The sequence below is a fragment of the Flavobacterium frigidum genome (assembly GCF_048286795.2).
The window spans coordinates 1-41728 of the sequence record NZ_JBLVPT020000021.1 but is presented as its reverse complement, the minus strand read 5'-3'; the positions used below and the strand labels follow the sequence as shown (position 1 = coordinate 41728).

General features: G+C 34.5%; 34 protein-coding genes. 11 read left to right on the top strand and 23 right to left on the bottom strand.

Annotated elements, in window-relative coordinates:
* Nucleotides 1-489: 489 nt before the first annotated feature.
* From trpA to ACNQGB_RS15030, 12 genes are all read right to left on the bottom strand, one after another.
* On the bottom strand, nt 490-1251 hold the full coding sequence (gene trpA / locus ACNQGB_RS15085) for a tryptophan synthase subunit alpha (RefSeq protein WP_417947039.1): 762 nt from the start codon (nt 1249-1251) through the stop codon (nt 490-492).
* Nucleotides 1252-1363: 112 nt separating this feature from the next.
* On the bottom strand, nt 1364-1681 hold the full coding sequence (locus tag ACNQGB_RS15080) for a gamma-glutamylcyclotransferase family protein (protein ID WP_417947037.1): 318 nt from the start codon (nt 1679-1681) through the stop codon (nt 1364-1366).
* 128 nt (nt 1682-1809) lie between these two features.
* Nucleotides 1810-2991, bottom strand: a complete 1182-nt coding sequence (gene trpB, locus ACNQGB_RS15075) for a tryptophan synthase subunit beta (protein WP_417947035.1) — start codon at nt 2989-2991, stop codon at nt 1810-1812.
* 21 nt (nt 2992-3012) lie between these two features.
* Nucleotides 3013-3636: a phosphoribosylanthranilate isomerase gene (locus tag ACNQGB_RS15070; protein WP_472777135.1), complete on the bottom strand. Its 624-nt coding sequence runs from the start codon at nt 3634-3636 to the stop codon at nt 3013-3015.
* A gap of 130 nt (nt 3637-3766) precedes the next feature.
* A complete protein-coding gene (trpC, locus tag ACNQGB_RS15065; protein ID WP_417947033.1) occupies nt 3767-4552 on the bottom strand; it encodes an indole-3-glycerol phosphate synthase TrpC in 786 nt (261 codons plus the stop codon).
* An 86-nt stretch (nt 4553-4638) separates the two neighbouring features.
* The gene (gene trpD / locus ACNQGB_RS15060) at nt 4639-5631 is read right to left on the bottom strand and encodes an anthranilate phosphoribosyltransferase (protein WP_417947031.1); all 993 of its coding nucleotides are present in this window, start codon (nt 5629-5631) and stop codon (nt 4639-4641) included.
* 73 nt (nt 5632-5704) lie between these two features.
* Nucleotides 5705-6271, bottom strand: coding sequence for an anthranilate synthase component II (locus ACNQGB_RS15055; protein WP_417947029.1), 567 nt, complete (start codon nt 6269-6271; stop codon nt 5705-5707).
* A gap of 156 nt (nt 6272-6427) precedes the next feature.
* Nucleotides 6428-7828 (bottom strand): anthranilate synthase component I family protein, encoded by a 1401-nt coding sequence (locus ACNQGB_RS15050; protein ID WP_417947027.1) that lies wholly within the window; start codon nt 7826-7828, stop codon nt 6428-6430.
* A gap of 306 nt (nt 7829-8134) precedes the next feature.
* Nucleotides 8135-9403 carry a hypothetical protein gene (locus ACNQGB_RS15045; RefSeq protein WP_417947025.1) on the bottom strand — a complete coding sequence of 423 codons (1269 nt, stop codon included), beginning with the start codon at nt 9401-9403 and terminating at the stop codon, nt 8135-8137.
* A 324-nt stretch (nt 9404-9727) separates the two neighbouring features.
* A complete protein-coding gene (locus ACNQGB_RS15040) occupies nt 9728-10297 on the bottom strand; it encodes a YceI family protein (protein WP_417947024.1) in 570 nt (189 codons plus the stop codon).
* A gap of 29 nt (nt 10298-10326) precedes the next feature.
* A complete protein-coding gene (locus ACNQGB_RS15035) occupies nt 10327-10959 on the bottom strand; it encodes an NAD(P)H-dependent oxidoreductase (protein WP_417947022.1) in 633 nt (210 codons plus the stop codon).
* A gap of 13 nt (nt 10960-10972) precedes the next feature.
* On the bottom strand, nt 10973-11428 hold the full coding sequence (locus tag ACNQGB_RS15030; RefSeq protein ID WP_417947020.1) for a MarR family winged helix-turn-helix transcriptional regulator: 456 nt from the start codon (nt 11426-11428) through the stop codon (nt 10973-10975).
* A gap of 417 nt (nt 11429-11845) precedes the next feature.
* Between ACNQGB_RS15030 and ACNQGB_RS15025 the strand changes: the two genes are divergently transcribed.
* Nucleotides 11846-17095, top strand: coding sequence for a PAS domain S-box protein (locus ACNQGB_RS15025; RefSeq protein WP_472777134.1), 5250 nt, complete (start codon nt 11846-11848; stop codon nt 17093-17095).
* Between the two features lie 55 nt (nt 17096-17150).
* Here ACNQGB_RS15025 and ACNQGB_RS15020 read toward each other — a convergent pair whose 3' ends face one another.
* From ACNQGB_RS15020 to ACNQGB_RS15010, 3 genes are all read right to left on the bottom strand, one after another.
* A complete protein-coding gene (locus ACNQGB_RS15020; RefSeq protein WP_417946070.1) occupies nt 17151-17765 on the bottom strand; it encodes a methyltransferase domain-containing protein in 615 nt (204 codons plus the stop codon).
* Nucleotides 17766-17807: 42 nt separating this feature from the next.
* Entirely contained in the window at nt 17808-19223 is a 1416-nt protein-coding gene (locus ACNQGB_RS15015) for an MBL fold metallo-hydrolase (protein ID WP_417946069.1), read from the bottom strand.
* A gap of 77 nt (nt 19224-19300) precedes the next feature.
* A complete protein-coding gene (locus ACNQGB_RS15010) occupies nt 19301-20086 on the bottom strand; it encodes a sulfite exporter TauE/SafE family protein (RefSeq protein ID WP_417946073.1) in 786 nt (261 codons plus the stop codon).
* Between the two features lie 299 nt (nt 20087-20385).
* Here ACNQGB_RS15010 and ACNQGB_RS15005 point away from each other — a divergent pair, with 299 nt between their 5' ends.
* A complete protein-coding gene (locus tag ACNQGB_RS15005; RefSeq protein ID WP_417946068.1) occupies nt 20386-20697 on the top strand; it encodes a rhodanese-like domain-containing protein in 312 nt (103 codons plus the stop codon).
* A 63-nt stretch (nt 20698-20760) separates the two neighbouring features.
* Nucleotides 20761-22341, top strand: a complete 1581-nt coding sequence (locus ACNQGB_RS15000) for an NADP-dependent glyceraldehyde-3-phosphate dehydrogenase (RefSeq protein WP_417946066.1) — start codon at nt 20761-20763, stop codon at nt 22339-22341.
* 453 nt (nt 22342-22794) lie between these two features.
* Here ACNQGB_RS15000 and katG read toward each other — a convergent pair whose 3' ends face one another.
* Entirely contained in the window at nt 22795-25047 is a 2253-nt protein-coding gene (gene katG, locus ACNQGB_RS14995) for a catalase/peroxidase HPI (protein WP_417946064.1), read from the bottom strand.
* 364 nt (nt 25048-25411) lie between these two features.
* On the opposite strand from katG, the gene ACNQGB_RS14990 reads away from it, so the two are divergent.
* Nucleotides 25412-25852: a tellurite resistance TerB family protein gene (locus tag ACNQGB_RS14990; RefSeq protein ID WP_417946062.1), complete on the top strand. Its 441-nt coding sequence runs from the start codon at nt 25412-25414 to the stop codon at nt 25850-25852.
* A gap of 192 nt (nt 25853-26044) precedes the next feature.
* Here ACNQGB_RS14990 and prfB read toward each other — a convergent pair.
* Nucleotides 26045-27140, bottom strand: a protein-coding gene (prfB, locus tag ACNQGB_RS14985) for a peptide chain release factor 2 (protein WP_309760670.1) whose coding sequence is annotated in 2 segments (ribosomal slippage) — nt 26045-27076 and nt 27078-27140 — 1095 coding nt in all. Because the reading frame shifts where the segments join, the coding sequence is not laid out codon by codon here.
* Nucleotides 27141-27328: 188 nt separating this feature from the next.
* Between prfB and ACNQGB_RS14980 the strand changes: the two genes are divergently transcribed.
* A complete protein-coding gene (locus tag ACNQGB_RS14980; RefSeq protein WP_417946060.1) occupies nt 27329-28351 on the top strand; it encodes a threonine aldolase family protein in 1023 nt (340 codons plus the stop codon).
* A 71-nt stretch (nt 28352-28422) separates the two neighbouring features.
* Here ACNQGB_RS14980 and ACNQGB_RS14975 read toward each other — a convergent pair whose 3' ends face one another.
* A complete protein-coding gene (locus ACNQGB_RS14975; RefSeq protein ID WP_417946059.1) occupies nt 28423-28743 on the bottom strand; it encodes a YbaB/EbfC family nucleoid-associated protein in 321 nt (106 codons plus the stop codon).
* Between the two features lie 70 nt (nt 28744-28813).
* Here ACNQGB_RS14975 and ACNQGB_RS14970 point away from each other — a divergent pair, with 70 nt between their 5' ends.
* Nucleotides 28814-30949 carry a S9 family peptidase gene (locus tag ACNQGB_RS14970; RefSeq protein WP_417946058.1) on the top strand — a complete coding sequence of 712 codons (2136 nt, stop codon included), beginning with the start codon at nt 28814-28816 and terminating at the stop codon, nt 30947-30949.
* Nucleotides 30950-31020: 71 nt separating this feature from the next.
* Nucleotides 31021-32061, top strand: a complete 1041-nt coding sequence (locus ACNQGB_RS14965) for a PLP-dependent cysteine synthase family protein (RefSeq protein ID WP_417946056.1) — start codon at nt 31021-31023, stop codon at nt 32059-32061.
* 281 nt (nt 32062-32342) lie between these two features.
* Here the strand turns inward: ACNQGB_RS14965 and ACNQGB_RS14960 are convergent, their stop codons facing one another.
* A complete protein-coding gene (locus tag ACNQGB_RS14960; protein ID WP_309760661.1) occupies nt 32343-33056 on the bottom strand; it encodes a YebC/PmpR family DNA-binding transcriptional regulator in 714 nt (237 codons plus the stop codon).
* A 58-nt stretch (nt 33057-33114) separates the two neighbouring features.
* On the bottom strand, nt 33115-34197 hold the full coding sequence (gene gcvT / locus ACNQGB_RS14955; protein WP_417946054.1) for a glycine cleavage system aminomethyltransferase GcvT: 1083 nt from the start codon (nt 34195-34197) through the stop codon (nt 33115-33117).
* A 303-nt stretch (nt 34198-34500) separates the two neighbouring features.
* On the opposite strand from gcvT, the gene ACNQGB_RS14950 reads away from it, so the two are divergent.
* From ACNQGB_RS14950 to ACNQGB_RS14940, 3 genes are all read left to right on the top strand, one after another.
* On the top strand, nt 34501-35349 hold the full coding sequence (locus ACNQGB_RS14950; protein WP_417946052.1) for an NAD(P)H-hydrate dehydratase: 849 nt from the start codon (nt 34501-34503) through the stop codon (nt 35347-35349).
* Between the two features lie 83 nt (nt 35350-35432).
* A complete protein-coding gene (locus ACNQGB_RS14945; RefSeq protein WP_417946050.1) occupies nt 35433-36227 on the top strand; it encodes a HipA family kinase in 795 nt (264 codons plus the stop codon).
* Complete coding sequence (locus ACNQGB_RS14940) at nt 36205-36588, top strand: DUF3037 domain-containing protein (RefSeq protein ID WP_417946048.1); 384 nt, start codon at nt 36205-36207, stop codon at nt 36586-36588. Before ACNQGB_RS14945 ends, ACNQGB_RS14940 begins: the two co-directional genes overlap by 23 nt.
* Before the next feature lie 75 nt (nt 36589-36663).
* Here ACNQGB_RS14940 and ACNQGB_RS14935 read toward each other — a convergent pair whose 3' ends face one another.
* Entirely contained in the window at nt 36664-37854 is a 1191-nt protein-coding gene (locus tag ACNQGB_RS14935) for a BaiN/RdsA family NAD(P)/FAD-dependent oxidoreductase (protein WP_417946046.1), read from the bottom strand.
* 211 nt (nt 37855-38065) lie between these two features.
* Nucleotides 38066-38575 carry a GNAT family N-acetyltransferase gene (locus ACNQGB_RS14930; RefSeq protein ID WP_417946044.1) on the bottom strand — a complete coding sequence of 170 codons (510 nt, stop codon included), beginning with the start codon at nt 38573-38575 and terminating at the stop codon, nt 38066-38068.
* Between the two features lie 246 nt (nt 38576-38821).
* Between ACNQGB_RS14930 and ACNQGB_RS14925 the strand changes: the two genes are divergently transcribed.
* The gene (locus tag ACNQGB_RS14925) at nt 38822-39730 is read left to right on the top strand and encodes a hypothetical protein (protein ID WP_417946042.1); all 909 of its coding nucleotides are present in this window, start codon (nt 38822-38824) and stop codon (nt 39728-39730) included.
* 82 nt (nt 39731-39812) lie between these two features.
* On the opposite strand, the gene ACNQGB_RS14920 is transcribed toward ACNQGB_RS14925, so the two are convergent.
* Nucleotides 39813-41222, bottom strand: a complete 1410-nt coding sequence (locus tag ACNQGB_RS14920) for a hypothetical protein (protein WP_417946041.1) — start codon at nt 41220-41222, stop codon at nt 39813-39815.
* Nucleotides 41223-41728 lie beyond the last annotated feature (506 nt).

The window sequence follows — 41728 nt, the reverse complement described above, 5'->3', positions numbered from 1 at the left end:
ACGAACATAATAATCATTTCAAATCGTCACGCTCAAAAATGACTCTTAAAATACAGATTTACAATAATTTCAAAGAACTTGTTTTATTTTTTAGTGGACACTAGTGAAAATACATAGTAGTACTTGAGGTGATTCATCTCTTTTAATTTAAATTCAATCACGCTAAATACTAGTTATGGTTTTGATGACTATCTTAAAAAATATTTTTCAATTTCTCTGTAGGTGCGGTATCACTTGATGCATTTAGACCATTGTTCCTATTTTGATGAGCTGATGAGATTCGTTTCTATTTTTGATATTGACCTTTGGTTGTAGTTGTTGTGTGATTTTGAGACCCATCGGGTTAGCGAACTAAGTACCTATTAACTCTAGTTTTATAGACCTTAGATATTTTAATCAACAGTAATTGAGACTATATTTCAGGTTGTTACAAAAAAACGGTGTTTAAATCTCGATTAAACACCGTTTTCCTGCTAGTATAAAAAAAGTTTATCGAATCGCTTCAACGAAAGCGTCAATTTTTCCGGTTCCATTTTTTGTTAAATCCTGAATAAAAGCACTACCAATAATAGCACCTTTGGCAAATTGTGTGGCTTGCTCAAAAGTTTCTTTATTGTTGATTCCAAATCCTATTACTTGTGGATTTTTTAGATTCATGTCGGCAATACGTTTGAAGTAATCTTCTTGTGCGCTTCCAAAACCGGTTTGTGATCCTGTAACACTTGCTGAACTCACCATATAAATAAAACCATCTGAAACACTATCAATAAAATGAATTCGTTCAACAGACGTTTGTGGTGTGATTAAGAAAATGTTTTTTAAGCTATATTTTTCAAAAATTGTTTTGTATTCATCTGCATAGACACCAACGGGAAGATCAGGAATTATTAATCCATCAATACCAATGGCAGCGCACTGTTTGCAGAAATTTTCAATACCAAATTGCAACATTGGGTTGAAATATCCCATGATGATTAGCGGAATAGAAACTGTTTTCCGAATGTCTTTTAATTGATCAAAAAGAACTTGTGTTGTCATTCCGTTATGCAACGCTTGCGTAGAACTCTCTTGAATAGTTGGTCCGTCAGCCAAAGGATCACTAAAAGGCAACCCAATTTCAATCATATCTACACCATTTTTTTCAAGGTCTTGAATGATTTGCACCGTATCATTTAAACTAGGATATCCCGCTGAGAAATAGATGGAAAGTATCTTTTTAGTTTCTTGTAATTTTTGATTTATTCTGTTCATTGTATTATTTTTATATATTTTCTTGCAAGGTTTTAAATCCTTGTATTTTTAAGGTAATAACTGAAATTTAACTACTTTTCGAGTTGTTTTAAGCGAACTATTTTCTTGACACTTAACTTTCTATATATATCCAAGCTGTTTTTCCAGATTGCAATATTATTTGAATTCTTTTGTAGGCATTCGATTCAAATTGATCTGCTTTTATAAGATCTTCGCTAGAAACAGTAAACACAATACCAGAAATAGCATCCAAGGGATTTTCACTAGGCATGGCTACAAAATAATCTTCCATTCCAAATTCTTCTTCTATTTGTAGATCTTTTAATTTGTAACCTACTAGCTGGTCTTCGGTTCCGCTTAATAGTTTATTAAAAACCTGCATCTGAATTTCTTTTGACTGCAATGTGCCGTAGGAGAATAGTTGTTCCATAAGATGTATTTGTATCGTTATTGGTGTGCGTTAGGGATAGAAGCGGCATCCTTTTTCATGGCTTTTTTGCCATGAAAAAGATACAGCGGACAGCCCGACCCTTTGGGAACGCCCTAATGATGCTTTTGTTATAATTTGAAATAATCAATATACGTATTTAAATCTTTGTCGCCGCGACCAGAAAGGTTGATGACCACAATATCTTCTGGTTTGAATTTCATTTCATCGAGAACGGCAAAAGCATGCGCGCTTTCTATTGCGGGAATTAGGCCTTCCATTTTTGATAATTTAATTCCCCAATCCATGGCTTGTTCATCAGTTATGGATATGAATTTTGCTCTTCCTGTGGCAAATAAATTAGCGTGCATAGGACCAACGCCAGGATAATCTAAACCAGCAGAAATCGAGTATGGCTCGGTAATTTGGCCGTCACTAGTTTGCATTAACAAAGTTTTGCTTCCGTGAATGACACCTACTTTGCCTAGCGCTGATGTTGCTGCGCTTTCGCCAGAATCTACTCCTAATCCAGCAGCTTCAACTGCAATAATTTTTACGTCCTCATGGTCTAGAAAATGATAATAGGTACCTGCAGCATTGCTTCCTCCGCCTACGCAAGCCACTACATAATCAGGATTTTCACGGCCTTCTTTTTCTAATAATTGCTCTTTAATTTCCTTGGAAATCACACTTTGAAAACGCGCTACCATATCTGGATATGGATGTGGTCCTACAACAGATCCAATGATATAATAGGTGTCTATCGGGTTGTTGATCCAATCGCGAATAGCTTCATTAGTTGCATCTTTCAGGGTTTTTGAGCCTGATTTAGCAGGACGAACTTCGGCTCCCAACATTTTCATACGAGCTACATTTGGCGCCTGACGCTTAATGTCGACTTCGCCCATGTAAACAATGCATTCTAACCCCATCAAGGCACATACCGTTGCGGTTGCAACACCATGCTGTCCAGCGCCAGTCTCTGCAATGATACGGGTTTTGCCTAAACGTTTAGCTAATAAAATTTGGCCTATCGTATTGTTGACTTTGTGTGCTCCTGTATGACACAAATCTTCTCTCTTGAGGTAGATTTTAGTATTGTATTGCTCAGACAAGCGTTTGGCAAAATACAGCGGTGTAGGTCGGCCCACATATTCTTTTAGCAAGTCATCAAATTCCGCTTGAAAAGAGGGCTCTGCTGTGATTTTTAAATAATTCTGACGTAATTCTTCTACATTTGGATATAACATTTCAGGTATGAAAGCACCTCCAAAATCTCCGTAATAACCTTTCTCGTTGACGTTGTAACTCATTTTGTTTAAAGTTTAAAAAGTTTAAAGTTTCAAGTTATGTTGAAACTTTTTTAATGTTGTTTTGTCTTTTAATCCTGGTTTTATTTCAAATTTACTGTTTACATCTATGGCGTAAAGCGGCAAATTGGTTTTTGATATTTCATGCACTGCATCCATTTCCTCCATTCCAATTCCGCCACTCAGGAAAAATGGTTTACTTGAAGGATATTTTTTTAAGACACTCCAGTCGAATGTACTTCCGTTTCCACCAGGCAGTTTTCCTTTAGTATCAAAAAGGAAATAGTCACAAACCGCTTCAAAGGGTTTTAACAACTCAAAATCAAAATCAGCACCAACCGAAAATACTTTTATAATCTCGATTTCATTTCCTATTGCATGCTTTAAATCCGAACAAAATGCCACTGATTCGTGACCGTGTAACTGGATGGCCTGTAAATTATATTTCTGGGCTTTCGCCAAAATTACGCTGCTGCTTTCGTTAACAAAAACACCTACTTTTTTAATCGATACCGGTAAATCAGGAATTACGCCGTCAAAATACCGAGCTGATTTTTCCCAAAATATAAAACCCATATAATCGGGTAGGAGCGAGGCTACTTCGAGAATATTATCGGGATATTTCATACCACATATTTTAATCCCCACCCCTCCCGAAGTCTCGGGATTCCCCGAAAGGGAGGGAGCCGAAACCAGATTAGTTTTTGTGGAAATGTTTTGTGAAGTTGATTGCATAATAACTAAATATATGTACTAATTGCTAATTCCTATTTTGAGATTAGAGGGCCAATTGTTTAATAAATTCCGTAGCTGCTTGACCGGCATTATTGGTTTTCATAAAATTTTCACCAATTAAAAATCCTTTATAACCGTAAGGTCTGAGTTCGTTAATCGCTTCAATTGAGGAAATTCCGCTTTCTGATACTTTCAAGAAGTCATTTGGAATGTGATCTGCTAATTGCTTACTGAAATCTAAACTCACCTCAAATGTTTTTAAATTTCTATTATTGACTCCAATCAGGTCTAAAGTAGGTATTATCGATTTTTCTAGTTCTTCAAGGTTGTGTACCTCTAGTAAGACTTCAAGGCCTAAATTTTTAGCAAATTCAGATAATGATTTGATTTCTTCTCTAGTTAAAACTGCTGCAATTAGCAAAATTAAATCAGCTCCATAGGCTTTGGCTTCTAAAATTTGGTATTCATCAACAATAAATTCTTTTCTCAATAGCGGAATGTTTACTGTAGCTCTAGCCAAAAGTAAGTCGTCTAGAGAACCACCAAAGTACTTCCCGTCTGTCAATACCGAAATTCCGCAAGCACCAGCATTTTCGTAGCCTTTAGTCACCTCTTCCACAGTAAAACTGTAATTGATTTCGGCTTTAGATGGTGAACGACGTTTGTGTTCGGCAATAATCCCTGAGGTGCTGTTTATTAAATTAGTACGTAAGGAAATTGTCTTTTTTTCAAAAAAAACAGATGATTCCAGTTGTGCAACCGGTATGATTGATTTCTTGAGAATGACTTCTCGTTTTTTGTCAATTATGATTTTATCTAAAATGTTCATTCTTAATTTTTTGTTTAAAGTTTACTTTGTTTAAGGTTTAAAGTTGTGGGAAATCAACAACTTTAAACCTTAAACTTTAAACTTTTTTATTTACTCAATTCTTTCAATTTGTTCAAAGATAAAAGTCCTTTTCCGGATAATAAACTTTCTTTCGCTATTTGAAATCCTTCTAAAGGAGTGCATTTTGTTACTGTCGCAATGGCCATTCCAGCGTTGGCACAAACTACATTGTTCTGAGCTTCAGTTCCTTTTCCCGAAATAATATTGATAAACATATCAGCCGAATCTTCGATTGTTGTTCCGCCTTCGATTTCGCTTTGCTTTAAAAGTGAAACACCAAAGTCTTCTGGAAGCAGCATACCTTCCATGGTGCTGGTAATTGTCTTTGTAGGACTGGTCAAGGAAATCTCATCGTACCCGTCAAGCGAATGTAAAATAGTGAAATTCACATCGGTATTTTGATATAAATAGGCATACATTCTAGCTAATTCAAGGTTGAAAACACCAACCAATTGATTTTTTGGAAAGGCAGGATTCACCATGGGACCCAACATATTAAAAAATGTTTTCACTGCTAATTCTTTCCGAATTGGGCCTACATTTTTCATAGCTGGGTGAAAAAGGGGTGCATGTAGAACACAAATTCCCGCCTTGTCGATACATTTTTCTAAGAAATCAGGATCATTACTAAATTTTATCCCCATTTTTTCCATAACATTACTAGATCCTGAAATAGAGGAAACACCGTAATTTCCGTGTTTGGCTACTTTTATTCCTGCTCCTGCAGCTACAAATGAAGCCAAAGTAGAAATATTAAAGGTGTCTTTTCCATCACCACCTGTACCGCATAAATCAATTGCATTATATGCGGATAAATCAATGCGAATGCACAATTCAAGTAAGGCTTCTCGAAATCCTGCCAGCTCATCGATACTAATGCTACGCATCATGTATACGGTTAGAAACGAAGCAATTTGACTCGTGTTGTACCCTCCGTTCGATATGGTAACCAGTACGTTTTTTGCTTCTTCTTGCGAAAGTATTTCGTGATTGATGAGTCTGTTTAATATATTTTTCATTTTTATATGTGTCTTAAAGTTGAAAGTCTTAAAGTCTTAAAGTCTTTCGACATTATAACATTGGACTTTATGACTAATTTTTCACCCAATTTTCTAATATTTTTTTTCCATTTGGTGTTAATACACTTTCAGGATGGAATTGTACGCCGCGCACATCGTATGTTTTATGACGTAAGGACATTACTTGTCCGTTTTCATCAAATGAAGTCGCTTCTAATACATCAGGCAAGTTGGTGTCAACAACCCAAGAGTGATAACGTCCGACTTCAAATTCACTTCCTAGTCCTTCAAATAAATGCTCATCGATTACCGCTGTTTTCACCAATGAGGAAACCCCGTGATACACTTTGTCGAGATTAGAAAGTGTTCCGCCATAGACTTCGCCGATGGCTTGTTGTCCTAAGCAAACACCAAAAATACTTTTAGTAGGACCATATTTTTTTATGACTTCTTTTAGCAAGCCCGCTTCTTCTGGAATTCCAGGACCTGGAGAAAGTAGTATTTTATCAAAATGGGCTATTTCATCAATTTCGAATTCGTCGTTCCTGTAAACGGTAACTTCACAATTCAAATCCTCTAGGTAATGCACCAAATTATACGTGAAACTATCGTAATTATCTATGACTAGTATTTTTTTCATTTTCCTCCCCCAACCCCTCCAAAGGAGGGGAGTACCTATTGGGGTAAATAGGTTTTTTAATTGTTATTTTTATTTACAACTTCATAAGTTGCTAATTTTTATAGATTTGGCTCCCTTCCCTTCGGGGAGTCCCGAAGCTTCGGGAGGGGACAAGATTTATATCGTCTCTGCTAAATCCAACGCTGCATTCAACGCCCTTAGTTTGTTATACACTTCTTGCATTTCATTTTCTTCATCAGAACCAGCGACTATTCCGGCTCCAGCTTGACAATGTAATTGGTGGTTTTTGCTCAGGAAAGTTCGGATCATTATAGCATGGTTAAAGTTACCTTCAAAATCCATGAAACCAATTGCTCCACCATAAAAATTACGATTGGTTTTTTCGTATTCCTCAATCAATTGCATGGCTCTATGTTTTGGTGCGCCACTCAAAGTTCCTGCTGGAAAGGTATCAGCAACAACTTGCATGGTTGTAGCTTTTTCATGTAAATAGCCCGTTACTTTTGAAACCAAGTGAATCACATGCGAAAAGAATTGTACTTCTCTGTATTTTTCTACTTGTACATCATGTCCGTTGCGGCTTAAATCATTTCGAGCTAAGTCAACCAGCATAACATGTTCACTATTTTCTTTCTGGTCTTCGGATAATTGTTTCGCAAGAACAGCGTCTTTTTCATCATCACCCGTTCGCTTGAAAGTTCCTGCTATGGGGTGAATTTCAGCCTTACGATCTTTGACAATAATTTGCGCTTCTGGCGAAGAGCCAAATATTTTGAAATCACCATAATCAAAAAAGAATAAATACGGCGATGGATTTATACTGCGCAACGCTCGGTACACATTAAATTCATCTCCTTTAAAACCTTGGGTAAACCTTCGTGATAAAACCAATTGAAATACATCACCACGAAAACAATGTTTTTTGGCTAAAGCCACATTATGTTTAAATTCTTCATCAGTTAAATTAGAAAATCCTTCTCCTTCTTTCGAAAATTTGTAAGAAGCTATATTCCTAGATTGTAATAATTGCTCGATTTCTGAAATGTTATTTTTACCATCTAAGCTGTGGCAAAAAATATACGCTTCGTTTTTGAAATGATTGATGGCAATGATATTTTGGTATACAGCATAATACACATCAGGAATGGTGTTGCTGTTTTCTTTTTTAGCGATAGTTACTTTCTCAAAATAGCGAACGGCATCATAGGAGATGTAACCAAACAACCCATTGTTGATGAATTTGAATTTGTTTTTCTCCGATTTAAATTGTTCTGAAAATTCTTGAATCAAAGCTGGAATATCAGTTGTCCCATCAATGATAATTTTTTCATTGGTTCCATCAGGAAATGTTTTATAAACTATTTCATTTTCAATTTTGATAGAAGCTATAGGATTGCAACAGATATATGAGAAACTGTTGTCATTGCCATGATAATCACTGCTTTCGAGCAACAGACTATTTGGGAATTTATCCCGAATCTTGAAATACACACTCACTGGAGTGATCGTATCAGCTAGGATTTGTTTGTAATGGGTATGTAATGTAAATGATTTCAATTGCTATTTTTTTAATGTTGGTTTTACGAATAAGTACATGCAAAAAAAAAGGCTTGTCGTGATGACAAGCCTTTTATATTTATAGTTTAAAATGATACTATAGGAGCTTAGTTCACGACGACTGACGTAAATTGTTCCACCACCAAGTATTGTTTAAAATTGTGTTCATTGTTTATTTTGTTATTGCAAATATATAAATGAAAATTCAATTATTATACATTTTAAAATAAAATTAAATAAATTTTACACTTTAATTTGTTATAAATGCAAAAGTTGTGATTTTGCGAGCATTAAATTCAATATTAATTACTTACTGGCTAAACTAGTGTAAGATCTTAAACGAAAATCGGGTGCTTTTTTTAACGATGGTTGATTGAAAAAGTCTAATGCTGGAATAGTAATGTATTCTAAACCATAAGATGCATTGTTGTACCAATTTGCAATTTCAACGTTGTTTTCGGGTACTTCACTAATAATTTTTGCGGTGCAATTATTAGCAATTACGCCTCTAAAACTAACTCGATTAAGATTTTCACTGATGTATCCTATTTTTAAATCTAAAATAGCAACTGCAGAAAAGCCATGTATCACACTATTGTTAAGTGTTAAAAAACATTTGTCTTTAATGTAAATAGCCTCTTTTACAAGTCCTTGATTGTTTTCTTGCGTATTGAGAAGGGTAATGTTATTGGCGGTGATCGAAGTTGCTTTTTTAGTAACATCGCAGTTTTCTATTTTATCATAATTGTCTATTTCAAAGCATCTAGAACCTGCAACATCAGATGAAAATGGATCTCTAATGGCAATACTATTAGAAATTTTAGCTTGTGCTCCTTGGGTAAAATCAAAATCATCATCAGTTGATCTGTAGGATATAATGTTGCTTAAAGTTGTTTTACCACCATAACATTCAAAAGAATCGTCGTTAGAAAAACTAATTTGAATATTTTCAAGTGTGGTTTTATTCCCCACACCAGCAAGCGACAAACCATTAAGTTCTTTTTGTTCTTTAAGTTTTCTGCCAGAATATTCAATACGGACAAATTTTAAAATTCCTGAATTATCCTCTTCATTTGCACCACCATAATAGCTAACTTCTGGATTTAAATTAAAGTCTAAAAAAGCGATACCGCCAATTTTATTAATAGGAGCATCGCCAAGAATTACAATTCCACCCCAATCTCCAGGTTTTCTTGATAAAGCGACGCTATTTGAAGTAAAAATAATAGGTGCTGTTTCATTGCCTTCGGCCATAATTTTAGAGCCTTTAGTAATTACGAGGGTTCCACAGGTTTGTTTATCACCTCTTATTACGGTTCCGGCCTCAATTGTTAATGTAGCTTTATTAGTAACATATACCACACCTATCATTACATAGGTATTTGTCCGTTTCAAAACCATGTCACTACTTATTATTCCTGTAAGTATGGTTGTTGCCTCATTGTACTCTGTAGTTGCGGGCTTAAAATTTGTCCAGTTGTTAGTCCAGTTGTCTTGTCCTATAATTCCTTTGAGTTGTTGCGCATTTATACATGCATAAGAAAGTACTAAAAGTAAAGTCAGTTTTAATTTCATGATATTCATTTTTGTAGGTTGAGTTCTTATTGTTGATTTTGAAATTTCTTTTTTTATCAAAAGTACATGCGAACTGTTAAGTTACTTTCTACCTAATATTATGAGTTTATTACGAATACCCTACTGATGTTATGTTTGTGCCATTATAGTTTAATGATTGTGCTAATTCGATTATTTTAGTATATAAAGTGAAATAGTAGTTGCTTTATATTCCTATTTTTAGATCTAATTAGTACAAAGTAATCCTCCTTTTTTTCAGGAATTAACATAAAAAAAAGCCTATCAATTTCTTGATAGGCTTGTGAGTTGTATTTTAAATTACAATTAGAATTTCAAGGCCACAGCTAAAGTAAAATCATCATTGATTGCTTTGTCACCAAGGCTGTCAAAGAAACTTCCTGATCCGTATTTGATATCAAATTTAGTTCTATCAATTACAACATTTGTAGTTGCTGTGTTTGCAGTAGTAGCCAAATCAAAAGTTACTGGTTTAGTGATTCCTTTGATAGTTAAGTCTCCAGTTACGGTGTATACATTTGGTGTTTTTGCCACTATTTTTTTGAAAACTAAACTTGCTGTAGCAAATTTATCTGTTCCAAAAAAGTCATCTGCTTTCAAGTGACCTTCCAATTTTTCTTTTCCTTGACCTGCTTTTAAGTCAGTAACGGTCATCGATGTCATATCTACTTCGAATGTACCACCTACTAATTTTTTTCCTTTGAATACTAAGGCACCATCTTTAAGATTAATTGTACCTTCATGAGATCCTGTTACTTTTTTCCCAACCCAGTTGATGGTACTTTTTGAAGCGTCTACTTTTTTAGTTTGAGCGCTTACGGAAACGGTAGATAAAACTACGACTAATGCTAGAGCAATTAATTTTAAATTTTTCATGTGTTTTTGTGTTTGAATTGGATTACTAATTATAAGGTTATGAATAAGTCTTCGTTTGATTTTCTAACTTTTTTATAGTACTGAGTTGCATCATCTTCATGTCTGTAACCAAGTGTTGCAATCAATGTGGCGTTTAAGCCTAATGCTTCAAGTCCTAGAATTTCATTTACTTCTACAGGTACAAAACCTTCCATTGGAGTTACATCTATTTTTAGTTCTGCAGCAGCGTTAAGTAAATTTCCTAAAGCTAAATAGGTTTGTTTCGCCGTCCAGTTATTACGATTATCCTCAGAAAGCGCTGTAATATTAGCTTTCATAAAATCAGCATAACCTTGTAGGCTTTCAGCTGGAATTGCTCTTGTTTCGCTTGCGTTTTTGATGTAATCATCAATTCCTGTTGTACCAAAATTAATTTCATTTGCAAAAACGATTAAGTGTGATGCCTCAACAATTTGGGATTGTCCCCAAGCTGATGGCTGTATTTTTGCTCTTAATTCAGGATTTTCAACAAGGATTACTTTGTACGGTTGCAAGCCATATGAGGATGAACTCAAGCGGATTGCCTCTTTTAAAATATCTAAATCTTCAGCTGTTATTTTTTTTGTAGCATCGAATTTTTTCGTAGCATATCTCCAGTTTTGATTTTCTAAAAATGCGTTCATGTGTATTTGATTTTTATTGATTTCTAAATTTTTCTAATAATTGGTTCAATTGAATGATTTCGTCGGTATGTAAATTTTTTGAAAAAAACTGTTCGTGAGCAATCACCTTAGGATCTAATACCGCTAAAACATCTAGTCCTTTTTGTGTGATTAACACTTCAATCTTTCGCCTGTTTTCTGGGCAAACTTTTCGAGTGACATACTCTTTAAGTAATAATTTATCGACTAATCGTGTCGTGTTACTTGTTTTGGCTAACATTCGTTCTTGTATAACGCACATGTTTGCGGGATTGCCTTTTTGTCCTCTTAATATTCTCAATACATTGTATTGTTCTCCTGAAATTTCGTAAGGTTTAAGGACATCATTAAAATTCTCTGTAATGACACTTTGGGTGTACATAATGTTTAAGATAACTTTTTTGGAGTTATCCATTGGTACAGTTGATTTTAAGATTTCTTCAATTTTCATAATTAGGTATTACGTTATTTGTCGATATAAATGTAACACATTTTATACTTGTATATACAAATGTGTATTATTTTTTTGTTAAATAAATTCTGTTAAAACATAAACAATTACTATTGTATGTTTTAGCAGTTTAAATTCATATTTTAACTATTAATTTACTATTTACAAAAACTAAGCCGAAACACATTTTTTAATTTGTCTTTAATTAGGAGTGAAATATATATTCATTTTTTTCTAGTAATGATTTTTTGAAATTATTAAATATCTTGAATAGTTATATGAAATAATAAAATCCTGGCAAGTGATTCGTGTTAAAAAGATAGTATTGAAAGTCTTGTAGTGCTTTTATAACAACAAATCTTTTTTCATTTATAAGTATTATTTATTACATTTAAAACTTATTTGAATATCAACAGTATGGATAAAGCCAAGATATCTTATGATGCTTTACTTCTTAAAGTAAAAGAGCTAGAATCAGAAATAATTCGCTTAGATAAAAAGAGAAATACCTTAACCAATTTTGAATTCTATATTAAAGAATCTCAAGATTTGCTATGTATCTCTGGCACTGATGGCTATTTCAAAGAAATAAATCCAGCATTTATAAAAAAATTAGGATACACTGAAAAGGAATTACTTAGTAATTTGGTGATTTCATTTCTTCATCCTGAAGATGTAAATAAAACTAGTTTAGAAATCGAAAGGTTGTCAAAAAGGATTACCTCGGTAAATTTTGAAAATAGATTTTTAAAAAAAACTGGTGAAATTGTTGTAATACAGTGGACAACTAATGTAGATGTAACAGGACAATTTATTTATGCAATAGGAAAAGATATCACTGAAATAAGGGAAAATCAGGAAAATTTACTAGCAAGCGAAAAATTACTAAACGATGCACAAAAAATAGCAAAACTGGGTAGCTGGGAAATTGATTTGAGTAACAATAAAATGATTTGGTCAAAAGAGCTTTATTCAATTTATGAAATTGAAGCTAAACCTCATCAAAACTTATATCAAGAATTTTTGCACATTTTTTCAAAAGAAGATTCTAGCTTTTTTCTGAATAAAGTGTACCAGGCCATTAGCGATAAACAAGAGTTTGAAGTTATTCAAAAAGTCATTTTATCAAGTAAGAACTCTAAATGGTTGCACGCTATTGTTAAACCTTTAATTGATACAGAGGGAAACGTTTATGCCTTGCAGGGCAATACACAGGACATTTCAGATAAAAAAAGAATAGAACAAGAAATTATTGATACAGAAAATGCTGTACTTAAATATAAGTTACAAGTTATTGAGCAAGAAAGTGAAACCAAGTTCAAACAATACATTGAAAATGCGCCAGACGGAGTTTTTGTATTTGACCAAGATCGAAATTATATTGAGGTAAATCAAGCGGCTTGTGACCTAACGGGTTATTCAAGGTCAGAACTTTTAAAAAAGAAATTTGGCGATTTATCTGCACCTGATTTCACTCTAAAGACACTACAAAATTTTCAGTCTCTGAGGGAAACAAATGCACTGAGAAGTGAGATTAAAATCATTCATAAAAATGGATCAGAAATATTTTGTTTTGTCGATATGGTTCAACTTTCTGATTCTAGATTTTTAGGATTCGTCAAGGACGTTACCGAAAATAAAAAAGTAGAAGCGAAAATTATTAAAGCAAATCGTCTGTACTCCTTTATTAGTCAAATGAATCAAATGATTGTTCGTGTTACGGATCAAGAAAGTTTATTTAGAGAGGCTAGTACTATTGCTGTTGAAGTTGGAAAATTTAAGATGTCTTGGTTTGGCTTAATCAACGAAGAAACTAAAAATGTTGAGGCCGTAATGGTTGCCGGAGAAAATCAAGGCTATCTTGAAAGTATCAAAACCATTACCGTAGATGATAGTTCTCCTCAAGGAAGAGGTCCTGGTGCTACAGCCATAAAAAACAAAAAGTATGTAGTTTGCAACGATATCGAAAACGATTCAATAATGCGTCCATGGAAAGAGGAAGCATTAGCAAGAGACTACAGGTCTTTAATGACGGTTCCAATTAAAAAACTCAATAAAATCATTGGAATTTTTACTTTTTACGCAACTGAGAAAAACTTTTTTGATAATGAAGAAATCGCATTGCTGGTAGGAGCTACTAACGATGTGGCTTTTGCAATAGATGTTTTAGAAAAAGAAGCATTACGTAAAAAGGCAGAGGAAGCAATATTGGAGAGTGAGCAGCGGTACCAAACATTAACCCAAGTTTGTCCTGTAGGTATTTTTCGTACTGATGCAGCAGGTAGTACAACTTATGTAAATCCGTATTGGTCTCAAATTTCAGGCTTATCATTTGAAGAAGCTTTAGGTGATGGTTGGGTTAAGGCAATTCATGAGGACGATAAAAAAAAGTTAATGGACGGCTGGAATCAAATATTAAATAGGCAAGAAACATCATTTTCAGAATATCGTTTTGTTCACTCAGACGGCTCTGTAGCTTGGGTGATGGGGCAAGCAATACCGGAACGAAACACTAAAAATGAGATTGTAGGATACATTGGTACCATTACAGATATAACGGATCGTAAAATTGCTGAAGCAACTATTTTGAGAGAAAAGCGATTATCAGAAACGATAATCAATAATCTTCCAGGGGTTTTTTATCTCTATGATGCCGCTGGACATTTTGTAAAATGGAATAAAAATTTCGAACGAGTAAGCGGGTTTAGTGCCGATGAAATTGCTCAAATGGAAGCGGTTGATTTTTATGACACCGATTTTAAAGAGATTATAAGAGAACGTTTAAAAACTGTATTTGAGGTAAAGTCACCTGGAATTGAGGTAGAATTATTTACTAAAAACAAAAATAAAATACCCTATTATGTTAATTCTCATGCTTTTGAATACGAAGGAAGAAAGTGTCTTTTAGGAATGGGTCTGGATCTTTCTGACCTAAAAAAAGCAGAAGAAAAAATAAAAATTGCTAACGAAAGATTTGAAATGATTTCGGCAGCCACTAATGATGCGGTATTCGAAGTGGATTTGATCACTGGCGAAAGTTGGAACAATCAAGCTTTTATTGATCTTTTAGGTTTTGGCAGCATTATTCCAAATGGGGAAAACAATAGTATCATGTGGCGGTCAAGGTTGCACCCTGATGATCGGAATAGAGTGATACAAAATTTAGAGGATTCTTATGCTGGAGCGTCTACTTTTTGGTCGGATGAATTTCGTTTTCTAAAAGCAGATGGTACCTACGGGATATTTTATGACAGAGGAATCATATCTCGAGATAAAAACGGAAAAGCCATCCGATTAAATGGAGCAATGATCGAGATAACCGAATTGAAAAATATTAAAAATCAATTAATTAATAGTGAAGAAAAATATAAGAGTCTAATTGAGCAAGCTTCTGACGCAATTTTTATAAATGACATTAACGGAGATTTTCTGGAAGTAAATGAAAGCGCCTGCAAGATGTTGGGCTATACTAAAGAAGAACTTTGCACAATGAATGTTAGAGATTTATATCTTGAAGATGATCTTTCTATACGACCCATAATGTTCAAGGAATTGCTAGACGGGGAGCAAACATTGCTCGAACGGACTATGATTGATAAAAATGGATCTGTAATAACTACAGAAATTACTGCAAAAATGATTGCAGATGGGCGTATTGTAGCTATAGTAAGAGACATAACAGAGCGAAAAAGAATAAACGATCAGTTTATAAAAATGCATAAAAAAATGGAAGCCATACTTGGTGCCATGCCTGATTTGTTGTTTGAGTTAGATATTACAGGTAAAATTTATAATTATCACTCTCGAAGCACTGATCTTTTAACAATGCCACCGGAATTTATTATAGGAAAAAGATTTTCCGAGGTCTTACCACAAGAAGTTTCAAGCATTATTTTGGCAGCAATAGAAGAGGCCGCTCTTAAAGGATTTTCTGGTGGTCGACAGTATACTTTGCAACTAGCTACAGGAATACACTGGTTTGAGCTCTCAATAGCTCCTATGCTGGATAGCCAGGATGATGTGAAGCATTTTATCTGTCTATGCCGTGATATAACTAAAGCCAAAGAAGCAGACTCTGCACTCTATAAAAGCGAAGAAAGATATAGGGGTTTATTAAATAACTTAGATGCTGGAATTGTAGTTCATGCACCGAATACAGGAATAATTGTCAACAATAAAAAAGCATCACAATTATTAGGGTTAACTGATGATCAAATGAAAGGCATAACGGCCATTGATGTAACATGGAAGTTTTTGAATGAAGATAGTTCCATTATGGCTGTTGAAAATTATCCAGTTAACCAAATTGTGTCTACAAAACAAGCGATTAAAAATTATACTGCAGGAGTCCAACGTTCCACTCTTGAAGATACTGTTTGGTTGCTAGTAAATGGCTATCCTGAATTAAACCAAGACGGCAACATTACTGAAATTGTAATTAGTTTTATGGATATTACAGAACAAAAAGTAATGGAAATGGAACTTATAAGTGCAAAACAGCAAGCCGAGGGAGCCAATAAAGCTAAGACAGATTTTCTGGCTAATATGAGTCATGAAATACGTACTCCATTAAACGGAATTATTGGCTTTACGCATTTGTTAATGAAGTCTAATCTTAAAAAAGATCAAGCAGAATACATGACTACCATTAATGAATCAGCGACTTCATTGATGGAAATTGTAAACGATGTTTTAGATTTCTCCAAAATTGAATCGGGTAAATTAGAGTTGGATATTGAAAAAGTAAACTTGTACAAATTAACCAATCAGGTTATTAATTTGTTTAAATTTCAGGCCAACAAAAAAAATATAACATTAACTCTAAATATTGATAGTACTATTCCGCAATATATTCAGGCCGACTCTGTTCGATTGAAACAAATAGTAATGAATTTATTGAGTAATGCCATAAAATTCACCCATTTCGGAGAAATACGCTTGGATATAGATGCTGTTGGTCCTTTAGATAAAAATGAGGCAACCATAAAATTTTCTGTAAAAGATACTGGAATTGGAATAAAAGTAGACAACAACGAAAAAATATTCAATTCATTTGTTCAAGAGGATAATTCTACGAATAGAAAATTTGGTGGTACGGGATTGGGACTATCCATTTCAAACCAGTTGTTGGCATTGATGGATAGTAAATTACAACTCATCAGCAAATATGGTGATGGAAGTGATTTCTACTTTATTATAAAAGTCAAAAAGTCGAATCATAAAAAAAAGATAAGTACTCCATCTACTCAAACACTTGTAGGTAGCGCAATGGATGCTGAGAATATTTTGACTGATATCAAAGTATTATTGGTCGAAGACAATAAAATTAATATGCTTTTAGCTAAAACTCTCATCAAAAGAATTATTACTAATTGTACTATTTTTGAAGCTAAGGACGGTAATGAAGCAGTTGAGGTTTATAGTAAAGAAAAGCCAGATGTGATTTTGATGGACATACAGATGCCTAATAAAAATGGTTATGAAGCTACCGATGAAATCAGACAGTTTGAAGATGCAAAGAATATTCCTATAATTGCCATAACTGCAGGAATAATGGTTGGTGATAAAGAAAAGTGTTTTGAAGCAGGTATGGATGATTATTTGCCAAAACCGATAATTCAATCTGATCTAGAAAAAATACTTTATAAATGGTTACAAAAAGAGTAAAACTATTTATTGAAAAGTATAGAACTCACAGCTTGTAAATAGTTGAATAACACTCTCACTTTTTCTTTAGCTCGAAAAACAATTCAGAGTTCGCTCTTGGTGCAATTGAATTGTACGCGGTTTCCATTTTAAGGCTTTCAAATGCCTCTTTAAAAAGTAGGTTGTATTCGGTTTGGCTTCCGCCAAAAGGAGGTCCAGATTCAAAATAACGATCAAATAATACGCCTGCTAGAATTCCGTCTTTTGCCAAAAGTTGGTGCATTTTTAGGACGTATTTTTGTCGAATAGTTGAAGGCAAAGCACAGAAAAAAGTTTGCTCGATAATTAAATCATATTCGCCTTGATGTTTAAAAAAGTCTCCAAGAATCACTTGAATCTCCGGTTTATTTTTGAACTTTTCTTGTAAAACAGCAACTAGTGTAGGTGCAATGTCAATTACCGTAATATTGGTAAATCCTTTTTTTATAAGATATTCAGCTTCATAACTGTTACCACAACCCGGAATTAAAATACGGGCGTTTTGTTTTGAAAAAGTATCTATGTAAGCTTTTATAGGCGGCGATACTGTGCCTAAATCCCATCCGGTTTTTTTGGCTTTGTATTGCGATTCCCAATACGATACGTCAAGTGGTATATCGCTTGAAACTACATTACATTTTTTATCTTCCATAATTTGATTTTTTTGAAATTGCCATTGCCATTGCTATTGCTATTATTTCAAAACTTTACTTTGGCAAACAAAATCTGTTTTTGGAACATTAGTTTTCGCAATAGCATTGAAACCACCTTCAATTTCCGTAAAGTTTCTAAAACCTCGCGCCTCTAGAATGGAAGCGGCAATCATGCTGCGATATCCACCAGCACAGTGTAAATAAAAATGTTCTTTCGAATTGATGTCTTTTACCCAGTCGTTAATTGCGGCGAGTGGTTTGCTGTAGGAATCCTCAATGTGTTCGGCGCTATACTCTGTTTCTTTGCGAATATCGATTATTTTGCTTTCACCAATTTTTACATCTGTTGCAAATTGTTCCGCTGAAATCCTATTTACGGTATCAACCTCTTTTCCAGCTTTTGCCCAAGCATCAAAACCTCCTGCTAAATGACCAATTAAGTTATCAAATCCCACACGACTCAATCGTGTAACGGTTTCTTCCTCTAGTCCCAATTCACAAACAATTAAAATGGGTTGTTTTACATTGGCAATTAAAGCACCCACCCACGGCGCAAAATCACCATCGATACCAATATTGATGGATTGAGGAATAAATCCTTTAGCAAATAATCCGTTTTTTCTAGTATCCAAAATCAAAGCAGCTGTTTCTTCTGCAGCCACTTCAAATTCTACTACAGCCAAAGCCCGCATCCCTAAATGTAGGACGTTTTCAAAACTCTCATACCCTTTTTTATTCATCGCCACATTCATACCAAAGTAGGCTGGAGGAGGCAACAAACCATCGGTTACTTCTTGGATAAATTCGGCTTCGTTCATGTCAGCTCGCAAGGCATAATTGGTAGCTTTTTGATTGCCAATTGTAGATACGGTTTCCTTACTCATATTTTTACCACAAGCACTTCCTGCACCATGTGCTGGATAAACAATAACATCATCTGCCAGCGTCATTACTTTGTCACGTAAGGAATGAAATAAAATTCCAGCTAATTGCTCTTGTGTCATGTGTGCTGCTTTTTGTGCTAAATCCGGTCTGCCTACATCACCTATGAACAAGGTGTCCCCAGAGAAAATGGCATGATCTTTTCCGTTTTCGTCAATTAGCAAATAAGTGGAACTTTCCATCGTGTGTCCCGGAGTATGCAATACTTTTATTTTGATGTTTCCAATGGTAAATTCCTGCCCATCTGTTGCACTAATACAGTCAAATTCGCAAATAGCATTTGGACCAAAAACAATAGGCGCACCGGTTTCTCGGCTTAAATCAACGTGTCCAGAAACAAAATCAGCATGGAAATGGGTTTCGAAGATGTATTTTAGTTGTACCGAATCTCTTTTTAATCGCTCTAGATAAGGTTGGGTTTCACGTAATGGATCAATAATAGCTGCTTCACCATTTGAAGTAATGTAGTAGGCACCTTGTGCTAAACATCCTGTATATATTTGTTCAATTTTCATGATAGTATTTTATTTATAGTACAAATGTACTTCTGTTTTTTAGGATAAACAGTGATAAATGTTACTTTAAGATTTTATTAAAAGAAAATTTCCTTTGTAATGATGTACATGCCCATTACTAATACGAACCAACCAAAGATTGGTTTTAGTTTTGCTCCATCTATTTTTTTTGAAAGTTGGATGCCAATAAGCATTCCGATAAATGCCATACCCGAAATAATTAGTAGAAACGAATAATTAATAGGGGTGCCAATGTATAAATCACCGCCAAAACCAATACTGGAATTTATAAAGATGATCAACAATGAGGTGCCAACGGCTTGTTTCATGGGTAAATTTGCAAAAAACAATAAAGCAGGAATGATTAAAAACCCACCACCTGCGCCCAGAAATCCCGTTACTATCCCAACTAGAAATCCTATTATGCCCAGTTGTGTGTAATTTGTTTTTGTTGGGCTTGAGATCGTTTTTTTCTTTCGAATCATTGCAATGGCTGCGGCTATCATAAGGACTGAAAAAACAATCATGATTAGAAAACTTTTAGAAACTTGGTACGAAGCGATAGAGAAAAGTGTGGCTGCTATTTTTGGAAAAATGACTTCTCGAATGATTAATATTGAAAAAACGGAAGGCACTGCGAAGTATACTGCCGATTTTATTTTGAGATTTCCCATTTTGTAGTGGCTTACACATCCAAATAAAGAGGTAATTCCTACTATAAATAGCGAATAACTCGTGGCAGTTTCAGGATCTATTTTAAAAAGATACACCAGAATAGGAATAGTAAGTATCGATCCTCCGCCTCCTATTAATCCTAAGGAGAGTCCAATAATAATTGAAGCAAAATAACCTAAATATTCTATCATAACGTAATTAACGGGTGGTTATTTTTTTGCCGACTAACTCGTAAAAGTAATTCAAATATATCAAATTATAGGCGAAATTTTCATTAAAAAAATGATTTAAGTCCTTCATTATCTATGTTTTATTTATATAATTCCTATAGGTTTGATAGACTATTTTTCGCAAAAATAGAAGCTGTAATTTTACACTATTGATTGTTATTGTTTTGCAAAATTGTTTTCTTATAAATAATCTCTAATTAACAATTGATGAGTTTATTATTAGGCAAAAACATCGTATTTTTACAAAAAACAACACTATGAATTTAGCACAAGAAGATTGGGTTTCTCAGTTTGAAGCAGATGAAAATGCAGTCATACTAGACGTCAGAACCGAAGTAGAATTTAATGAAGGAAGTATAGCCAATGCTATTAATATCGATATTCATTTGGGTCAAGGTTTTGTAAACGAAATAGAGTCATTAGACAAAACCACGAACTACTACGTGTATTGTCGTTCTGGAATGCGAAGTGCAAAAGCCTGCGAAATCATGAATGAATTGGGTTTTGAAAATGCTTATAACTTAGTTGGAGGTATTTTAGAATGGGAGGGAGAAGTAGTTACTCCATAAATCACTTTGACCTGTACTTTTCGTTTATTTAAAAATCTAATGTAATACTTAATCAATTTTTATATGAATACTATACCAGAAGAATTTCAAATTAATACTTTATTAAATCAAGATACGTATTTAGTAGATGGTGAGTTAAAAAAATGGACGGGTCAAACCACAGCAGTTTTTTCGACCATATCTTCTACAGCAGAATATGCACCAACTATATTAGGTTCTGTTCCATTAATGGGAGAAGCTGAAGCTGCTGAGGTCGTTCTATCAGCTAGTACAGCATTTAATAATGGTCAGGGATTGTGGCCTACTATGAAAGTGACCGATCGAATAAAATGCGTTGAGGATTTTGTCAAGCAAATGAAAGCTACTCGGCAAGATGTTGTCAAATTATTAATGTGGGAAATAGGAAAATCATTAGGCGATTCAGAAAAGGAATTTGACAGAACGGTGGAGTACATTTATGATACCATTGCCAGTTTAAAGGAATTGAATACACGTAGCGCCCATTTTTCTAAAGTACAAGGAATTAATGCTATGGTTCGTAGAAGTCCACTTGGCGTTGTATTGTGTCTAGGTCCTTATAATTACCCATTAAATGAAACTTTTACATTGCTAATTCCAGCTTTGATAATGGGTAATCCTGTAATCTTTAAACCAGCTAAACACGGAGTTTTATTACTCTCTCCATTGTTAGAAGCTTTTAGAAGTAGTTTTCCAAAAGGAGTAATCAATATCGTTTATGGTCGTGGTCGTGACGTTGCATCACCTATCATGAAATCGGGAAAAGTTGATATTTTAGCTCTCATTGGTAACAGTAAATCAGCAATTGCATTACAAGATCAACATCCTAATAAAAATAGATTGCGTTTAATTTTAGGCTTAGAAGCCAAAAATCCTGCTATCATCCTGCCTGACGCTGATTTAGATTTAGCCATTCAAGAATGTATAGCTGGATCTCTATCTTTTAATGGACAGCGTTGTACTGCTTTGAAAGTTTTGTATGTGCATGAATCTATTGTAGAGGAATTCAATAAGCGTTTCACAGCCAAAGTTGATGCTCTTATTTTTGGAAATCCATGGGATAAATCTGCGTTTCTTACTCCCTTACCAGAAAAGGAAAAACCGAAATACATTCAAGATTTGATAGATGATGCCATTAATAAAGGTGCTTCAGTAATCAATGAAAAAGGAGGACAGCACACTCCTAACTACATATTCCCCGCAGTTTTATATCCTGTAAACAAGGAAATGAGAGTGTATCATGAAGAACAATTTGGACCTGTAGTACCAATTATTCCTTTTAAGGAAATTCAAGAACCTCTTAACGATATGGCTGAGTCTAATTACGGTCAGCAAGTAAGTTTGTTTGGAAAAGATATTAAAACCATTGCACCACTTATTGATATGCTAATTAACTTAGTTTGTCGCGTTAATTTAAATAGTTCTTGTCAACGTGGTCCCGATGTCCTGCCATTTACAGGAAGAAAGGATTCTGCTGTAGGTACGTTAAGTATTCATGATGCTTTGCGTTCGTTTTCCATTAGAACCTTTGTTGCCTCAAAGGATAACGACTACAATAATGAAATTTTACAAGCGTTGTTAAACAGTAAAGAATCAAATTTCATTAATACCGATTATATTTTATAATTTTTTTTAATTAAAAAATTGAGCCGTCCGTTTTGAACTTCCCCCAAATAATTAGACATTATCTGGGGGTATTTTTATGGATTTGAAGTTTGACCACGAGATTTTTGTGCTCAAAAAATAATGTAATGCATCAAGTCTTTTTCTATAATTATAAAATTTTCATTGCTTTACGGTTTCCCGTAAAGTAATGAAAATGAAATCATATAGATTTGTTGATATAGATTATTTTTTGGTTAATTATCTATACATTAACAGATGTCATTAAATGGCACGAAGCCATCCAAAAGGAAGGATTAGTGCCACTTTATGGCTCCCAGTTGAGTAATTAGGAAAAATGATAAATAGGAATTAATCGCAACTTATATAGATTGATTAATCTGAAAATCAAACTATAAAACAAAAAAGGCGATCCGTTAACAGATCACCTTTTAAAACAAATTCTATATTCTAAAATTATACTAAATCAAAACGATCAAGATTCATTACTTTAGTCCATGCAGCAATAAAGTCATGCACAAATTTTTCTTGACTTGTACTGTATCCATATACCTCAGCGAGTGCTCTTAACTCTGAATTGGAACCAAAAATTAAGTCAACACGAGTTCCAACCCATTTGATTCCTCCAGCCATACGATCGCTTCCTATAAAAGCATCATCAGATTCAGATACTGCTTTCCAAGTTGTTCCTAAATCAAGTAAGTTTACAAAGAAATCATTCGTAAGCGCTTCTGGACGTTTGGTGAAAACTCCATTTTGAGACTGATCAAAATTGGTGTTCAATACACGCATACCACCTACTAGAACTGTCATTTCTGGAGCTGTTAAGGTTAATAATTGTGCCTTGTCTACTAACATTTCTTCGGCAGAAACGGTATATTTTGTTTTTACATAATTACGGAAACCGTCTGCTTGCGGTTCAAGAACTGCAAATGATTCCACATCTGTTTGTTCTTGCGATGCATCCGTACGTCCTGGAGAAAAAGGAACAGTCACAAATTGGCCAGCATTTGCTGCAGCTTTTTCAATACCTGCATTACCTCCCAAGACTATCAAATCAGCTATAGAAACATATTTACCACTAGCTTGTGCATTATTGAACTCATTTTTAATATTTTCTAAAATACTTAGCACGCGTTCTAATTGCGCTGGATTATTTACTTTCCAATCTTTTTGAGGTTCTAAACGTATACGAGCGCCGTTCGCACCACCACGTTTGTCAGATCCGCGGTAAGTAGATGCTGAAGCCCAAGCAGTACTTACTAATTCAGACACTGTTAATCCCGAGGCAAGGATCCTTGCTTTTAATTGCGCAGCATCTTGCTCATCAATTAATGCGTGGTTAACAGCGGGAACAGGATCTTGCCAAATTAATTCTTCAGCAGGAACTTCGGGACCTAAATAGCGAACTTTTGGTCCCATATCACGATGTGTAAGTTTGAACCAAGCTCTCGCAAAAGCATCATTAAACTCTGCTGGATTGGCTAAAAAGTGTCTAGAGATTTTCTCATATGCAGGATCTATTCTCAAGGATAAATCAGTCACCAGCATGAAAGGTTGATGTGTTTTCGTTGGGTCATGCGCATCAGGAACGGTTCCAGCACCAGCATTGCCAACAGGTTTGAATTGGTGTGCTCCAGCTGGACTTTTAGTCAATTCCCATTCAAAACCAAACAGATTTTCGAAATAATTATTACTCCAAGTTACTGGTGTAGTAGTCCAAGCACCTTCAAGTCCGCTTGTAATTGTATCTGCACCGTTTCCAGTTCCATACGTGTTTTTCCATCCAAGACTTTGTTCTTCGATTGAAGCGCCTGCTGGTTCTGCTCCTATGTACTTATTAGGATCGGCTGCACCGTGGGTTTTTCCTAAAGTATGACCACCTGCAATAAGGGCAACAGTTTCTTCATCATTCATTGCCATACGACCGAATGTTTCTCTAATATCTCGTGCTGCCAAAAGTGGATCAGGATTTCCATCAGGACCTTCTGGATTTACATAAATTAATCCCATTTGAACTGCAGCCAATGGATTTTCTAATTCACGATCACCAGAATAACGGCTATGTGGCTCTGTGCTTAATGACAACCATTCTTTTTCAGGTCCCCAATAAATATCCTCTTGAGGCTCCCAAACATCTACACGGCCACCTGCGAAACCAAAAGTTTTAAAACCAGCAGATTCAAGTGCGCAGTTCCCAACGAGAACCATTAAATCGGCCCAAGAAACTTTGTTACCATATTTTTGTTTGATTGGCCATAATAATAAACGTGCTTTATCTAAGTTTGCGTTATCTGGCCAACTGTTAAGTGGAGCAAAACGTTGGGTTCCGAAACCAGCTCCTCCGCGACCATCCGCAATACGGTATGTTCCTGCACTATGCCACGCTAATCGAATGAAAAAAGGTCCATAGCTACCATAGTCAGCGGGCCACCAGTCTTGAGAAGTGGTGATTACATCAGTAATATCTTTTTTTAATGCTTCTAAATCAACTGATTTGAATTCTTCGGCATAATTAAAATGAGCTCCCATTGGATTAGATTCTAATGAGTTTTGGCGCAAAATATTCAATTTTAATTGGTTTGGCCACCAGTCGCGGTTTGTCTTACCATTTCTCTCACTTTGTTTTGGAGCATTTGCTCCGGCCGAAAACGGGCACTTGCTTTCGCCATTTACATTGTAGGATGTGGGTCTTGAGTTATTTTCCATATTTGATTATTTTTAGTATTTTCTAAAAACGAATTTACTAAAAAATATCCATAGCTATTTTTATTTCAATAGATAAAAGCTATGGTTAAAATCGATTTTAGTGATGTGTGGATTAGTTTGGATAGTTCAATGAGGCAACTGTCAAATTTTTTAAATCTTTATATTGGTGTGATTTATAAAATTTAATGTGTTGTATCCCCAACTTTTTTTATGTTGATATGGGTTCATATTGTATTGGCTAACTCTTCAAGTACTAATTTGTTCGCATTAGAAAGCATACATAATTTGTTAAAAATCATAATTTATTGGTAAATGCTAGTAAAATTTCAAGGACAAGGAACTAATTTTATAAAAAAAAAACAATATGAATGTATTTAATGATAACAATACCAATAACTTAGTAACAAACGAGGTTGATGCTTGGTTTGGAATTTTGTACTCTTGTATTTCAGCAGATAAGCAAATTACTGCAAATGAAACAAAAATACTGACCAGAATAATCCATTCTAAACAGAAGTTTATTGGAGTAGACCTTTTACCACTTTTTTTTAAATCATCTGAATTAAAAAAACAATTGGGGCACTCGACTTTCATTTCAGCTTGTTGTGAACGAATAGAAGAAGAGGATAAAAATATGCTTTTTGCGCTTGCACTAGAAGTCTTGTTGGCCGATGGTATCTTAGAAAAAGAGGAAAAAAACCTCATTGAAATAATTTCGGATGCACTAAAAATTGATCCTAAAATGTCTAGTAAAATAATTGAAGTAATTTTTTTAAAGAACAAAGGGAATGTGAAGGGAATTTAAATTTTTAGAAAATGCCCATAGTGCATCATTTTATAATCAATTCTACAATAGTTATAGATAAAATATGTAATTTATTGCTGTACTTGTTTAATGATGAAAAACCTCTTAACATTTTAAAAAAAAATGTTAAGAGGTTTTTACATAATAATTTGATGGAGGTGATTATTTTTATTGTAATAAATAATGTAAATATTATTCTTCTTTTTGTCCCATCATCATTAGATAAGCTTTCAAGAATTCATCAATTTCACCATTCATTACACCATCAACATTACTGGTTTCATGTCCTGTTCGTACGTCTTTTACTAATTTATAGGGTTGCATCACATAATTTCTAATTTGCGATCCCCATTCAATTTTCATTTTTCCCGCTTCGATATCAGCGCGCTGTGCTTGTTTCTTTTTTAACTCAATTTCGTACAACTGAGATCGTAACATTTGCATGGCTCGTTGCCTGTTATCTTGTTGCGAACGTGTTTCAGAACATTGTATTTGTATTCCGGTTGGTTTATGAAACAATTGTACTTTAGTTTCTACTTTATTTACATTTTGTCCTCCCGCACCACTGGATCGGGAAGTCGTAATCTCGATATCAGCAGGATTGATGTCAATTTCGATACTGTCATCTACCAGCGGATACACATAAACCGATGCAAAAGAGGTATGACGCTTGGCATTACTGTCAAAAGGAGATATTCTAACTAATCGATGTACACCGTTTTCACCTTTTAAGTAACCAAAAGAATAATCGCCTTCAAATTCGAGTGTTACGGTTTTTATACCTGCAGCTTCTCCTTTCTGGAAATTCAGTTCTTTGATTTTGTAGCCATATTTTTCGCCCCACATCATGTACATGCGCATGAGCATTTCGGCCCAATCACAACTTTCGGTTCCACCAGCACCAGCGGTTATTTGGACAACAGCACTTAAAGTATCACCCTCGTCCGAAAGCATATTTTTGAATTCAATCGCTTCAATATGATTGGCTGTAAGCAAATATTGTTCGTCTAATTCTTCGGCGGTAAGTTCTCCTTCTTTATAAAAATCATAGGCGAGTTGCAATTCGTCCGTCATTTCGACAGCCTTATTATAATCTTCAATCCATTTTTTCTTGTTTCGGAGATTTTTCACCAGCAATTCTGCTTCTTTGGCGTTGTTCCAAAAATCGGGAGCAAAAGTTTTCTCTTCTTCGTTTGAAATTTCAATTAGCTTGGCATCAACGTCAAAGATACCTCCTCAACGCACCAAGGCGCTCTACAATACCTTTAATTTGTTCGGTAGTTGTCATAAAATTATATTATTTTGATAGGTCTGTTTTCAATATTTATAAAAAATTCCGTTGTGTACTATATTTAGTTTAGTTTTAACTGAACTAGTTTGAATTAACAAACGGTATTATGTAAATTTGTGGCACAAAAATAGAAAAATTTTACTAAGAGACAATTTTCAAATTGTTCATTCTGATAATAAATACATATGGAAATAAATTTAATTAGCGATACGATCACTAAGCCTACGAACGAAATGTTGCAATACATGTTTAAAGCAGTTGTTGGTGATGATGTGTACAAACAAGACCCAACAGTTATTGAACTTGAAGCAAAAGTTGCAGGGATGTTTGGCATGGAGGCGGGACTTTTCTTCCCTTCTGGAACAATGGCCAATCAAACTGCGATAAAATTACATACACAACCAGGGGAACAATTAATAGCAGATAAATATGCGCATGTATATCATTATGAAGGTGGAGGAGCTTCATTTAATAGTGGTGTTTCATGCTGTTTATTAGATGGAACTCGCGGAATGATTACTGCAGAGCAAGTGGCGGGAGCAATTAATGATCCCGAGTTTTATCACAGTCCATTAACAAGTTTAGTTTGTGTAGAAAACACAACAAATAAAGGGGGTGGCGCGTGTTATGAATTGGATGATTTGCAAAGAATCAAACAAGTTTGCGATGCTAATAATTTAAAATTTCACTTGGATGGTGCCCGAATTTGGAATGCTTTGGTAGCTAAAAAGCAAGATCCGAAGGCATTTGGAAAGTTATTTGATACTATTTCTGTTTGCTTGTCTAAAGGGCTAGGAGCGCCAATTGGCTCAGTTTTATTAGCGGACAAAGCTACAATTCACAGAGCGTTGCGTATTCGAAAAATTTTAGGTGGCGGAATGCGTCAAGTGGGTTATTTGGCAGCAGCCGGAATATATGCTTTGGATAACAACATAGAACGACTTTCTGAAGATCATAGAAGAGCTAAAGAAATTGCCGAGGTACTTAAAAAGTTAAGTTGGGTCGCTTCAGTAGAACCTGTAGAAACAAATATTTTGATTTTTTCTTTGACACCAAATTGTAATGAAAAGAATTTAATCGAAGTCTTAAAACAAAAGAACATTTCAATCAGCTCGATGGGTCATGGAAAACTTAGAATGGTTACACACCTTGATTATAGAGAAGTGATGCATACTTATGTTTTGGAAACGCTTCAAAAATTGGTTTAAAAAGGTATGAGTTATGAATTATGAGTTTTTCAAGTTGTTAAAACTCATAATTCAAAACTTATAATTCATACTTATTTAAACAAATTATCCATTCCTGGAATCATAGGCATATCCATTTTTGCAACAGCATCAAGTTCAGCTTCATTTACTTTTGAAGCTTTTGCGATTGCTTTATTTAAAACTAAAATTAGGTAATCTTCTAATTGTTCTTTGTCTTCCAATAAAGAATCATCAATAGTTATTGATTTAACAGAACGATTAGCGGTAAGTGTTACTTTCAATAGACCATCTGAGCTTTGTTCGTCTACAAGAACCGTATCCAAACGTTTTTTAGTATCTTCTATTTTTTGTTGGGTTTCTTTAAGTTTACCCATCATTCCCATTAAATCCATGTTTTCATTTTTTTACATTTATTAAAATACAAAATTAGTATATTACATAGTCATATTCAATAAAATATTCATGAAAAATACACTTGTCAGAACTGCTCTTTGTGTTATTTTTGCATCTTCATTCACCAATACAAAAGCACAACAGATGTCAAATAAAAGTCCAATTCCAGTAGCTAAAATAATTCCGAAATCATTAGAAAAACATAATGAAACAAGAATTGATAATTACTTCTGGTTAAATGACAGAGAAAACCCCGAAGTTATTGATTATCTAAATAAAGAGAACACCTATTATGATGCTATGACAGCACATACTAAAGATTTTCAAAAAGAATTGTTTGAGGAAATGAAAGACCGAATAAAGGAAGATGATCAATCAGTTCCATATTTATACAATGGCTATTACTACATCACTCGTTTTGAAAAAGGACAGGATTATCCTATTTATTCTAGAAAAAAAGGAAGTCTTTCTGCCAATGAAGAAATTTTATTTAACTGTAATGAGTTGGCCAAAGGACATTCCTACTTTCAATTAGGAGGTTTGAGTGTGAGCCCGGATAATAAATTCGCAAGTTTTGGAATAGACATTGTAGGAAGAAGAATTTACACGATACAAATAAAAAATCTTGAAACTGGAGAAATCCTTTCGGATAAGATTGAAAACACTACTGGAAACTCCGTTTGGGCAAACGATAATAAAACCATTTTTTATACCAGACAAGACAAAGTTACGCTGCGATCTGATAAAGTTTTCAAACATAAATTAACCACAGATGCTGCGGATGATGTTTTAGTTTTTAATGAAAAGGACGATACCTTCAACGTATCAGTGAGTAAAGAAAAATCAAAAAAATATATTGTAATTGGTTCAGGAAGTACATTAACGACTGAATATAGAATACTTAATTCAGATACTCCAGATGGCGAATTTGTGGTTTTTCAACCTAGAGTTCGTGGTTTAGAATACAGTATTTCTCATTTTGGAGATTCCTTTTATATTTTGACCAATAAAGATAAGGCGACCAATTTCAAGTTAATGAAAACGCCTGAGGAGGCTACTGCAAAAGAAAATTGGAAAGATGTGATTGCGCATAGAGAAGAGGTTTTGCTTGAAGATATTGAGATTTTTAGTAATTATTTGGTTGTTGAGGAACGTTCGAATGGATTAAATCATATTCGAATTATACCTTGGAGTGGAGCAGGAGAGTATTACTTGCCTTTTGGAAGTGAAACGTACAATGCTTACACGACTACAAATGTTGATTTTGACACTGATATCCTGCGTTACAGCTATCAATCATTAGCAACGCCGTCTTCGGTTATTGATTTTAATATGAAAACCAAGGAAAAAGAAATCAAGAAAGAGCAGGAAGTTCTGGGAGGCAAATTTGATAAAAATAATTATATAGAAGAACGCGTTTGGGCTACAGCTACTGATGGTACTAAAGTGCCAATTTCTATGGTTTACAAAAAAGGATTAAAAAAAGACGGTAAAAATCCATTGTTACTTTATGCGTATGGTTCGTATGGAGTTACAATGGATACGTACTTTTCATCGACACGTTTGTCTATTTTAGATAGAGGTTTTGTTTTTGCAATAGCGCACATTCGTGGTGGTGAGGATTTAGGAAGACAATGGTATGAAGACGGGAAATTATTAAAAAAGAAAAATACTTTTACAGATTTCATTGATTGCTCTAAGTTTTTAATTAATGAAAAATTTACGTCGCCTAAACATTTATACGCCGAAGGTGGTTCAGCTGGTGGATTGTTAATGGGTGCAATAGTCAATATGGCACCGGAATTATACAACGGAGTGATTGCTCAAGTTCCTTTTGTAGATGTAATTACTACGATGCTAGATGATACTATTCCGCTTACTACTGGGGAGTACGATGAATGGGGAAATCCAAACGTAAAAAAATATTATGATTATATGTTATCGTATTCACCTTATGATAACGTAAAGGAGCAAAATTACCCTAATATGTTTGTTTCTACAGGTCTTCATGATTCGCAGGTACAATATTGGGAGCCAGCAAAATGGGTTGCTAAATTGAGAACAAACAAAATAAACGATACTGTTTTGTACCTAAATACGAATATGGATGCGGGTCATGGCGGTGCTTCAGGACGATTTGAAGCGATAAAAGAATTGGCAAAGGAATATAGTTTTTTATTAGATTTAGAAGAAATTAAAAACTAATTAGATTTTTTTTGTTAAATTTGCAACGTTCGTGGTTGTGTTGAAACGGAGCCACGACTAACTATTTTTTTATGAAAAAAGAAATAAACGCTTTCAATAATGTCCTAGAATTAATAGGTAATACTCCACTTATTAAGCTAAATAAAGTTACCGAAGAATTAAAAGGTAATTTCTATGCAAAAGTAGAAGCTTTTAATCCAGGACACTCCTCAAAAGACAGAATAGCATTATATATTATAGAAGAAGCCGAAAAGAAAGGAATTTTATCTCCAGGTGATACGATTATCGAGACTACATCAGGCAATACTGGTTTTAGTTTAGCTATGGTAAGCATTATAAAAGGATATAATTGTATTTTGGCAGTGAGTTCTAAGTCTTCTAAAGATAAAATAGATATGTTGCGCAGTTTAGGAGCAAAAGTATATGTTTGCCCGGCGCATGTCTCTGCTGACGATGAACGATCGTATTATAATGTAGCCAAACGATTGCACGAAGAAACAAAAGGTTCCGTTTATATTAATCAATATTTTAATCAATTAAATATTGATGCACATTATAAATCTACTGGACCAGAAATTTGGAAGCAAACGAATGGTAATATTACTCATTTAGTTGCTTGTAGTGGTACAGGTGGAACAATTTCGGGTACTGCAAAGTTTCTAAAAGAACAAAATCCGAATATCAAGATTCTTGGGGTTGATGCTTTTGGTTCGGTATTGAAAAAATATCATGAAACAAGAGAATTCGATAATGATGAAATTTATCCTTACAGAATCGAAGGTTTAGGTAAAAACTTAATTCCATCAGCAACGGATTTTGATCTTATTGATAAGTTCATGAAAGTAACTGATGAGGAAAGCGCGCACTCAGCCAGAGAAATTGTTAAAAAAGAAGGATTGTTTGTAGGCTACACCTCAGGTGCAGTAATGCAAGCCATTCGACAATATGCTGAAGAAGGAGAATTTGATGAGAAAAGTAACGTAATCGCTATTTTTCCAGATCACGGTTCTCGTTACATGAGTAAAGTATTTAGCGATGATTGGATGAATGAACAAGGTTTCTTTGACAGCATCAACGAAGAAGAAGCTCAAAAAATAGAATTTATCAAATAGATCTTTTAGACTTCTTAGATTTTTAGATATAAAAAAAACTCCATCAGCATTAGTTGATGGAGTTTTTTCATTTTAAACAAGGTCGTTGCGTTTATTTGTCATTCCGACGAAGGAGGAATCTCAGTAGGATGGTTTACTTTTTGTAAGATTCCTCCTTCGTCGGACAGACAAAGTAAAGGACAAAATTGAAACAAAAAAAGACTCCAAAGCAGCGCCTTGAAGTCTTTACTATATATCCTTTTTCTTTCAAAAAAGTCTAAGAATCTAACAACCAAAGAATTCTATTCTTCTTCCATAGTGTGATACACGTTCATAACGTCATCATCTTCCTCTAATTTTTCAATCAATTTTTCTACATCGGCTACTTGTGCTTCAGTCAGTTTCTTTGTGATTTGAGGAATTCTTTCAAATCCAGAAGAAAGAATTTCTAAGCCTCTATTTTCTAATTCTTTTTGAATCGTACCAAAACTTCCAAAAGGAGCATAAATCAATATACCGTCTTCGTCTTCAAAAACTTCTTCGGCACCAAAATCGATTAGCTCTAATTCTAATTCTTCAGGATCGATTCCGTTTGCTGGAATTCTAAAGTTACAGGTATGGTCAAACATAAATTCAACTGAACCTTGAGTTCCCATAGTTCCATTGCATTTATTAAAATAACTTCTCACATTGGCAACAGTTCTATTGTTATTGTCAGTAGCAGTTTCAACTAGAATGGCAATTCCATGAGGTGCATATCCTTCAAATAAAACTTCTTTATAGTTAGCTGTGTCTTTGTCAGTAGCTTTCTTTATGGCACGTTCTACATTTTCTTTTGGCATGTTCACTGCCTTAGAATTTTGAATAACGGCTCTTAATCTAGAATTGGCTTCAGGATTTGGACCGCCTTCTTTTACGGCCATTACAATATCTTTTCCTATTCTAGTAAATGCTTTGGCCATTGCCGACCAACGTTTCATTTTTCTTCCTTTTCTAAACTCAAACGCTCTTCCCATTTCTATTTCTTATTTTGGCCTGTAAAATTACAGTTATTCTAAATTTTATGCAATGATTTTATTTCTTATAAAAAGGTAATTTTACCACTTTGGCCGGCACATCATTTTTACGGATTCGGATAAAGATATCACTCTCCAAAGCACTGTTTTCAACAGTTACATAACCCATACCAATTCCTTTATTCATCGATGGCGACATGGTTCCCGATGTTACAATTCCAATAACAGTTCCTGTACCATCCACAATTTCATAATCGTGTCTTGGCACCGCACGTTCTTGCATTTCAAAAGCGACTAATTTTTTAGTAACTCCTGCTTCTTTTTGTTTTTTTAGGTTTTCTGAATTGGTAAATTCTTTAGTGAACTTCGTAATCCATCCCAAACCAGCTTCTAGCGGCGATGTAGTGTCATTGATGTCATTTCCGTACAAACAGAAACCCATTTCCAATCGCAACGTGTCACGAGCCGCAAGACCAATCGGTTTAATACCAAAAGCCGCACCCGCTTCAAAAACTTTATTCCATACTTGTTCTACTTCTGAATTTTTACAATAAATCTCAAAACCTCCAGAACCAGTATATCCTGTAGCCGAAATAATTACGTTTTCGATACCGGCAAAATCTCCCACTTCAAAATGGTAATACGGAATCGCAGATAAATCTTTTGAAGTCAAGGATTGCATCGTTTCAACGGCTTTAGGTCCTTGAATTGCCAATAACGAATAATCATCCGATAAGTTTTTCATCTCCACACCCAAGTCATTTTGAGCCGAAATCCAATCCCAATCTTTGTCAATATTCGACGCATTTACGACTAATAAATACTGCTCCTCTTTCATTTTATAAACCAGCAAATCGTCTACAATTCCACCATCGCTATTTGGCAAGCAAGAATATTGCGCTCTACCAATAGTCAAAGTAGAAGCATCATTCGAAGTTATTTTTTGAATCAAAGCCAATGCATTTGGACCCGTAAGCAGGAATTCACCCATGTGAGAAACGTCAAAAACACCCACAGCACTTCGCACCGTTTCATGTTCTGCATTTACTCCTTCATATAAGATGGGCATATTGTATCCAGCAAACGGAAGCATTTTTGCTCCCAAACTCTCGTGTATGTGCGTAAGCGCAGTATTTTTCATTGTGTTTTTCTATAAAATTTGAAGTCGCTAATTTATTGATTTTATTTCGGGTGACAAAGGCAGAGCGAAGCAAAGTTTAAAGTTTCAAACGTTTTCGGAATAATCTATACTGTAGGATTTATAATAAGTATTTTTAGGAGCTATTTCCTGCTATTCGCTGTATTCCCGCTTAACAAAAACTACGGCTAAAAAGCCTTGTTTTTCTAAAGCGGGAGATGTCGCTTTTATCAGGGCTAGGGAATTTCGGTTCAATGAACGAATTTGTTTCCTATTAAATTCGTAATTTTAAACAAATAACTTTCAATGAAAAATACTATTTACATCGGCCAAAAAGAAATCCTGAAACGCTACAAACAACCAGACAAACATACCCATAAAGGAAAGCAGGGACACGCTTTACTCATTGGCGGAAGTTATGGCAAAATAGGAGCAATGAGCTTATCCTCTAAAGTATGTTTGAAAACTGGTTGCGGATTAGTTACTGTTTTTATTCCAAAATGTGGTTATACTATTCTGCAAACGGCCATTCCCGAAGTCATGGTTTTGACAGATATCAACGAAGAAATAATCTCTAATATCACTTTTGATATAACGCCGCAAGCCATTGGAATTGGTCCCGGATTAGGTCAGGCGGTAGAAACTCAAAATGCGTTGTATCAATTTTTAAAAACGAATAAAACGCCTTTGGTAATCGATGCCGATGCATTGAATATTTTATCCAAAAATAAAGAATGGTTTTCTTTAGTACCGCCCAAAACAATTGTAACGCCACACCCCAAAGAATTGGAACGATTAATAGGTAAATGGGATTCCGAAGAAGAGAGAAGGAGTAAAGCAATCTCCTTCTCTAAACAATATCAACTTATAATAATTATGAAAGGTGCACCAACCCAAATCATTGATGGCGAAACTGTCTATGAAAATACTACTGGAAATGCCGCTCTCGCAACTGCGGGAACTGGCGATGTTTTGACGGGAATGATTACCAGTTTATTGGCGCAATCCTATGAACCTGTTAGTGCCGCAATTGTGGGTGTTTACCTTCACGGATTAACTGCCGATATAGCTTTACCTAAAACAGGTTATCAATCCTTTATCGCTTCAGATGTAATTGCTAATATTGGGAAAGCCTTTTTGAGTTTAGAAAAATAGGAGTAAATAGGGCTCATAAATGAATTTTACCCTACTTATTTGTAAGTTTGTATCCAAACAAAGTTGCTTTATCCAATTCGATTATGGAAAAAACACCCCATCTTAGAACCGTAAATGTTACGCGATACATCACTCCGCTGCGGGAAGGCGGTTCTTTGCCCGCGCTCGCTGAAGCCGATGATGATTTTAAATATGTACTGAAATTCATAGGTGCCGGGCATGGCGTAAAAGCCTTAATTGCCGAGTTAATTGGTGGAGAAATTGCTCGTATTTTAAATCTAAAAATGCCGGAACTCGTTTATGCTAATCTCGATGAAGCTTTCGGACGCAGTGAAGCCGACGAAGAAATTCAGGATTTGCTTCAAGGCAGTCAGGGACTGAATTTGGCGCTTCATTATTTATCAGGAGCTATCAATTTTGATCCTGTTGTAACTTTGGTTGACCCAAAACTGGCTTCCCAAATTGTTTGGTTAGATGCTTTTATTACAAACGTGGACAGAACGTTTAGAAACACCAATATGTTGATATGGCATAAAGAATTGTGGTTGATTGATCACGGTGCAAGTCTATATTTTCATCATTCGTGGACCAATTGGGAAAAGCATGCTCAAAGTCCTTTTGCACTGATAAAAGACCATGTATTGTTGCCTCAAGCTTCCTTATTGCCAGAAACAGATGAAATATTCAAAAAAATATTGACGAAAGAGGTAATACAGAGTATAGTGAATCTTATTCCGGAAGTATGGCTCAATTGGGAAGATACCGATGAAACTCCCGAAGCTATTCGGGAAGTCTATTTTCAGTTTTTATCGATACGTTTAAACCATTCCGAAATTTTTATAAACGAAGCACAAAATGCAAGAGAAGCACTTATATGAGTATGCCGTAATCCGTGTTGTGCCTAGGGTAGAACGCGAAGAATTCCTCAATGTGGGTATTATTCTTTTTTGTAAAAAAGCTAAATTTATCAAAGTTTTATATTCGGTAAACGAAGCCAAACTCCAACTTTTTTCATATGATTTGGATGTAGAACAACTGCATTTAAATGTACAAGCATTTGCAAAAGTGGCACATGGCGAAAAATCAGGCGGACCAATTGGACAATTTGATATTCCATCGCGTTTCCGTTGGTTGACTGCTCTTCGCAGTTCTGCCATTCAAACTTCGAGACCTCATCCGGGGTTATGCGATGATTTGGAACAAACTACGCAACACTTGTTTGAAGAAATGGTATTGTAAATAAATTTTAAAACTGTTAGAAAGTCATTTTTATAAATAGAATTCTTCTACAGTCAACGACAGAAAATCAAAAATTTAAGGAACCTTATTCAGATGGCGCGCAAGATGCATCCCCATACTAAAGCAAGCCTGGAGAAGATATCCACCAGTGGGTGCATCCCAGTCGAGCATTTCGCCAATACAATACTGTTGTTTTTTATTTTTCAATTGAAAATTTTCATCCACTGCATGCAGCTGTATACCGCCTGTTGTAGATATGGCATCATTTAGCAAACCAGAACCAGTTACTAGTATGGATAAATTTTTTATCTGGTGAGCTAGTAATTCTGGATTGAGGTACGTTTCTTTATTTAGATATTTTTTTAAAAGTCCAACTTGTACTAAACTAAGTTTTACGTCTTTTAACAATGTTTCGCTCGTTTTTTTAAAAGTCGATTTTCTAATTTTGTCAAGCAAATCTTCATAACGCATAGTTGGTTTCATGTCCAGAAATAGTGTGGCTTGTTGTTGGCGATCTAATTCCTCCCGAATTTGTGGACTCAACGCATAAATAGCATTGCCTTCTAAACCAAAACGGGTAATTACCGCTTCACCTTTTTGTCTTTTGTTCAAACAGCTAATTGCAATATTTTTAAGCGGACTTCCTTCATATTCCAAGATAAAATCTTCTGGCCAGTTCACACTATACGCGCAATTCGAAGACTGAAAAGGAACGATTGGAACATTTTCCTTTTCAAATAAATCAAGCCAAGAACCATCAGAACCGGTTACTTTCCAGCTGCCTCCGCCCATAGCAAAAATGGTATAGTCCGATTTTATTACTGTTTCTGTATTGAAAACAAGATCATTGTTGCTCGTCCAGCCCGTCCAAGTCTGTTGGTATAGAATGGTAACTCCCTGCTTATTCAGAACATCTAGAATTGAGTTGAGAACCGCAATAGGCTTGATACCACTTTCAGGATATACGCGATTGCTACTCCCGATGAACGTTGGAATACCTATGGAATCCATCCAATTCCTAAAATCGGTGTTGTCAAATTCGAGGAGTGCTTTTTCCAGAAAATGAGGCGGAGTGTAGCGCGCAATCAATTCAGCAATGGGTTCTGAATGAGTGAGGTTAAATCCTCCTTTTCCAGCTACAAGAAATTTCCTTCCCAGTGTTTTGTTTTTCTCGTAAACAGTAACCTTGAATTTTTTATAATCCAATAATGCTGCAAGTATAAGTGCTGCGGGACCTCCTCCAATAATCGAAACTGATTTTTTCACGTTATAAAAGTAGGTTTTGTTTTAGCTGTTTTACTCTAAAAGGACTTTTATCTTATTGCTTGAGCATAACTCGAAAGTAGGAAATTCTCATTTTATTGATGTTTCTACTACTTTATGGTAGGGCTTTTGAAAGTATTCATTTAAGAAAGAAAATTTTTCTCTCTAAGCTTTTGGACGATACCTTTCGTAAAGCATCAAAATATATTGAAACCTATCCTATTCTTTTTTCCATCACTATGAATTCTAGCGGTTCTGCAGCAATAGGAATATGTACATCACTTGCAGGAAAAGGCTCTCGTTCTCCTGTATCTTCATAACCGTTTCGTTTGTACCAAGCAATCAATTCGTCGCGAACCGAAATTACTGTCATCACAATTTTTGGTAATCCTAAGTCTTTTGCATGGATTTCGGCGTGTTGTAATAATTTTTTTCCAACGCCACTGTTTTGTAATTCGGGTGAAACGGTAAGCATTCCTAAATACAACTGTTGTTCTTTTTGAACTAACAACACGCAACCTATTATCTGGTCGTTTTGAGCAAATTTTAAAATGGTATTTTTAGGATTCAGTATCGTTTCGGTTAATTCTTCTTCTGTTGTGCGGAGTCCTTCAAGTATATTGGCTTCAGTGGTCCAACCTTTTTTAGAGGATTCACCACGATATGCCGAATTGATTAATTGATTCAAAAAAGAAACGTCTTGTAGGCTTGCTGTTGTTATCATTAAAAAGAATTCAGTAGTTTTTATTTTTCCAAAGGTAAAAAAAGAAAACTATAATTGCTTTTTGTTTGCAATTGAGTCCGTTTAGTGTAGCGCTTAAGAAAGACAGAATCAACGAATAGGTAGTAGATAATTGATTATTTAAATTTTTATTGCTTTTTTTGATAAAAATAGTAACATACTGTGATGCTGTGTTGGTTGTTTTTAGTATTTTGCCATCAAAACAATTCTACAATAAAATTGCATAACATGAAATATAGAGTAGCAACTTCGTCAGCAAATCTCAGAGATTTACCGTCTGCGAATGATAATTCTACAATTTTAGCAGAAATACCTTTTCGACTTACTTTCGACTTAGTAGATAAAACAACAGCTGATTGGTGGAAAGTAAGGTTATTGAATACGGATAAAGAAGGTTTTATGTGTTCTAATGAAATCGAACCTATTGATGAAACCTCACAAAAAGTTTCTGATATAGAAATCCCTAATTTCGAACCTAGTTCTAATGGTACTTTAGATAATAAGGTTGATACATACAAACCTCTTGGTGAATCAACTATTCCATTTAGAGATTTGACTACTGTAGCTTCAAAAAAAGCAACAATCACTGCCATCATAGAAAAACTAAATGTTGAAAAAAGTTTTAGATTTCAAAAAGACGAGGCCGATACCTATTGTAACATTTATACGTTTGATTTTTGTTTTTTTGCAAAGGTTTATATTCCAAGATTACGATGGACCGATAAAGCTATTGATCTGCTCGAAAAAGGAAATGAAGTACCCTTAGTTTTTGATGATACTGTGCGGCCTTTTTATTCTAATTATATCTACGACTGGTTTGAGCAATCCTCAGATATTTTTGGATGGGAAAAAATAGATGATGTAGATGCTTTGCAAACCAAAGTAAACGAAAATGGAGGAGTAGGAATCATTTGTGCCAAAAGATTCATTTTAAATAAATCAGGTCACGTGGTTGTGGTTGTTCCTGAAACCGAAACAGAAAAAGCATTTAGAGTTAATGGGAAAGTGATTTATCCATTACAGTCGCAAGCAGGAATGAATAATTACAATTATTTTTCGGAAATTAGAGGAGCATGGTGGGACAATAAAGATCCTGAAAAAGGATATTCATCAGCGATCTTTTTTTATCACGAATAGTGCTCTTAAAAAATAAGGATTAAATGCATTAAGTAGAATAAGCAGTTTTATTTGTTTAAAACTGCACTTCAACTGGATCTACTTATTTTGAAATTAATAACGAGCTGCAAAAACCATTTTCATAATACCTGTCGTGTAAACCTTTATAGATTTGGTTGTAAATTGCAATAGGATCTGTAGCATCTAATTTTGTAGCTAGTATTTTTTCTAACAAAGCAATATAATTTGCAGGCACAACGGTTTCTTTCCCGTTGATTATAGATTCATAAACAAAATTATTCCACTCTAAGTCACATATTGGGTTGTCAATCTCATTTAATATCGCATGATCCATGATGAAAATTAAAAAATTCAAAACTTCTTTTAAATGTTTTTCATCAAAATAGTCAAATATTCTAAACTCAATCCCATGATTTTTATGCTTGTGAAAATTGACATCTAGACCAATTTTATCAATTTTTTCGTAATCAGAAATTTCAGCGTAACGATTGACCCACCACAACGGATTTTCATGCATCGGATGCGCATTAAAATTCATTTGAACAAGCTTTCCGGTTTTCATTACATCGGTATCGTATGTGCCCACACCAATGTATCTGGACATAGCACAACGCTGCGATGCTTTTGTTAAGTTTACGGTAGTGTCATTGTGCGAAAGGTAATCTGAAGATCCAAACTTGACCATAAATAATGGACTCAACCACTGGAATAAGCGTATTGTACGTTGGTGTTTTTTTATAAAATCTACTTTATCTTTAATTTCGCCATCCTTATTTAACTCCGTAGGAATGGTTAAATTAAAATGATACGTCATATTATTGAAGACAGAATAGTTTTCATTATTAGAAACAAATATTGCAAAAGGATGATTTTCAGAACATATTTTTATGTTCCCAAATTGTGAAAATATATTTTCTTTGTACAACAGTTGCTGCAAGTTTTCTGTAAATTCTTTCTTAATGGTATTTAATTCTGCAATTACACTATCTACATCTTTCTTATAAAAATCTTGCGTTACAAATTCAATGGTATCACCATCAAAAATGAATTTTTTTTGATGTTCGTCAATAAAATAACGGTTGTGTTTTTGTAATAATTCAAAAATGCTTTCCCCAATATACTCCGGATTTGGTATATTGTCAATTGTATCCAGCGTTTTATGTTGATTGTTTACATCTGTTTTTGTGAAGGAATGAGAATTCATCAAAACAGGAATGCTGTAACTCTTATCAGTTAATATTTTTTGTAACGAATTCTCAAATACGTTTTCTTTATAATTACTAAAATGGTTTATGCTATACTTTTCACGAATTCCATTAGTTAAAAAGAAATTTTTATCCACCTTGCGCTGCAAGTCAAACTCCAAGTAGCACTCATTTTCGATACCTACTCCCCAATAAAAATCATTCGATTGGTATTGGGTTCCATATTCTTTGTGCTTATCTAATAACTCAATTTCAAAACTAACTTCATTCATGTTTTGATCTGTCATAAACGTCTTTCTCTTTTTTTAAGTGCTTTGTTACTATAAGGGTAATTGTGATGTACAGTTATGTTGCTTGAGATGCCACATAAATCCGAATATTTTTATTTAAAACAAAGGTAAACCAGTTTTGAATTATTAAAAATTGGATCTATAAATCAGATTTTCAAAAAAAAATAAATTCTGATTTTGACCACTTAATCGGATTGCAAAAGTAGTTAAAATTAATGTGTAAATCAATAGGGTTATTCAAATTATTTTAAGGCTTTTTTAAATCCAGTTTTTCACTGTAAATTTTTAATTTTTAATGTCTTAGCGCATTGTTTTTTGAAGTAAATACATAAAAATCAATGATGCCTACTGGTTACATTATTTTTAATACGGGAGTAATTAGTGATTCATTTTCACTAGTGTCCAATTAAAATAAGTTGAAAACCAGCTGGTTAGTATTATGTTCATTGACATTATTGTAATCTGATTTCATAAGTAGTTCATTTATAGATGTTTTTTCGAGT

Bases quoted from the DNA above. Each gene is read 5' to 3' on its own strand.
- trpA (WP_417947039.1), bottom strand. From the start codon at position 1,251: ATGAACAGAATAAATCAAAAATTACAAGAAACTAAAAAGATACTTTCC.
- ACNQGB_RS15080 (WP_417947037.1), bottom strand. From the start codon at position 1,681: ATGGAACAACTATTCTCCTACGGCACATTGCAGTCAAAAGAAATTCAG.
- trpB (WP_417947035.1), bottom strand. From the start codon at position 2,991: ATGAGTTACAACGTCAACGAGAAAGGTTATTACGGAGATTTTGGAGGT.
- trpC (WP_417947033.1), bottom strand. From the start codon at position 4,552: ATGAACATTTTAGATAAAATCATAATTGACAAAAAACGAGAAGTCATT.
- trpD (WP_417947031.1), bottom strand. From the start codon at position 5,631: ATGAAAAATATATTAAACAGACTCATCAATCACGAAATACTTTCGCAA.
- ACNQGB_RS15055 (WP_417947029.1), bottom strand. From the start codon at position 6,271: ATGAAAAAAATACTAGTCATAGATAATTACGATAGTTTCACGTATAAT.
- ACNQGB_RS15045 (WP_417947025.1), bottom strand. From the start codon at position 9,403: ATGAAATTAAAACTGACTTTACTTTTAGTACTTTCTTATGCATGTATA.
- ACNQGB_RS15040 (WP_417947024.1), bottom strand. From the start codon at position 10,297: ATGAAAAATTTAAAATTAATTGCTCTAGCATTAGTCGTAGTTTTATCT.
- ACNQGB_RS15035 (WP_417947022.1), bottom strand. From the start codon at position 10,959: ATGAACGCATTTTTAGAAAATCAAAACTGGAGATATGCTACGAAAAAA.
- ACNQGB_RS15030 (WP_417947020.1), bottom strand. From the start codon at position 11,428: ATGAAAATTGAAGAAATCTTAAAATCAACTGTACCAATGGATAACTCC.
- ACNQGB_RS15025 (WP_472777134.1), top strand. From the start codon at position 11,846: ATGGATAAAGCCAAGATATCTTATGATGCTTTACTTCTTAAAGTAAAA.
- ACNQGB_RS15020 (WP_417946070.1), bottom strand. From the start codon at position 17,765: ATGGAAGATAAAAAATGTAATGTAGTTTCAAGCGATATACCACTTGAC.
- ACNQGB_RS15015 (WP_417946069.1), bottom strand. From the start codon at position 19,223: ATGAAAATTGAACAAATATATACAGGATGTTTAGCACAAGGTGCCTAC.
- ACNQGB_RS15005 (WP_417946068.1), top strand. From the start codon at position 20,386: ATGAATTTAGCACAAGAAGATTGGGTTTCTCAGTTTGAAGCAGATGAA.
- ACNQGB_RS15000 (WP_417946066.1), top strand. From the start codon at position 20,761: ATGAATACTATACCAGAAGAATTTCAAATTAATACTTTATTAAATCAA.
- katG (WP_417946064.1), bottom strand. From the start codon at position 25,047: ATGGAAAATAACTCAAGACCCACATCCTACAATGTAAATGGCGAAAGC.
- ACNQGB_RS14990 (WP_417946062.1), top strand. From the start codon at position 25,412: ATGAATGTATTTAATGATAACAATACCAATAACTTAGTAACAAACGAG.
- ACNQGB_RS14980 (WP_417946060.1), top strand. From the start codon at position 27,329: ATGGAAATAAATTTAATTAGCGATACGATCACTAAGCCTACGAACGAA.
- ACNQGB_RS14975 (WP_417946059.1), bottom strand. From the start codon at position 28,743: ATGGATTTAATGGGAATGATGGGTAAACTTAAAGAAACCCAACAAAAA.
- ACNQGB_RS14970 (WP_417946058.1), top strand. From the start codon at position 28,814: ATGAAAAATACACTTGTCAGAACTGCTCTTTGTGTTATTTTTGCATCT.
- ACNQGB_RS14965 (WP_417946056.1), top strand. From the start codon at position 31,021: ATGAAAAAAGAAATAAACGCTTTCAATAATGTCCTAGAATTAATAGGT.
- ACNQGB_RS14960 (WP_309760661.1), bottom strand. From the start codon at position 33,056: ATGGGAAGAGCGTTTGAGTTTAGAAAAGGAAGAAAAATGAAACGTTGG.
- gcvT (WP_417946054.1), bottom strand. From the start codon at position 34,197: ATGAAAAATACTGCGCTTACGCACATACACGAGAGTTTGGGAGCAAAA.
- ACNQGB_RS14950 (WP_417946052.1), top strand. From the start codon at position 34,501: ATGAAAAATACTATTTACATCGGCCAAAAAGAAATCCTGAAACGCTAC.
- ACNQGB_RS14945 (WP_417946050.1), top strand. From the start codon at position 35,433: ATGGAAAAAACACCCCATCTTAGAACCGTAAATGTTACGCGATACATC.
- ACNQGB_RS14940 (WP_417946048.1), top strand. From the start codon at position 36,205: ATGCAAGAGAAGCACTTATATGAGTATGCCGTAATCCGTGTTGTGCCT.
- ACNQGB_RS14930 (WP_417946044.1), bottom strand. From the start codon at position 38,575: ATGATAACAACAGCAAGCCTACAAGACGTTTCTTTTTTGAATCAATTA.
- ACNQGB_RS14925 (WP_417946042.1), top strand. From the start codon at position 38,822: ATGAAATATAGAGTAGCAACTTCGTCAGCAAATCTCAGAGATTTACCG.
- ACNQGB_RS14920 (WP_417946041.1), bottom strand. From the start codon at position 41,222: ATGACAGATCAAAACATGAATGAAGTTAGTTTTGAAATTGAGTTATTA.